This window comes from Kitasatospora sp. NPDC042419, assembly GCF_056437345.1.
The window spans coordinates 172096-228417 of sequence record NZ_JBWKAW010000013.1 but is presented as its reverse complement, the minus strand read 5'-3'; the positions used below and the strand labels follow the sequence as shown (position 1 = coordinate 228417).

General features: G+C 72.3%; 53 protein-coding genes and 1 pseudogene (2 of these 54 cut by a window edge). 32 read left to right on the top strand and 22 right to left on the bottom strand.

Annotated features, from left to right (window positions below; all coding sequences use genetic code 11):
- From AC067J_RS24415 to AC067J_RS24400, 4 genes are all read right to left on the bottom strand, one after another.
- Positions 1-166 carry the beginning of a PIG-L family deacetylase gene (locus AC067J_RS24415; RefSeq protein WP_478302492.1) on the bottom strand. Its footprint begins 668 nt before the window's first position, so 166 of the gene's 834 nt are visible here — the first part of the coding sequence; the start codon lies at positions 164-166; its stop codon lies off the left edge, out of view.
- A gap of 167 nt (positions 167-333) precedes the next feature.
- A complete protein-coding gene (gene lanL, locus AC067J_RS24410; RefSeq protein WP_478302490.1) occupies positions 334-2964 on the bottom strand; it encodes a class IV lanthionine synthetase LanL in 2631 nt (876 codons plus the stop codon).
- Between the two features lie 2 nt (positions 2965-2966).
- Positions 2967-3134 carry an SflA family class IV lanthipeptide gene (locus AC067J_RS24405; protein WP_478302489.1) on the bottom strand — a complete coding sequence of 56 codons (168 nt, stop codon included), beginning with the start codon at positions 3132-3134 and terminating at the stop codon, positions 2967-2969.
- A gap of 348 nt (positions 3135-3482) precedes the next feature.
- A complete protein-coding gene (locus AC067J_RS24400; RefSeq protein ID WP_478302487.1) occupies positions 3483-3959 on the bottom strand; it encodes a hypothetical protein in 477 nt (158 codons plus the stop codon).
- A 984-nt stretch (positions 3960-4943) separates the two neighbouring features.
- Between AC067J_RS24400 and AC067J_RS24395 the strand changes: the two genes are divergently transcribed.
- Positions 4944-5171 (top strand): hypothetical protein, encoded by a 228-nt coding sequence (locus tag AC067J_RS24395; RefSeq protein WP_478302485.1) that lies wholly within the window; start codon positions 4944-4946, stop codon positions 5169-5171.
- Between the two features lie 420 nt (positions 5172-5591).
- Here the strand turns inward: AC067J_RS24395 and AC067J_RS24390 are convergent, their stop codons facing one another.
- Positions 5592-6173, bottom strand: coding sequence for a TetR/AcrR family transcriptional regulator (locus tag AC067J_RS24390; RefSeq protein ID WP_478302483.1), 582 nt, complete (start codon positions 6171-6173; stop codon positions 5592-5594).
- A 57-nt stretch (positions 6174-6230) separates the two neighbouring features.
- Between AC067J_RS24390 and AC067J_RS24385 the strand changes: the two genes are divergently transcribed.
- The 4 genes from AC067J_RS24385 (at position 6231) to AC067J_RS24370 (ending at position 9070) form a co-directional block, all read left to right on the top strand.
- Entirely contained in the window at positions 6231-6608 is a 378-nt protein-coding gene (locus AC067J_RS24385) for a DUF6463 family protein (protein WP_478302482.1), read from the top strand.
- Between the two features lie 251 nt (positions 6609-6859).
- Entirely contained in the window at positions 6860-7507 is a 648-nt protein-coding gene (locus AC067J_RS24380; protein ID WP_478302480.1) for a hypothetical protein, read from the top strand.
- Complete coding sequence (locus tag AC067J_RS24375) at positions 7500-8042, top strand: hypothetical protein (RefSeq protein WP_478302478.1); 543 nt, start codon at positions 7500-7502, stop codon at positions 8040-8042. Before AC067J_RS24380 ends, AC067J_RS24375 begins: the two co-directional genes overlap by 8 nt.
- Positions 8043-8641: 599 nt before the next feature.
- Positions 8642-9070 carry a hypothetical protein gene (locus AC067J_RS24370; protein ID WP_478302476.1) on the top strand — a complete coding sequence of 143 codons (429 nt, stop codon included), beginning with the start codon at positions 8642-8644 and terminating at the stop codon, positions 9068-9070.
- A gap of 585 nt (positions 9071-9655) precedes the next feature.
- Here AC067J_RS24370 and AC067J_RS24365 read toward each other — a convergent pair.
- Positions 9656-10003, bottom strand: coding sequence for a DoxX family protein (locus tag AC067J_RS24365; RefSeq protein WP_478302474.1), 348 nt, complete (start codon positions 10001-10003; stop codon positions 9656-9658).
- A gap of 644 nt (positions 10004-10647) precedes the next feature.
- A complete protein-coding gene (locus AC067J_RS24360) occupies positions 10648-11586 on the bottom strand; it encodes a MerR family transcriptional regulator (protein ID WP_478302472.1) in 939 nt (312 codons plus the stop codon).
- 169 nt (positions 11587-11755) lie between these two features.
- Here AC067J_RS24360 and AC067J_RS24355 point away from each other — a divergent pair, with 169 nt between their 5' ends.
- Positions 11756-12343: a hypothetical protein gene (locus tag AC067J_RS24355; protein ID WP_478302470.1), complete on the top strand. Its 588-nt coding sequence runs from the start codon at positions 11756-11758 to the stop codon at positions 12341-12343.
- Positions 12344-12556: 213 nt separating this feature from the next.
- Here the strand turns inward: AC067J_RS24355 and AC067J_RS24350 are convergent, their stop codons facing one another.
- Positions 12557-13213 (bottom strand): maleylpyruvate isomerase N-terminal domain-containing protein, encoded by a 657-nt coding sequence (locus AC067J_RS24350; RefSeq protein WP_478302468.1) that lies wholly within the window; start codon positions 13211-13213, stop codon positions 12557-12559.
- 391 nt (positions 13214-13604) lie between these two features.
- Here AC067J_RS24350 and AC067J_RS24345 point away from each other — a divergent pair, with 391 nt between their 5' ends.
- From AC067J_RS24345 to AC067J_RS24310, 8 genes are all read left to right on the top strand, one after another.
- The gene (locus tag AC067J_RS24345) at positions 13605-14003 is read left to right on the top strand and encodes a hypothetical protein (RefSeq protein ID WP_478302466.1); all 399 of its coding nucleotides are present in this window, start codon (positions 13605-13607) and stop codon (positions 14001-14003) included.
- Positions 14004-14309: 306 nt separating this feature from the next.
- Positions 14310-14960, top strand: a complete 651-nt coding sequence (locus AC067J_RS24340) for a dihydrofolate reductase family protein (protein WP_478302464.1) — start codon at positions 14310-14312, stop codon at positions 14958-14960.
- Entirely contained in the window at positions 14957-15799 is an 843-nt protein-coding gene (locus AC067J_RS24335; protein WP_478302462.1) for an alpha/beta fold hydrolase, read from the top strand. Before AC067J_RS24340 ends, AC067J_RS24335 begins: the two co-directional genes overlap by 4 nt.
- A 45-nt stretch (positions 15800-15844) precedes the next feature.
- Positions 15845-16045: a hypothetical protein gene (locus AC067J_RS24330; RefSeq protein ID WP_478302461.1), complete on the top strand. Its 201-nt coding sequence runs from the start codon at positions 15845-15847 to the stop codon at positions 16043-16045.
- 446 nt (positions 16046-16491) lie between these two features.
- On the top strand, positions 16492-16833 hold the full coding sequence (locus AC067J_RS24325) for a VOC family protein (protein ID WP_478302459.1): 342 nt from the start codon (positions 16492-16494) through the stop codon (positions 16831-16833).
- A 590-nt stretch (positions 16834-17423) separates the two neighbouring features.
- Positions 17424-18062 carry a carbohydrate binding domain-containing protein gene (locus AC067J_RS24320; protein ID WP_478302457.1) on the top strand — a complete coding sequence of 213 codons (639 nt, stop codon included), beginning with the start codon at positions 17424-17426 and terminating at the stop codon, positions 18060-18062.
- Positions 18063-18118: 56 nt separating this feature from the next.
- Complete coding sequence (locus AC067J_RS24315) at positions 18119-18703, top strand: carbohydrate binding domain-containing protein (RefSeq protein WP_478302455.1); 585 nt, start codon at positions 18119-18121, stop codon at positions 18701-18703.
- A gap of 482 nt (positions 18704-19185) precedes the next feature.
- Complete coding sequence (locus AC067J_RS24310; protein WP_478302453.1) at positions 19186-20175, top strand: aldo/keto reductase; 990 nt, start codon at positions 19186-19188, stop codon at positions 20173-20175.
- A 331-nt stretch (positions 20176-20506) separates the two neighbouring features.
- Here AC067J_RS24310 and AC067J_RS24305 read toward each other — a convergent pair whose 3' ends face one another.
- The 4 genes from AC067J_RS24305 to AC067J_RS24290 form a co-directional block, all read right to left on the bottom strand.
- Complete coding sequence (locus tag AC067J_RS24305; protein WP_478302451.1) at positions 20507-21880, bottom strand: MFS transporter; 1374 nt, start codon at positions 21878-21880, stop codon at positions 20507-20509.
- Positions 21881-22045: 165 nt separating this feature from the next.
- Positions 22046-22672, bottom strand: a complete 627-nt coding sequence (locus tag AC067J_RS24300; RefSeq protein WP_478302449.1) for a pyridoxamine 5'-phosphate oxidase family protein — start codon at positions 22670-22672, stop codon at positions 22046-22048.
- A 518-nt stretch (positions 22673-23190) separates the two neighbouring features.
- On the bottom strand, positions 23191-27006 hold the full coding sequence (locus AC067J_RS24295) for a BTAD domain-containing putative transcriptional regulator (protein WP_478302447.1): 3816 nt from the start codon (positions 27004-27006) through the stop codon (positions 23191-23193).
- A 362-nt stretch (positions 27007-27368) separates the two neighbouring features.
- A complete protein-coding gene (locus AC067J_RS24290; protein WP_478302445.1) occupies positions 27369-28220 on the bottom strand; it encodes a LysR family transcriptional regulator in 852 nt (283 codons plus the stop codon).
- An 81-nt stretch (positions 28221-28301) separates the two neighbouring features.
- Here AC067J_RS24290 and AC067J_RS24285 point away from each other — a divergent pair, with 81 nt between their 5' ends.
- The 3 genes from AC067J_RS24285 (at position 28302) to AC067J_RS24275 (ending at position 30017) form a co-directional block, all read left to right on the top strand.
- Positions 28302-28796 (top strand): cupin domain-containing protein, encoded by a 495-nt coding sequence (locus AC067J_RS24285; protein ID WP_478302443.1) that lies wholly within the window; start codon positions 28302-28304, stop codon positions 28794-28796.
- Positions 28797-28848: 52 nt separating this feature from the next.
- On the top strand, positions 28849-29208 hold the full coding sequence (locus tag AC067J_RS24280) for a DoxX family protein (RefSeq protein ID WP_478302441.1): 360 nt from the start codon (positions 28849-28851) through the stop codon (positions 29206-29208).
- 419 nt (positions 29209-29627) lie between these two features.
- Positions 29628-30017: a ribosomal protein L7/L12 gene (locus tag AC067J_RS24275; protein ID WP_478302439.1), complete on the top strand. Its 390-nt coding sequence runs from the start codon at positions 29628-29630 to the stop codon at positions 30015-30017.
- A 65-nt stretch (positions 30018-30082) separates the two neighbouring features.
- On the opposite strand, the gene AC067J_RS24270 is transcribed toward AC067J_RS24275, so the two are convergent.
- Positions 30083-30382 carry a hypothetical protein gene (locus tag AC067J_RS24270; protein WP_478302437.1) on the bottom strand — a complete coding sequence of 100 codons (300 nt, stop codon included), beginning with the start codon at positions 30380-30382 and terminating at the stop codon, positions 30083-30085.
- A 134-nt stretch (positions 30383-30516) separates the two neighbouring features.
- Between AC067J_RS24270 and AC067J_RS24265 the strand changes: the two genes are divergently transcribed.
- Together AC067J_RS24265 and AC067J_RS24260 are read left to right on the top strand one after the other, a co-directional pair.
- Positions 30517-31137 carry a response regulator transcription factor gene (locus AC067J_RS24265; protein WP_478302435.1) on the top strand — a complete coding sequence of 207 codons (621 nt, stop codon included), beginning with the start codon at positions 30517-30519 and terminating at the stop codon, positions 31135-31137.
- Between the two features lie 170 nt (positions 31138-31307).
- The gene (locus AC067J_RS24260; protein WP_478302434.1) at positions 31308-31634 is read left to right on the top strand and encodes a hypothetical protein; all 327 of its coding nucleotides are present in this window, start codon (positions 31308-31310) and stop codon (positions 31632-31634) included.
- 146 nt (positions 31635-31780) lie between these two features.
- On the opposite strand, the gene AC067J_RS24255 is transcribed toward AC067J_RS24260, so the two are convergent.
- From AC067J_RS24255 to AC067J_RS24245, 3 genes are all read right to left on the bottom strand, one after another.
- Complete coding sequence (locus AC067J_RS24255; RefSeq protein ID WP_478302432.1) at positions 31781-32563, bottom strand: oxidoreductase; 783 nt, start codon at positions 32561-32563, stop codon at positions 31781-31783.
- A gap of 76 nt (positions 32564-32639) precedes the next feature.
- Positions 32640-33218, bottom strand: a complete 579-nt coding sequence (locus AC067J_RS24250) for a TetR/AcrR family transcriptional regulator (protein ID WP_478302430.1) — start codon at positions 33216-33218, stop codon at positions 32640-32642.
- Positions 33219-33251: 33 nt separating this feature from the next.
- Complete coding sequence (locus AC067J_RS24245; protein ID WP_478302429.1) at positions 33252-33794, bottom strand: MerR family transcriptional regulator; 543 nt, start codon at positions 33792-33794, stop codon at positions 33252-33254.
- On the opposite strand from AC067J_RS24245, the gene AC067J_RS24240 reads away from it, so the two are divergent.
- The 3 genes from AC067J_RS24240 (at position 33793) to AC067J_RS24230 (ending at position 35535) form a co-directional block, all read left to right on the top strand.
- Complete coding sequence (locus AC067J_RS24240; protein ID WP_478302427.1) at positions 33793-34563, top strand: methyltransferase domain-containing protein; 771 nt, start codon at positions 33793-33795, stop codon at positions 34561-34563. The two genes, AC067J_RS24245 and AC067J_RS24240, sit on opposite strands and share 2 nt — an antisense overlap.
- 127 nt (positions 34564-34690) lie before the next feature.
- Entirely contained in the window at positions 34691-35299 is a 609-nt protein-coding gene (locus tag AC067J_RS24235; RefSeq protein ID WP_478302425.1) for a DUF2975 domain-containing protein, read from the top strand.
- Positions 35299-35535 (top strand): helix-turn-helix domain-containing protein, encoded by a 237-nt coding sequence (locus tag AC067J_RS24230; RefSeq protein WP_478302423.1) that lies wholly within the window; start codon positions 35299-35301, stop codon positions 35533-35535. Before AC067J_RS24235 ends, AC067J_RS24230 begins: the two co-directional genes overlap by 1 nt.
- Positions 35536-35711: 176 nt before the next feature.
- On the opposite strand, the gene AC067J_RS24225 is transcribed toward AC067J_RS24230, so the two are convergent.
- Complete coding sequence (locus tag AC067J_RS24225) at positions 35712-36479, bottom strand: hypothetical protein (RefSeq protein ID WP_478302421.1); 768 nt, start codon at positions 36477-36479, stop codon at positions 35712-35714.
- A 397-nt stretch (positions 36480-36876) separates the two neighbouring features.
- Here AC067J_RS24225 and AC067J_RS24220 point away from each other — a divergent pair, with 397 nt between their 5' ends.
- From AC067J_RS24220 to AC067J_RS24195, 6 genes and pseudogenes are all read left to right on the top strand, one after another.
- A complete protein-coding gene (locus AC067J_RS24220; protein WP_478302419.1) occupies positions 36877-38268 on the top strand; it encodes a Mucin-2 in 1392 nt (463 codons plus the stop codon).
- A 210-nt stretch (positions 38269-38478) separates the two neighbouring features.
- Positions 38479-39903 carry an MFS transporter gene (locus tag AC067J_RS24215; protein ID WP_478302418.1) on the top strand — a complete coding sequence of 475 codons (1425 nt, stop codon included), beginning with the start codon at positions 38479-38481 and terminating at the stop codon, positions 39901-39903.
- A gap of 478 nt (positions 39904-40381) precedes the next feature.
- Positions 40382-41104, top strand: a complete 723-nt coding sequence (locus tag AC067J_RS24210; protein ID WP_478302416.1) for a dienelactone hydrolase family protein — start codon at positions 40382-40384, stop codon at positions 41102-41104.
- Positions 41105-41456: 352 nt separating this feature from the next.
- Positions 41457-41981 (top strand): P-loop nucleotide/nucleoside kinase family protein, encoded by a 525-nt coding sequence (locus AC067J_RS24205; RefSeq protein ID WP_478302414.1) that lies wholly within the window; start codon positions 41457-41459, stop codon positions 41979-41981.
- 363 nt (positions 41982-42344) lie between these two features.
- The gene (locus AC067J_RS24200; protein WP_478302412.1) at positions 42345-42722 is read left to right on the top strand and encodes a nuclear transport factor 2 family protein; all 378 of its coding nucleotides are present in this window, start codon (positions 42345-42347) and stop codon (positions 42720-42722) included.
- Between the two features lie 90 nt (positions 42723-42812).
- Positions 42813-43385: pseudogene (locus AC067J_RS24195) on the top strand (transposase); the annotation flags it as partial.
- 156 nt (positions 43386-43541) lie between these two features.
- On the opposite strand, the gene AC067J_RS24190 reads toward AC067J_RS24195, so the two are convergent.
- From AC067J_RS24190 to AC067J_RS24180, 3 genes are all read right to left on the bottom strand, one after another.
- Positions 43542-44879, bottom strand: a complete 1338-nt coding sequence (locus tag AC067J_RS24190) for a metallopeptidase domain-containing protein (RefSeq protein ID WP_478302411.1) — start codon at positions 44877-44879, stop codon at positions 43542-43544.
- Positions 44880-45140: 261 nt separating this feature from the next.
- Complete coding sequence (gene thpR, locus AC067J_RS24185; protein ID WP_478302410.1) at positions 45141-45758, bottom strand: RNA 2',3'-cyclic phosphodiesterase; 618 nt, start codon at positions 45756-45758, stop codon at positions 45141-45143.
- 331 nt (positions 45759-46089) lie between these two features.
- Positions 46090-46830 (bottom strand): class I SAM-dependent methyltransferase, encoded by a 741-nt coding sequence (locus AC067J_RS24180; protein ID WP_478302408.1) that lies wholly within the window; start codon positions 46828-46830, stop codon positions 46090-46092.
- A 482-nt stretch (positions 46831-47312) separates the two neighbouring features.
- Between AC067J_RS24180 and AC067J_RS24175 the strand changes: the two genes are divergently transcribed.
- Positions 47313-47957 (top strand): dihydrofolate reductase family protein, encoded by a 645-nt coding sequence (locus tag AC067J_RS24175; protein ID WP_478302406.1) that lies wholly within the window; start codon positions 47313-47315, stop codon positions 47955-47957.
- 344 nt (positions 47958-48301) lie between these two features.
- Here the strand turns inward: AC067J_RS24175 and AC067J_RS24170 are convergent, their stop codons facing one another.
- Positions 48302-49708: a pyridoxal phosphate-dependent decarboxylase family protein gene (locus AC067J_RS24170; RefSeq protein ID WP_478302405.1), complete on the bottom strand. Its 1407-nt coding sequence runs from the start codon at positions 49706-49708 to the stop codon at positions 48302-48304.
- Between the two features lie 116 nt (positions 49709-49824).
- Between AC067J_RS24170 and AC067J_RS24165 the strand changes: the two genes are divergently transcribed.
- From AC067J_RS24165 to AC067J_RS24155, 3 genes are all read left to right on the top strand, one after another.
- The gene (locus tag AC067J_RS24165; RefSeq protein WP_478302403.1) at positions 49825-50169 is read left to right on the top strand and encodes a hypothetical protein; all 345 of its coding nucleotides are present in this window, start codon (positions 49825-49827) and stop codon (positions 50167-50169) included.
- 371 nt (positions 50170-50540) lie between these two features.
- Entirely contained in the window at positions 50541-55211 is a 4671-nt protein-coding gene (locus AC067J_RS24160; protein ID WP_478302401.1) for a hypothetical protein, read from the top strand.
- 27 nt (positions 55212-55238) lie between these two features.
- Positions 55239-55634 (top strand): hypothetical protein, encoded by a 396-nt coding sequence (locus tag AC067J_RS24155; protein ID WP_478302399.1) that lies wholly within the window; start codon positions 55239-55241, stop codon positions 55632-55634.
- Positions 55635-56065: 431 nt separating this feature from the next.
- Here the strand turns inward: AC067J_RS24155 and AC067J_RS24150 are convergent, their stop codons facing one another.
- Positions 56066-56322 carry the final stretch of an isocitrate lyase/PEP mutase family protein gene (locus AC067J_RS24150; RefSeq protein WP_478302397.1) on the bottom strand. 637 nt of this gene lie beyond the right edge of the window, so the window shows 257 of its 894 coding nt (coding positions 638-894); its start codon lies beyond the right edge, outside the window — the gene reads right to left on this strand; its stop codon occupies positions 56066-56068.

The following is a 56322-nucleotide window of genomic DNA, read 5'->3' as shown; positions in this document are numbered from 1 at the left end:
CCGGCTTGACACCCCCCGGTCCGTCACCGCAACCGCCGTCGGTACACGTGACCAGGACGGTGCGCATTCCCTCGGCGGCGTACCGCGCGAGGACACCCCCTGTCCCGGTGGCCTCGTCGTCGGGGTGGGCGTGTACCGCCATCAGGGTCAAGGGTCGATCTGCCATGGAAGCCATCCTTCGGTGTGAAAACGTGCTCGGTCCGAGTCTGCGGTACGCGGGCAGGTGCCCGCCGCACAATTCGGGATGACCGGGCACACCGAGGGACTGGGGGCCGGGGGCCGGGGCCCGCGACCCGGGAGCCGGGAGCCGGGAGCCGGGCTGCCTCCTCGCCGTCAGTCGATGAGGCCGAGCCGCTGTCCGCCCCGGCCGTGCAGTCGCCTGAGGAAGGCGAGCACGCCGGCGGAGCCGCCGGCCCAGCCGGCGCTCGACCGGGTCAGGCCGACGTCCGGGAACACCGGAGCCGACGGGGTGCCGCCGCTGCGGCTCAGGATGAGCGCGGCGACGGTCTCGGCGGCGTCCCAGAACTCCTCGGCCCCTGACGCCTCGGCCCCTGACGCCTTGGCCCCGGACGCTCTGGCTCCTGACGCCTTGGCGACGTCCACCATCAGGTCACCGACCCCGGACAGCCCGCAGCACTGGGTGACCAACGGCATTCGCGGCGCCAGCACCGCACAGGTGCGCGCGGTCCGCTCCGCGAGGACGAGGTAGTCGGGTTCGCCGAGGCGGTCGGCGGCCCGGACGAGCACCGCCCCGATCCCGGCCAGGCCCCGGCACCACGAGCCGTAGCGGCGCGTCGCTCCCGGGCGGGACGCCGCCGCGACGAGGCCCGGTGTGATGGCGGCGAGGTGCGCGCACGCCTGCCCGGCCCTGCGCGCGGCGGCGGGATCCCCGCTCGCACTCGCGTACTCCAGCAGGAAGTACGCGACACCCGCCTCGCCGTGGGCGAGCCCTTCGAGCAGGGCGGCGCTGCCGGCCGTACCGGCGCCCCCGGGCGTCAGCCTGGCCGTGTCGGACGCCAGCATCCGATCGCACTCGGCGGCGACGGCGAGGTGCCGGGCAGCGAGTGCGCTGTCGCCGCCCGCGAGGGCGTGCCGGGCGAGCAGCAGGCGGCCGATGCCGATTCCGGCGACGCCCTCGATCAGGTCCGCTTCCGGCGGTCCGCCGTCCGGTCCCGTCGTGGGCAGGACCGGGTGGTGTCCCGGCCCTGCCGTGCCGGCCGCGCCCCCGTCCCCGGCGTGCGGGGTCGTGCCTGCCTCGGCGAGGAAGAGTTCGACGCCGGTGCGGCCCGAGTAGAAACCCGGTGTCAGGCTCCTGGACTGGCTCGCCGTCCACTGCGCCAGGGCGTCGACGGTCTCGCGCACCCCGGGCCGGTGGAGGTGGTGGAGGAGTTCCAGGCCGAGCCCGGAGCTTCCGGCGTAGACGTCGACCGGTGCCGGGATGTTCGCGCGTGCGGCGAGCACGGGGTCCGCGATCCTGCGGGCCTCGTCGACGCAGTACGCGGTCGTGTGCGCGATGATCTCCTCGATCAGGCCGTCGCCGACTCGGAGCCGGCCCGGCCCCAGGGACGCCCGGCTCGCCGCCGGCGGCCCGGACACCCTGGGCGCCCCGGTGCGGAGCCGGTCGGCGCCGGCCGTCCGCACGGCCGGATCGAAGCTCGTCAACTCGGCGATCACGGCCCGGATCCACCGGTGGTCGTCGCCGGGAAGCGCCCATGCGAGGCCGGCGAGGGTGCGATCCCGGTTGACGGCCCGGTCGGCGTCGACGATCACCGGATCCATGCCGGTGGCGGCGAAGCAGAGGGACGCGCCCAGGGCGTAGTAGTCGTCGGCGGGCTCGGCCGGTCCGGTCGAACGCCGTACCGGGTCGCTGTAGCCGGGGGTCGAGCCGTCCGGACCGGCGCCGTCGACGGCGCTGATCCCGAAGTCGATCACATGGCACCGGCCCGTGGCGTCGAGCACGACGTTGTCGGGCTTGAGATCGCGGACGACCACGCCCCGGAGATGGATGCCGTCCACGACGCGGAGGAGCCGGGCGGCCAGATCGTGCAGCGTGCGCGACGGCCGGGCCTCGTCGTCCCGGTACGGGCCGTTCTCCTGGACGTCCCGCCGGAGGTCCCGATCGCCGCAGTCGGTCGTCACCAGGTACTCGTCCGAGCGGTGCCGGAAGTAGTCGAGCGCGCGGGGTACCCCCGCGACGGTGTCGAGCGCGGCCAGGACCGTCCGTTCGTTGCGCAGCCGGTCACGGGTGTCCGCACCGGACTCGTCCTCGGCAACGAAGGCTCGCGCCTGCTTGACGACCACCGGCAGCCCGGTGACCCGGTCGACCGCGCGGTAGACGTTGCCCTGCGGCTTGCGCACGATGCCGCCGGTGACCCGGTAGCGTCCACCGTCGAATCCGAGCGAGGGGCGCGGCCGGGCGCCCTGCCCGGACCGGTTCTCGAAGGGGTCCTCGGCCCAGGGCGGGCAGCGGTACGCACCGGTGGCGAGGCCGTCGAAGACCCGACCGTCCGGGCCCACCATGACCGACTCCAGTCGCCCGCTCCGGCCGGTCCGGTAGTCGCCGGTGAATGGCCCGTAGCGGTAGTAGACGGGGGAACGAGGATCGACCCGCCGATCGCTGACGATCTGCGGACCCTCCCGGCCGCGCAGCACGGCGACGAGTTCGTCGGCGAGCCCGACGACGGTGCCGGGTGGCGGATAGACCGTGATCGCCTTCCCGACGGCACCCGCGCTCGACACGCCTGAGTTGATCGCGCGCAGGGCTTCCGGACTGCCGGCCCACTTCGCGTGGCAGACGTGGCGCAGCAGCACCGGCAGGACGAGGCCGGTCACGGCGTCGAGGTCGGCGGGCCGGGCCGAGACGTGCAGCTTCCAACCGTGCTCCATCGCCGGCATTCGCGGATCGTTCAGGTACGACCAGGTGTCATCGGACCATCCGCTGCGGCCGGCGATGGGCGCGGCCATCGTCAGGAGTTGAGGTCGCAGGCGAAGCGCGTGGTCGCGGTGACCCACGGATCCGCGAGACACGCCGTGACGTCGTGGTCGCTGCGGTCGTCGTCGTCGAACACGACGGCCTCGTCGTCGAACACCAGCGGACCCGCGTCGCGGATCTCGTCGATCAGGGCAGTGGGCATGTGACGCCTCCAGGTCTTGTCGTGCGTCCCGCGACGGTACGGATCGCGGCCGTCGCCGGACCGCCGGGCCCGATCGGGCCGCGGTCCTGACCCCCGAAGGTAGGTAGGAATGATTGGCCTGACAAGGGGTCAGAAGCCATCGAATTCACGCGATCGACATAATCGTGGAGGAGTGATGTGCGGCAGTTCGGCACCAGCGGGCCGGGATCACAGCACCTCACGACGCCGCCCTCGGCATCGAGGGCGGCGGGGAGCACCGCCACGAGGGCCCGGCGCGAGGCGAAGGGACGAGGGCCGGAACAGGCCGCCGACGGCGACGACCACCGGCGGCCCCTCCGGATGCCCGCGTCAGTAGACCAGGATGTCCCAGTGGCTGCCCTCGTTGCAGTACAGGTTGCCCGAAGCGGCCCTCCACTGCGGGTAGCCGTCACCCCGGAGGCCGATGTAGGTGAAGCTGTTCTGGATGTAGCCGTCGATGCAGGAGTTGCGGGAGATGTCGACCTTGTAGCCGTTGTAGTGGCTGTAGGTTCCGGAGGCGTGGCCCACCTCGGTGCCACCCGTGATGTTGATGGCACAACCGCTGGACTGCTTGAGGGTGATGATCGTACTCACCGTGCCGGAGTTGATCTGCTCGAACGAGGTGCAGGTGGAGTTGGACCGGGTGGTGCATCCGCCACTGGAACTCCACGTGATGCCGGCGCTCCTGAACTGACCGGCGGCCGTCGACTGCGACAGCTTGGTGCCACTGGCGCCGGCCGTGGGCGCCGAGACGGCGAGCCCGGCCAGGGCCAGGGCGACGACGGTGGCTGCGGTACGGGGCTTCATCTGCTCTCCCGGTGAGGGCGGTGGACTTCGGGCTTGGCCCCGGTCACGGCCGGCCGGACACGCCCGGCCTCGACCTGCCGGGCGAGCAGTCGAGCGCCGGGCGGGCGGGGCCGACCGGACAGGGGGTCTCGCGAAGTGCGCTGTTCCGGCGGTGCTCCCGGCCCGCGCGGGGCGGATGATCTGCCCAAGCCCCGACCGTGTTAGCAGGACTCCGGGGCACCGACGAGAGGGTTCCGACGAGAGACCCCCGACGAGATGGCCCCGACGAGATGGCTCCGACGGACTGGGACGGGGAGACAGGCGGGTCCGGGGCCGGCCGGGCCCTGCGACGCGCGGAAGGGGAAACAGGCCAGTGGAGGGTCCGTGCGGGAAGCGGTGCGACACCCAGGATGAACCCGATGTCGTCTATGCGAGTAGACCTCGGCCTGTGAATTTCGCGTGGCGACCACGTGTCCGAACGACCGGAAAGGCAGCTGCCCCGGGCGACTCCCGGGTCCTGACGCCTCCGCCCGACGGCGCCGGCAGCGCCACGGCTTCCAGGCAGGCACGCCCACCCGGGTGTACGGCAGACCGCCCCGGCCGCGACCGCGCACGACCGCCCGTCGAGGAACGGACACAACTCGGGCCACACCAGCTGGACTTCACCACAGAAGATGCCCGCAGTCGCCGCCGACGGCAGATGACCTCCAAGCCGCCGAGCGGAGCGAACTCCCAGCCCTGGGCGGCCTTCGACTGACGTCCCCGCCGTCCCCGCCGTACCCGTCAGTCCCCGCTGTCCCTGCCGCCCCCGCCGCCCCCGTCAGTCCCGTGCCGGGACGCGGGGAGGGCGCCGTACACCGGTGTCGCAACGGCCCTGACGAGGCATCATGAGGGAAGGCATGCATGACCGCCGAAGGCGATCTCCGGCGCTCGTGCCGGTAGCCGACGCGAGGCCTGGCGGCGCGCTGGAGATCAGGCGAGAGTCGGCAGAACGGAGGATCCGGGATGCGCCCCGTCCGCAAGGCGACGCCGTTCGTGGTGTTCGCGCTCCTGGTCGCGCTGCTCACCCTCACCGACGACGACAAGTCCGGCAGCAGCAAGCAGGAGAACCGCCCGACCAATCCGGGCGGACGGATCGACCCCTTCCCCGCCTTCCCTCCCCCGCTCCCCCCGCCTCCGCCCTACCCCGGGTGGCCGGGACCTCCACCAGGCAGCGTGCCGTTCCTCCGATAGTCCTCACCGGTGCGCCCCGAGCAGCGACACCGTCGGGGGCACGGTGCGGCCGCGAGGGCGCAGAGCCGAGGCGCGGGGCCGGGCCCGGAGCCGGGGCCCGGAGCCGGGGCGGGCCTTCGGGGACCGGCGTGTTCCGTACGGTCCGCGGCCGAGGCGCTCCCCCTCCTCGGAGGCGGCGCGGATCAGCCGGTCGGGCGGCACCCCTGATCCGGCTTCCGAAGAGGCCGAGTCAGGCCTGCGCGTGAGGCCGGGACGATCCCGTCGAGCCGGATCCGTCCGGGCCGCCGCCGGTTCGGCCGATCGTCCGGCCCCTGGCGAGCCGAGCCGGTGCGCGCGCCAGACGCCGGACGACCGTCTTCCTCCGCCTCATCCTCCGACGCGCCTCTTCGCCCCACCTCCCGCCGCTCGTCCCGCCGCTCCTCAGGGCCTGCGGGGAGCCGACCCTGAGATCAGTGCGGCGGCGATGAGCCGGCCCAGTCCTGCGGCGAGTCCGTCCGGGGTGCGGTGCTGGAGGTAGAGCGTGGTGAAGACCGGGCCGGTCACCAGGGCGTGGACGAGGGCGACATCGGGAAGCGCGTGGAGTTCATCGCGGGCGACGGCCCGTTCCAGGAGGCCGTGGATGCTTCCCAACTCACGGACGACGAAGGTCTCGTGGAAGCGGGCGGCGAGGTCGGGCGAGGTGCCGAGGTCGGCGAGCAGCCCCAGCACCGCGCTGGTGGCGGCCGGCGCCGACAGATGGTCGACGATCTCCTGGACGAGGGCGGTCAGGTCGCCCTCCAGGGTGCCCGTGTCCGGAGACGCGGGCAGGTCCGGGGTGTGGATCGCGGCGGCGAAGACCATGTCCTGCTTGGTCGCGTAGCGCCGGTAGATGGCCGCCTTTCCGATACCCGCGCGCTCCGCCACGGCATCCATGGTCAGGCCGGCGTATCCGGCGCGTGCGAGCAGTTCGCGGGTGGCGGTGAGGATCGCTTCGTCCACCCGGCTGTCTCTTGGTCGTCCCATGCCGAGATGATACGGTACCAACAGTTTCGAAACCGTCGGTCTCGTAATGGGGGAGCCATGAACCTCTGGGCAGGTCGCATCCTGGTCGTGATGGGCGTCGGACACCTGGCAGTCCTGGGTGTACAGAACGCGGAGTACGTGGACGAGTGGTTCAGCGGTGCGCTCTGGGGGCTGCCCCGGGACGAGTTCGTGCATCCGGGCGGGGCCAACGGGGCGTTCTGGATCGTGGTCGGCAGCTTCGCCGTTCCGCTCCTGCTGCTCGGCCTCCTCGTCGACCGGCTCGCCCGCACGGGCATCGCGGTACCGCAGTCCGTCGGCTGGGGCCTCGCCGTGTGGTGCCTGGTGGGGGCGACGATCCTGCAGCCCACGCCGCTCCTGCTCGGTCTGGTCCCTGCGCTGCTGCTGATCCGCTCGGCCCGACGCGCTGCCGGCTGAGCACCGGGACGCCCATCGGTCCCGTCACCGGACGAGCCCGTGCCGTCCTCGCCTCGCCCCGCCCCGCGCCCGCTGATCAACGGGCAGGCACGCGATACGGCACGGCCACCTGCCGAACGGCACACGCCGGCCGGGCAGCGGCTCAATCTTTGTGCCGATCGGCATATGGATTCACCGGACCACCAGGGGCGAAGCTTTAACCGTCCGAGCCACAGCAACAACAAACCACCAACGACACAAGGGAATTCGTCATGCTCAAAATCGCCCTAGGCGCTGCGGTCGCCGTCGCCGTCCTGACCGGAACGGCCGCTGCGCGGCCCGTTCCCGCAGCCCCGTCCGCGTCCGCGTCCGCCGACAAGAAGCCGGCGAAGGCCGCGAGCGTTCACGGAGCGGCACGCATCTCCTACATCGAGTCGATCGAGGACGACATCCGCTTCACCATCCACGCCGAACAGAAGCCGTTCACCCGACCGTTGCTCCCCAAGGCCCCCCGCGGACTGGCCACGGACGCCGAGGGCACCCTGGAGATCTCCCACACCTTCCCCGACGGGACCTCGGCGTGGGCGGAGGCCGAGGTGGACTGCCTGGTCACCAGCCGCAGGACGGCGACACTGACCGCAGTCGTGACGAAGTCGAACGTGGAGGAGGTCGGCGCCCGGCTCGGCATCAGCGTCCAGCAGGGCGAAACGGGCGAGCCGGACCGCGTGGGCTTCTCCTGGGGCGTGGTGAACATCGACCCCGAGACCGTCGACGAGAACGGGCAACTCGTCAGGCCACGGACCGGAACGTGCATGGCCCCGGCGCCGTTCACGACCGTGACAAAGGGTCGCTTCAAGGTGGTCCACGCCGACATCAGGAAGACCCCCGCGCAACCCGAAGGGGCGACCGGCCGTGGCTGACACCCTGACTGCCGGTTCGCCCGCACAGGTCGCACCGGAAGTGCCACGTTCGGTCTGGCTGGCGGCACACGCCGCCGCACTGACGCTGGTACCGTCCGGGGTGTGGCGCATCGCCATCGCCTTGGGCTGGGACTCCGGTTTCACCACCGATTTCCTCGAACCGGGGAACTTTCCCGGCGCCGGGTCCTTCTACCTGATCGGACTCAGCCTGCTCGCCGAGACACTCGGCTTGCTCACCCTGGGCTTGGTCCACCGATGGGGCGAGGAAATCCCCTCCTGGGTACCGGGACTGGGCGGCCGACGAATCCCCATGACGGCCGCGCTGATTCCTGCCTCGGTCGGTGCGGCCCTTGTCACCCTCATCACGTTCACCGGCGCGCTCACCTGGAACGATGTGGAGAACATGGGGGCCATCGGCTCCCCCGACGGCGGCCGCTACTGGTTGATGACCGCCTGCTATCTGCCGCTGCTGGCCTGGGGGCCGCTGCTCGCTGTGGTCACGGTGGCCTACTACCGCCGACGCCGCCGGTACTGAGCCGGCCGCCGGCGGGCCTGGAACCCGTGCGCGGCCCGCGCGCCCGGAGGCACCGAGCAGCCCGCCCAGACACACCGGCCGACACTCGACGCGACACGGCGACACGAGCACACAGCCCACCAGCGACGAATCCGACCGATCCACAACGAAGTTCCGCTGCTCCCCGGTGCGTTGCCGCACGAGGATCAGCCGCACTTGAGGCGACGTCGTGCGGCGGGCATGGCGCGCCAGACGGAGAACAGCCGCGTCACCGGTCGGACGACGGCACCGCCGGAGAGCGGAACGCCAGGGCGTGCACCGGGCTGTGTTCCGCCCGTGTACCCCGCTCATACGGTGAAGTCTCATCCGGCATCCGGCATCCGGCCGCGCTGACGCGGACGCGAGCCGACCAAGCGCAGTGCGGGATTCCATCGAACCGCACCGGCCCATCGCTCCGCACGTGCCCGCAGGGCGGACAGCCCGGAAACCCGAGCCCGCACGGAGACCGATTCTCGCGCCCCGGTGACGCCCGACCGAGGCTGTTCGACGATCCATTCCGCCACAGATCTCCCCGGGTAGTTCGCCAGGGGTTTGCCGTCCACATCATGGGAGGAAATGAAATGCAGCGTACAAGCAAGCTCTTCGCGACTGTCGCGGGCGTTGTCGCTCTTGGAGCACTCGCCGCGAGTCCGGCTTCCGCCGCGGTCAAGGAGTCGACGTGGCGGGCCGAGCCGTCCGGCGTCGACAAGGTGTGCGCGGAGAGGTTCCACTGGGCGTCCGATCGCATCAAGTTCAAGAGCTGTGCGGTCTTCAACGCCGCCGGCACGCACGTTCAAGCCATGCTCGTCGTGGAGAGCACCGCGCCTCGGGCCGTGAACATCGAAGGGACTGTGTCCACCAACTTCGGCGGGGATGTCCACTGCCGAGTGTCCACGTTCAATCCGAACAACACGGTTGCGTGCCTCGGGCCCACGCTCCGGGTCCCGAACCCTCCGAACATCGCCGTCACGGCGACGCTGATCGTGAACGGGCTGTCGGACAGGATCTGACTTTCCGACGAGGGGGTCCGTGTCCACTGCACTGCGGCGCCGGCACTACCAACGGGCCCAGGCTGACCGGCTCCTGCGCCTGACAGGCCGGGGCGGTTTCACCGCCCCGGCCTCGTCCACAGCGTGGTCGGCCACCTCGCGCTGCGGATCGCCCAGCCGGCGGCGCCTCCCATGAGGCCGACCTCCGGGCGCGCGTCGGCGGATCGCGGAACAGCCGTTCGGCCACGCACTGCTGCGGCTGCCGCGGCTGCCGTGGCTGCTGGTCCTGGGCTACTGCCGGTGACGGCTGACCAGAGCCGGAACGAGGACGACGCAGGCGGCTTCCCAAGCGGCCTGGCCGGTGCCCGCGGGCCCGTCGCATCCGAGGCTGCGGAGGTGGCCGTACCGAACCGAACCGCGCGGGCGATCTGTCCGTCGAGCGCAGCTTGCCAGTCGGTCAGCACCGTGTCGAAGGTACTACTGATCGCTGGGAGTCCGGTTCTTCGCCGCCGGTGCCGCACATCGCGGCACCGGCGGCGCAGGCGACCCGGACCTGCTGAGCGGCCTTCATGACGCGGTTCTCCGGGGGGTGCAGTGCGGACACGGTCAGGCGGCGTGGCCCAGGCCCAGGGTGATCGCGACCGGGACGAGGTAGAGGAGGGGGAAGGGCACGGTCTTGTAGGAGCGGGCCCGCACGCAGGTCAGCACGGCGCCCAGGAAGTACAGGATCAGTCCGACAGCGGCAGCGTCACCGATCGTGGGAACCGCGAGACCGACCAGCAGACCGGCGGCGCCGGCGAGCTTGGCCAGCGCGAGCCGGCCCCACCACGACTGCGGCACCCCGTAGTCGACCAGCGGCTGGGTCACGAACTCCGCGCGCCGCGCCAGCGACACACCGGAGAACCCGACCCACAGGGCGCTGACAACGGCGAGGACGACGTAGGCGACAGACATGGCGGTACCCCGGTTTCCTGTGAGGCGTGTGGAACGAAGCAGCCGGACCGCTCCGGCCCGCTGCCTCGCACCTGCTCGGACACTTCACTGACCCCCCGTTCCCGCCGGATGTGACAGCCCAGCCGGAAAATCTCTTCGCCGACCGGCGGGCACCACCGTCACGCCGAAGCCGTGACGGCCGCAGCCTCCCCCTCGCCGGAGGCACTGACAGGAACGGCGGCGGCCTCGGTCGAGCCGTGTCTGACGCCGACCGCCTGCCTGACCTGGTGAGTCTGCCCGGGTCCGGCCGTCAGGGCTCAGGGCTCAGGACTCAGGACTCAGGACTCAGGACACCGCGTCGTAGACCCGCCAGCCCCAGGACGAGGAGGACCAGGGCCAGGACGACCGCGCAGGTGGGACGGAGCCGGAACCTGCTCCAGTACGCCCGCCGACCGCCGGGAGTCCGGGCCGCAGCGGCCGAGGCCCGACCTGGCAGCACGAGGGCGACGCGAAGCCGGAACCGTCGGCCGGTCGGAGTACCGGCCGGCCGTTCGGGGAGTGCTCGCCGCGGGGCCCGCGGCGGGCAGTCCCCGAAGGTCGAACACTCCGGGCCCCCGGGCCCGGGCCCTCGCGACTCGATCGAAGCAACGAGGACCGGGCCGGGACTACTGCCCGGTGTGGGCGCGCAGGGCCTGCGTGAACCAGGCGAACACCGGTACCAGGCCGGGCGGGACGGGCCATCCGTTGATGACGGCCAGCAGGTGCCAGTAGCGTTCCGCGCGAGGGTCGCCGGCGATCTCCAGGCGGGTCAGCAGCCAGTGGCGCAGGTCCGCGTCGTCAGCGCGGCTGAAGGTCTCCGCGTAACGGGCGGTCAGGGCGTCGATGACGGTTGCGGCGTCGGCCGAGGCCGGGGCGATGCCGGCATCGATCGCGCGGCCGACGCTGTCCCGGACGGTCTCGGTGAGGTCGTGGTGCAGGCCGGTGGCATCGCCCCGGGCGCGTTCGGCTGCCTGGTACTCGGCCATGCGGCGCACGGCGGCGCGGAAGCCGGGGTCCCGGGTGAGTTCGGCGAGTTCCACCCAGGCGTGGACCTGTTCGGGTTCGGGATCGTCCGGCAGTTCGGGCATGGCCGTGCGCATCATGTCGACGAAGTCGGCGTTGGCGTCGAGCCCGCCGAAGGTGTCGTCGATGAAGTCGGTGACCACGCGTCGGCGTTCGTCGTCGGAGAGTTTGGCGAGCTTGTGCATGAGGTCCATTTCCTCGGGGGTGGAGCCCCGCTTGGCCACCGCGCGCAAGACGGCGCGCCGTAGTCGGAGGGTGCGGATCTGCGCCTCCAGGGCGTCGGCGTGTGCGGCCGCGACCTCGCGCACCGAGATCTCCCGGTCCAGGACCTGCCGGATGAGCGCGAGGTCGAGTCCCAGGTCACGCAAGGTGCGCACCAGGTCCAGGCGTGCGAGCGCGTCGATGCCGTAGAGCCGGTAGCCGGCCGGGCTGCGGTCCGTCGGCGGCACGATCCCGGTGTCGGAGTAGAAACGGATGGTCTTGACCGTCAGCCCGGTCCGCCGGGCCAGGTCACCGATCGTGAAGAGCGTGTCGCCGTCCATGCCTGTACTCTCTCGTCTCCCCCTACGGGAGGCTCAAGCCCGATCTCTCTCCCTGTGCTTCGCCCCCACCGGAGCGCCGGCCCTCGGCCGAAGGCCTTCCCTCCTCTGCCGCCGCCGAAGTGCGAAGGGCACCCGCGGTGAGCTGCAGGGCAACGGATAACGTACGGGCATGGCGATGACGGGGAAGCGACGGGTCCTGTACCGGCAGGGCAGCGGATTCTGGCGGATGACGGCGAAGTGGGCTCTGTTCTTCGGCGCCCTGTCCCTGCTGGACGGCGGGCTGCTCCGGTCGTGGGGCGACGCCTTGGTCTGGCCGATGATCGGGATCCTGCTGTGGGTGCCGTTCGGGGTCGGTGTCGTCTGGTACCCGAAGAAGGACCAGCGCGTCGAGCTGACGACGCGTGAACTGCGGGTGCGGCGCAAGCGGCTGCCGATGGAGAAGGTGAACCTGCTGCACGTGGCGCGGCTGTGGCTGGAGGGGCGGTCGACCGCGGACGGCGAGCCGGTACTGGAATGGACACGGTTCGACCGGGTGGTGTGGGTGCCGCTGCGGGACGGCCGGGCGTTCGGCGTGGAGTTCCGCGACCCGGCCGCGTTCGCCGAGGTCTTCGGCGCCTTCGCGGTCGCGGCGTGCGGCGGGCCCGACATCGTCCGCGCGAGGGCCGCAGCGGAGACCTACCCGGATCCGCGCCCGATGCGCCCCCGCCGCACCGCGGACGCCGGCTCCTGGACCGATCTCCTGGACGTCTTCAACTGACAGCCGGGAACGCGCCGGCAAGGAGCAGCGCTCCGTCGGGGAGACGGGGGGACGGGGAGACGGGGAGACGGGGAGACGGGGAGACGGGGAACTGCACAGGGTCCCCTGCTGTCCGTCCAGGACGCTGCCGACCCGGGCGGCGCGGATACCTCCGCAGGACCCGACTGCGCGGTCCTGCGCGGCCGGACGCGATCGTGCGCCGCACGGTTCGGCTCACCCGAGGGCCAGCGGCACCCTCGTCCCGAGTGCACCGAGTTCCGCCCGCTCAGCCCGTGTGGCGGCTCGCCGTCCGGTACCGACCAGCAGCGCGTCCGCGTCCGTGAAGGAAGCGGGAAACGCGCCCCCGGCGATCCGCTCCAGCAACTCCCTTGCCCCGGCCAGTCCGTCGGCGGGCGGCCCCGGCACGTGCGGCAGGTGGGCGACCAGGTCGAGGTGGTGCAGCGTCCACTCCAGCACGTACGCGTCCAGGTAGTCGCCCGCGGTCAGCACCTCTCCCTGGGTGGCCACCCGCAGGCGCGGATCGACGAGTTCGGCGGCCCGGCCCGCCGCCGAGCCCACGTCGTCCAGATGGAAGCGCAGCAACGCCGGATCCCCGTACGCGGCGGCCAGCCGTACGGTCAGCGCGTCCAACGGGTCCTGCCCGCCCGGCGGTTCGGCGGTGGGCCGCCAGTACGACGCCGCGTCCCGGGTCGGCTCCTCCTCGGACGGGGTCACCAGGGTGATCAGCACGTCCTGGGCGTCGATCACCAGATGGCACACCAAGTCCCGCACCAGCCACCCGGCGCACCCCGACGGCTCGGCGAAGTCCCCCTCCGCGAGCCCGTCGACCGCAGCCCGCAGCGCCGCCCACGACCGTCCGAACAGTTCCACGCCCGCAACGTACCACCGCCCGCGCCCGGGACGCCGGGGCCGCTCCCGGACGGAACGAGCGGGCAGCCCGTCACGCCTTCGCGACCGAGCCGCGCCGACCGATACGGGCGAGCCTGGTGTACCCGCCGCAGGTGGCCGCCCCTCGGGGATGCCCCGGGCCGGTGTGAAGAAGTGCGGGACGCGGCCCGGTCCGGATGAGGGCCCGTACCGGGTGGCCGGTCCGGGGCAGCAAGGCCGCTTCCGACCGCCCCGCAACGACCGGTGCGAGGACCGAGACGGACGCGCACGATCCGGGCAGTCAAATGACTGATGCCGTACACCCGACTGCGACGAAACAGTGGAGCCGCTCCGAGAGCAGAAACGTCGGAACCACAACACGAGGGTTGTCACCATGAAGAAGATGCCGGGCAAACTGGCGAAGACGGCCGGAGTCCTCGGCCTCGCCGTAGCCGCGCTGACCGCCGCGTCGGCCTCCCCGGCCACGGCGAGCACCTCCGCCACGGCCGGCTGCACTAAGTACTACAAGCTCGACAACGTCCAGGTCCAGGTGGACAACTGCTCGGACGGCTGGGTCTGGATCTACACCGGCGACGGCACCTACTACACGGGCAGCGTCCGCGTCACGGACAGCTTCGGCCACGACCGCGGCGAGCAGCGGGCGGACCGGGGCAAGTCCACCGCGAACAAGTTCCAGCAGGTCAAGAGCATCCGCATCTGTGGCACCAAGTACCTCGGCTGGGTTCCCCCGAGGCCGTGGTGGACCGACTGCACCAACGAGATCTACGTGTGACCGTCCGGTCCTGACGGGAGGGCGGCCCGCCGAGCAGTCGGCGGGCCGCCCTCCCGGGCAGCAGCGGTCGCCTGCTCGGGCCCCGCCGGCACCGGCCGGGACGCAGCGTGACGGCCGCCGAGGTGCGGACACCGCCGGACCGGTCGTCGCTCCGGTGGAGTTCGGCGTTGAAGCGACCCGAGCAACCGGCAACCGACAACCGACAACCGGCGGCTACGGAAGCCGATTGTCGGCGCGGCGATGAGTTTTCCAGCTCCGGCAGGTCTACATCTTCAGCGGGACGACCAACGCGCAGGGAGTACGGACATGGGCCTCATCCACATCGAACTGTTCACGACCCTCGACCTCGTCGGACAGGCGCCCGGCGGCCCCGACGAGGACCCGGTGGGGTTCCCGTTCGGCGGCTGGCAGGTACCTCTGCTGAACGAAGTCACCGGAGCGCAGATCCTGGCCGCGTACCAGGGCACGGACGCCCTGCTCCTCGGCCGGCGGACGTACGACCTCTTCGCCGCCTACTGGCCGCACCAGAAGGACGGCGAGATCGCCGAGCTGTTCAACCGCGTCCCGAAGTACGTGGCCTCCCGCGGCACGCCCGACCTCCCGTGGGCCGGCTCCACGCAGCTCGGCCCGGACCTGGACGGTGCGGTGCGCGGGATCCGCGACCGGCACGAGCACGTGAAGGTCGTCGGGAGCCTGGACCTCGTCCAGACCCTGCTGCGCGAGAAGCTCTTCGACCGCCTCGACCTCTGGGTGCACCCGATCGTCCTCGGCGTCGGGAAGAAGGTGTTCGACGGCGGCGCGGTGCCCACCAACGTCACCCTCCTCGAACCGCCGCTGGCCGGGCCGCAGGGCACCGTGCACCTGCGCTACGGGCTCGCCGACGGCACACCGGGGACGGGCGACATGAGCGCACCCGACCGCGGTCTCGGGCACGACGACTCCCCGGTGATCCGATGACCACCGTCAACGCCCGTGAGATCGCCCTGGGCGTCGAGTCGTTCGGCGACCACGACGCACCACTCGTCCTGCTCGCAGGCGGGCCGACGATGCTCTCCTGGCCCGACTCGCTCTGCGAGCGCCTCGCCGCCGGCGGTCGCCGGGTGGTGCGCTACGACCTGCGTGACAGCGGGGAGTCCACGACGGCGGATCCGCAGGTACCCGCCTACACCCTGCGCGACCTCGCCGCCGACGCCGCGGCCCTCGCCGACGTACTCGGCGGGACGCCCGCGCACCTCGCGGGGATCGGCGTCGGTGGGATGGTCGCCCAGACGGCCGTGCTCGACCATCCCGACGCGTTCTCCGCACTCACCCTCGTCAGCACCCGCCCGGTCGCCCCCGGCCCGCCCGACGACGACCTCCCCGATCACGACCGGGCGACGATGAGCCGGCTGTTCGCCCGCGCGACGCCCGATTGGACCGACCGCGAGGCGGTCGCTGAGTTCGCCGCCGCCGGCGCCGAAATCCTCGGCGACGACCCCGCCGCCGCGCGCGCCACCGCCGCACGCATCTGGGACCGCACCCCCGCCACCGCACCGCCGGTCCAGCTGGCCAACCAGCTGGGCACGGTGTTCTCCAGGCTGGACTGCACACCCCGCTGGCGCGAGCGCCTGCCCGGGATCGAGGTCCCCACGCTCGTCGTCCACGGCCGCCGCAACCGCTTCTTCCCCGTCGGCAACGGCGAGGCGATCGCGCGCGAGATCCCCGGGGCACGGCTGCTCGTCCTCGACGAGGCGGCTACCGCGATCCCCGGCTCGGCGGTCGGCGAGGTCGCCGAGGCGATGCTCATGCTCGGATAGCGGATGGCGGATAGCGGATGGCGGATGGCGGATGGCGGATGGCGGATGGCGGATAGCGGATGGCGGATGGCGGATGGCGGGCGCGGCACCGACACCACCGACCGGCGCGACGGCAGTGGCGCCGGCGGCGGCAGCGCCTTCACCGCCCACGACGACCACGTCCGCGGGGGCGGCGGTGGGGGCGGCGGCGCCTCGCTCTTCGGCGGCAAGGCCGTCGTCACCCCCGTCGAACAGGACGACGAGTGAGCCGCGGCGTCGGCGAGCTCGGTGAGGCCGGGGAACCCGGCCTCACCGAGCGCACATGACGGTCCACGGGCGGCCGAAACGGCCGTGCCGCGCGATGGCAGTGGTGGGCGCGTCGGCCGGAGCACCGGTGGGCACTCGGCGTCGGCCGAACGGGACAGCACGGCCTCGGCCCGGGGCAGCGACAGGACCGCGTCGCCCTCGGCGTACTCGAAGACCCGGTTCCGTTCCTCGACCAGGTCGAGTACGCCCTGCCGGTCTGCCGTCGTCGTGTCCTCCACGGACACGTAGGGGAGGCAGCCCCCATCGGTCGGGGCGAGCAGCCACGCGACCTGGTCGTCCCACGGCAGGTCAGCCGTCCCGCCGTCGTGCCCGGCCGGGGCACGCCGTGCCGACGGCACTTCCCGGGGCCCTCGGGATTGTCGGTGGTCGTGGTTAGGGTGACGATCATGAGTCTGACAGCAGTGATGGTTACGGTGGATTGTGCGGACCCGCAGGAGCTGGCCCAGTGGTGGGCCACTGCGGTGGGAGGCGAGATCGCCCAGGACCACGGCGACTTCGTCATCGTCAGTGCCCAGCCGCTGGCACTGGGTTTCCAGCGCGTGGCCGAGGAGCGGCGGGGCAAGAACCGCGTACACGTCGACTTCGCCGCCGCGCCCGGCACCGGTCTGGCGGGGGAGGTGGAGCGTCTGGTCGCCCTGGGTGCGAGCGTCGTCGGCGAGCACAGCATCCCGGGTCTCACCTGGACCGTGCTGCAGGACCCGGCCGGCAACGAGTTCTGCGTCCACTGACGAGCGTTGCGCCCGTGCCGTCGCCCGACGGCGCGGGAGACCGCGCGCCCCGGCCGGCCCGGGCGGGGTAACCGGTCAAGGGCGGTCGGCGAGTCCAAGGCAGCGGCCGGGCCGGAGGGCGCCCGGCCGCCCTGCCACCGGCCGCCCGGCCGCCCTGCCCACGCCACGGGACGGTCCCGGATTCCGGCGAGCACGTGCGCGGCGCGATCGCTCACCGCGTCGAGGGGTTCGGGCAGACGGGCGAGGTCTCACCGCGTCGAGGATGCATGCCGACAGCCTGGGCTCGCGCCCGGCCGGGCGCGATTCCCCGCCGGCGCGTCCCGCACGACGGCTCCTGACGGTCCATGGGGCGCGGACCGGTCGTCGGATCGTGGCCGCACGCGTCGCCGGCGGGGACAGGTCGGCGCGTCCGGCGACCACGACGTTCGACCCCGCAGGCTCCGGACCGCCGGCCCTCCACGAGCGCCGGGGTCGGCAGGCGACAACTGTGCGATGTCCACGTCCCATTGACGGCGGCAGCGGCATCCACCATCGTGTCCTCCACTCCCTCGCACCGCTGCCCCATCGGCATCCACCCACCCGGAGACGGCATGCGTGCAACCACCCACAAGCCCCGCCCGGCCCGTCGTCGCGGGCGGCCCGTCGGACTGCCCGTCGGCCTGGCCGCCGCCCTCGCGTTCGCCGGCACCACCGTCGGGCTGGCCTCCTCGGCCTCCGCTCTGCCCAACGTCGAGCTGATCGTCAACGGGCGCTTCGACTCGTACCCGTGGATCTGGGACTGCGACTCGAACACCTCGCGCAGCACCGTCCCGCACGAGCACTCCATGACGGGCCGGCCGACCGCCGACAGCTACGCGGGCTGCACCCAGAAGGTCCGGGTCCAGCCCGACTCCCGCTACACGCTCTCCGCCTCGGTACGCGGCCCGTACGTGTTCGTCGGCGCCACCGGCACCGGCACGGCGACGGGCAGCACCGCCACCTGGTCGACGACGGACGACTGGAACGACCTGTCGGTGCAGGTCACCACCGGACCGCGCACCACCGAGCTGACCGTCCACTTCCACGGCTGGTACGAACAGGCCCCCTACAGCGTGCGCACCGTGTCCTTCACCGGTCCCGGCATCCCACCGAGCCCGTGCGGAGAGCCCGGCACCACGACGCCGACCGCGACCGGCGGCCCCACCCGCCCGGAACCGACCCCCAGTTGCTCCCGCACCTACATCCCCTGACCGCTCCCCGCCGCCCCGTCCACGCCCCCGCCCACGCCCACGCGCCGGAGACCCCCATGCGATCACCCCTACGCCACCGCGCCCGCGGTGGCGGCCCGCTCGGCCCCGTCGTCGCCGCCCTCGCCCTGGCCGCCACGGCCGCCCTCGCCGCCGGCGGATCCGCCGGCGCCCAGCCCGCACCCCTGGAGTGGATCAGGAACGGCGACTTCCAGGGCCCCCTCGCCCAGGGCTGGACCTGCGAGGGCGAGGTCGCCCGGACCGACCGGGGCGTGGAGGGCCGCCCCGGCGGACACGACTACGCCGGCTGCTCCCAGAAGGTCCAGGTCGTCTCCGGCACCTCCTACGACTTCTCCGCCTACGTCTCCGGCGCCTACGCCTTCGTCCGCGTCACCGGCACCGGAATCGGCAGCGGCGAGGTGCAGTTGTGGGCCACCGACCGGCCCGACCCGACCGGCCTGCGCGCCAGGGTCGCCGTCGGCGACGTCCACGAGGTGACGGTCCACTTCCACGGCTGGTACGGGCAGGCCCCCTACAGGATCACCCGCATCTCGCTGATCGGGCCGATGTACCCCGACCCCTGCGCCACCGTCACTCCCGGCCCCGTCCCCAGCGGCGCGCCGACCTGCATGCCGCGCCCGTAGCATCCCCTGCCGGGGGAAGCACTCCCCCCACGACCCGTTCTTCGGCGTCGGCCCGGCACCCCGGAACAGGAGGCGGCGGTCCCGTCGTTCCCCGCAGTCGATCAGAGGCACGGCGGACCGCTCCCTGTCAGACCCGCACCGCACACGACCTTCGAGCAAGTAACCGGTGTGCGACCGCGGCCGTTTCGGACCCTGGGCGGCCGACCGCACCTCGGCCTTCCTGCAGTGAGCGGGCCCGGGCGTACGCCTCGCCCACGGCCAGGGCTCTCCTCCGGGACGACGAGCCGACCGTTCCGCAGGGGGCGACAGGTCCGGCCGGCGGCCGACCGGCGGTGCACGCCCCACGTGCCGGTCGGCCACCGGACGCCGGCGGCACCGTAAGGTCCTCTCGAAGGACACGGGCCCGCCCGGTCACCGGGAGACCGGGGCGCCGAAGGAGCGCCGGGCCGCGGGAAGGACGAGACGAAGGGCTGGCACGTCCCATGCAACAGCGCAGTCTGCGAGACCTCCAGGTGTCGGCCGTCGGCCTCGGCTGCATGGGGATGTCCGCCTTCTACGGCACGGCCGACCAGGACGAGGCCACCGCGACCATCCGGCGCGCGCTGGACCTCGGCATCACCTTCCTCGACACGGCGCAGGTCTACGGCCCGCTCACCAACGAGTCCCTGGTCGGCGAGGCCGTCCGGGGACACCGCGACGAGTACGTGATCGCCACCAAGTTCAACCACCGGATGGACGGCGCCGTCCCGGGCGACATGTCGACGGTGGGCCGCCAGGACGGCTCGGCCGCGCACGTCCGCAGTTCCGTCCACGGTTCACTGGCGCGGCTCCGCACCGACCGCATCGACCTGTACTACCAGCACCGGGTCGATCCGGCCGTGCCCATCGAGGAGACCGTCGGCGCGCTCGGCGAACTGGTCGCCGAGGGCAAGGTGCGCCACATCGGGCTGAGCGAGGCGAGCGCGGAGACCATCCGCCGCGCCCACGCCGTCCACCCGGTCACCGCCGTCCAGACCGAGTACTCGCTCTGGACCCGGGACGTCGAGGCCGAGGTGCTCCCCACCTGCCGGGAACTCGGAATCGGCTTCGTGCCGTACTCCCCTCTCGGCCGCGGCTTCCTCGCGGGCCGCTTCAGCTCCCCCGACGAGCTCGACCCGGACGACTTCCGCCGCGGCAACCCGCGCTTCACCGAGGCCAACCTGGCCGCCAACCTCCGACTCGCCGAGAAGGTGAAGGAGATCGCCGCGGAGAAGGACATCACCCCGGCCCAGCTGGCCATCGCCTGGGTCCTGGCCCGTGGCGAGGACCTCGTCCCCATCCCGGGCACCAAGCGCCGAACCTACCTGGAGCAGAACGCGGGCGCGGTCGACGTCGAGCTGACCGACGAGGACCTGGCCCGCATCGACGCCGAGCTGCCCGGGGCAGCGGGCGAGCGCTACGACGAGGACGGGATGCGGACGGTGAACCGCTGAGCTTCCGACGGCAGGCCCGACTCAGCCCGGGCTTCCCGGGGGACGAGGAGATCACCGCGGGCCGTGTCACTTCCCTGATCGGGGGCACCGGAGTGATCGGGGGCACCCGAGCTGCGACCGGACGAGAAGGGAAGTGATCCTCGGTGGGCATCGGAGGCTGCGCCCGGCCCGCCGCCGCCCTGGGCGCACCTACGGGGCCTGTGCGAGCACTACGACATCCTCGGCAGGACCGTCCTCCACGACGAGCGCTTCGACCGCGTGCCGGTCTGACAGCGCGTCCCCCGTAGTGACCGGGCCTTGTGGCTGCCAGGGGAAGTCGTGGGCGAGGCGCTCAGGTGCGGGCGGGGACGCGGCCGAGGGTGCGGATCGGGCGGGTGAGCAGCAGGGCGAGGGCGGTGAGGAGGGCGACGACGACGCCCACCAGGAGGACCCGGTCGGTGCCGAAGGCGTCCACGGCCGGGCCGGCCAGGGCGCTGCCGATGGGGTACATGCCGACGGAGCCGGCGACCTCGTACGCGTGGACGCGGTTGAGGACCTCGCCCGGGACCTGGGTCTGCACGCTGGTGGCCCACATGACGCCCCAGACGCCGATACCGATGCCGACCGCGATCTGGGCGGCGGCGAGCAGCCACAGCGGCCAGCCGAGCACGATGCCGAGCGGATAGAGCGGGTAGGTCGTGATCGCCACGGCTCCGGCGGCGAGCGGGCGTTCGGGCTTGTAGCGGATCGCCACCAGGCCGCCGGCCACGGTGCCCGCGCCGAGGGCGGCGTTGAGCAGGCCGAAGGCGGACGCGCCGTGCTCGGGCACGACGACGCCGGCGGCCACCGACAGCTGCGGGCCCCAGGAGAGCACCGCGAAGACCATCCAGATCACGATCACGCCCCAGAGCCAGGTGCGGGCGCGGAACTCCCGCCAGCCGACCGCAAGGTTGTGCCAGAGGCCGCCGCCGGACGGCGGGGCGGGCACGGCGCCGAGCCGCAGCGCGGCCAGGCACACCGCGCTGGTGCCGTAGGCGACGGCGGAGATCACCATCACCCAGCCGGTGGCCCCGAAGCCGACCAGGACGCCGGCCAGCGCCGGACCGCCGAGCCCGGTGAGCGCCTCGGAGGTGCGCAGGACCCCGTTGGCGCCCTGCACGTCGCGGGCCACCAGGGGGACGGTCGAGGCGGAGCCCGGCTGGAACATCGCGTTGGCGGTGCCGGCCGCCACCAGCAGGGCGTACAGCTGCCAGAGGTGGTCGATGCCGTGGATGAACAGCAGGGCGAGCAGCACATGGGCGAGGAGGTTGGCCAGGTCGGCGACGATCATCAGCCGGCGGGCGGTGAACCGGTCGGCGAGCACCCCGCCGAACAGCACCAGGCCGGCGAACGGGCCCACCAGGAAGGCCATCGCGTACCCCGCGGTGGCCAGGCCGTACCCGCCGCTGAGCAGGCCGGCCGAGACCGCGACCGGCAGCATCGCCCAGCTGAGCAGGCCGGCACTGCGGGCGGTGAAGTAGAAGCGGAAGTTACGGGACCAGATCGCCGGTTCCCCGGGCGGCGGGGTCGCGGATCCCGGCTTCGCGGCCTGCGGTGCGCCGGAGGAGGCGGTGCCGGCGGACGGGGAACCGGAGGACGGGGAACCGGAGGACGGGGAACCGGCGGGGTGGTCCTGGATCCGTACGGATGTCGCCGCCGCGGGGTGGTCGGTCGAGCGGTCTGCCATGGCTGTTCAACCCCAGGTCGTAGGTCGGGTGGCGTTGGTCGGGTGGCGTTGGTCGGGTGATGTCGGCCGGGTGATGTCGGCCGGGTGGTGCGGTTCGGGGGTGGTGCGGTCGGGTGGCGTGGGTCTGCGGTCCGCGCGGGGGCGGGGCAGTGCGGGTCTGTGCGGTCAGGCGCGGGCGGCGAGCTCCGCGCGCAGGGCGGCGTTCTCCTGCTCCAGCTGCGCCAGGCGGTCGCGGACCGGGGCCAGGGCTCCGGAGAGCTCGCGTCGGCTGAAACGGGGGGTGATGTGGTTGGGGCAGTTCCATGCGGTGGCCTCGACCCGGATGGTGACCAGCTGCTCGACCGTGCCCTCGGTGCGCGGCGAGTCCAGGCGCTCGGCGAGCACGGGGTCCTCACCGGGCAGGACGGCACTCGCGTGGCCGAACAGCTTGAGGCGGGTCTGCCGGGCGTGGTCGATGAAGAAGAGCGCCACCCGGTCGTCGCCGCGCAGGTTGCCGGTGGTGATGTACTGCCGGTTGCCCCGCACGTCCAGGTAGCCGAGCGTGAACTCGTCCAGGACGTGGACGAATCCGGGCGGGCCGCCCCGGAACTGGATGTACGGCCAGCCGGTCTCGCCCACGCTGGCGAACAGGAAGCCGTCGAGGCCGCGGATGAAGTCGGCCTCGGACGCGGTGAGCGGCTCCGGCTGTTCGGCCGGGTCCCGCAGCCGGCGGTCGGCCGCCGTGGCGCTGCCCATCTGCTGCTGGACCCGGCGCACCGGGGCGGTGTACGCGAGGCGGTCGTACCGGCTCATCCGGCGCTCCCCGCACGGAAGCCGGTCAGGGCTCCGGCCCGGGAGCGGCGCGGGGCCGCGGGCGGGGGAACGGGGCGTAGCCCTGGGAGCGGTTCGGGGCTCGGAGCGGGGCGGGGTGCGGGGGGCTGCGGCAAGGTGTCACCTCGTGGGTCGGCGGTCGGGGCGGGCAGAGCACGGCCGGGCGATCGGAGCGGGGATCGGGAACGGGAACGGGATCGTCCGACGGCGCGGGAGGGGCCGTGCGGTGCGACCACCGTACGGAGCCGCTCTGGTCGGACCCCTGCATCCGGACCAGAGGAACCGCGGACCCTGCGGACCGCCCGAGACGGGTGAACTCACCGGCGCCGACCTGGGGTTCTGCCGGCCGGTGGCGGTCCGGACCGGCGCAACCGGCAGAACTGGGGGAACTGCCGGACCGGTCCTCCTTCCGCCGGGGCACCGGCGGCAACCGCCCGCGCCCCGCGGATCCGCCCCGCGCTCAGCGAATCCGCCCCGCGCCCGGCGGATACGTCCTGTGCTCAGCGGATCCGGGCCGCGCCCATCGCCCGGGAGAGCCGCAGCGCCTCGCGCCGGTGGCCGACCGCACCGCCCGGATCGCCGAGCGCCGACCGCGCCCGGCCGAGCACCAGCCGGACGCGCACCTCGCCCGGGCGGTGCCCGGTCGCACGGTGCAGGGCGAGCGCGTCGTGGCCGAGCTCCAGGGCGGTCCGCGGCTCGCCGAGCCGCGCCCGTACGCAGGCCAGGACGGTGAGCGCGCTGCCCTGGAGCATCCGGAACCCGCCGGTGCGGCTGAGCCCGACGGCGCGGTCCGCGGTCCGCAAGGCGGCCTCCGGTTCCAGGTGCGCCTGGGCCGTGGCGAGCCCGACGAGGGCGGCGGCCTGCCGGAAGGCGTCGTTCGCGGCCAGGGCGAGACGCAGCGACTCCCGGTGGCTGGCGGCCGCGTCGGCGAAGTCGCGGGTGCGCTCCTGGGCGCAGGCCAGCGCGAGGAAGGCGTCGGCCTCCGGCCCCCGGTCGCGCAGCGCCTGGGCGGCGGCGAGCGCGGTGTGGGCGAGCAGCCGTCCGGTGGAGTGGTCGCCCACGTCGGTGTACGAGCCCGAGAGGCAGCTCAGCGCCGCGCTCTCGCCGTGCCTGTGGCCGTGCTTCAGGTGGACCGGCAGGCTCTCGCCGAGCACCCGGACCGCCTCTCCCGGACGCCCCAGCGCGCGGTGGACGACGCCCAGGGCCGTGCGGGCGACCGCCTCCTCGCCGACCGATCCGGACGCCCGGAGCAGCCGGGCGGCGTGCGCGAAGTGCTCGGCGGCCTCGTCGAGCCGGCCGAGCTTCCAGCAGACCTGCCCGAGGTCGGAGAGTTCTTCGGCGACCGCGGGTCCGCTGTCGTGCCGGCCGAGCGAACGGGCCTGCACGAGGTGCTCGTACGCCGCCGGAAGGGCGCCGTTGTCGTGGTGGGCGGCGCCGATACGGCGCAGGGCGAGCGCCTGGCCGTCGAGCCAACCGGACTGCCGGGCGAGTTCCAGGGCCCGGCCGACCAGTTCCATCGCCTGCTCGTTGTCGGCGAGCACCCCGTGGCACTCGGCGCGTCGCAGCTGGGCGGCGGCCTGGGCCCGGATCTCGCCGTCGGCGACGGCGGCGAACAGGCTGGCGGTCGCGACCTTGAGGCAGTCGCCCGTGTACATCCCCGCCGCGAGGTAGCTGTGGAGACTCTCCGCCAGCCGCCAGGCGATGGCGGTGAAGCCCGCGCCGGAGGCCTGCAGGACGGCGCCGGCCAGGTTCTCCCGCTCGCTGTCCAGCCAGTGCGAGGCCTGGTCGTGGTCCGAGATGGCCGGGGCCGCGACAGGCAGGGAGGACGTGGCCGGGGCGGCAACGGACGCGGACGAGGTGGTCGGCGCGACGGGCGCGGACGAGGTGGCCGGCGCCGCCGCTGCGGCGGCCGTGGGGGCGGCGGGTCCCAGCCGGGCGGACGGGCCCGCGGCCGGCTCGGCGGGGTAGAGCAGCCGGTCCGCCGCGTCGGTGTGGTCGAGGTACCAGTCGAACAGCCGCTGCCGGGCGGTGTGCGCCTCCTCCTTGCCGACCAGCTCACGGGCGTAGGAGCGCAGCAGGTCGTGCAGCCCGAAACGGCCCGCCGCACGTTCCTGCACCAGGTGGGCGTCGGCCAGGGCGACCAGCAGCCCGGCCGAGTCGGCCCGGGCGGCGTCCGCCAGCGCGGCGGCGCCGTCCACGGTGAGGTCCCGTCCCGGCATCAGGCTGAGCAGCCGGAACATCCGTCGGGCCGGCGCCGGGAGGGCTCTGTAGGAGAGGTCGAAGGCGGCCCGAACGGCCGAACGCCGGTCGCCTTCGACGTGCAGCCGACTGAGCATGTCGTCGCCCGCCAACTCGGCGTACTGGTCGGCGATCGTGGCGTCGCGGGCCACCAGGTTGGCACCGGCGATCCGGATCGCCAGCGGCAGGCCGCCGCACACCTGCACCAGTGCGCGGGCGGCCTCCTCCTCGGCCGCGACCCGGCAGGCGCCGATGGTGCTGCCGAGCAGCCGGCGGCCCTCCTCGGGGTCGAGTACGTCCAGGCCGAGCCGGCGGGCTCCGTCGCTCGCGACCAGCCCGGCGAGCCGGCTGCGGCTGGTGATCACCACCGCGCAGCCCTGGGCACCCGGGATCAGCGGCCTGACCTGCTCGGCGTCGCGCGCGTCGTCCAGCAGGACCAGCATCCGCCGGTCGGCGAGCAGGGTGCGGTACAGCGCCGCGGCCTCGTCCTCGTCCGGGGGCAGCCGGTGCGGCGGTGTGCCGAGGGCCCGGAGGAACTGCGCGAGGACGTCACCCGGCCGCAGCGTCGGGAGGCGGGAGCGGCCGCGCAGGTCCACGTAGAGCTGACCGTCCGGGAAGTGCTCACGCCGACTGTGCGCCCAGTGGGTGGCGAGGGCGGACTTGCCGACACCGGGCGCGCCGACCACGGCCACCACCTGGGGGCGGCGGGCCGGGTCCGGGTCGACGAGGGCGTCCAACTCCCGGATCTGCCGCTGCCGCCCGATGTGGGGCCCGGTTCTGGCGGGCAGTTGGGCGGGCGCGGGGTGCGGGACCGGCGGTATCCGGGGGCCGACCCCGGCGGCGTCCCCGACGGCCTCGGGCACTCCGGGGTGCTCGGAGTGCCCGGGGTACCCGAGGCGATCGGGGCGCTCGGGGCGCTCGGGGTGCTCGGGGTGCTCGGAGTGTCCGAGGCGGTCGGAACGGTCGGAACGGTCAGAACGGTCGGGGCGGGGAGGGAGGCCCGGGAGTCCGGGGCGCCGGTGGGCGGGGGGCAGCCGGCGGCGCAGTACCCGCAGATGGGCGTCGCGGACCTCGGCGCCGGGCCCGACGCCCAACTCCTCGTCCAGCCGGGTCCGCAGGCGGTCGAACACCTGGAGCGCGGCGGCCTGCTCCCCGCTGCCGGCCAGGGCGAGGATCAGCCGGGCGTGCAGGCCCTCGTGCAACGACTCGGCGTGCACCAGGTCCCCCAGCGCCGCGACGGCCTCCCCCGCACGGCCCAGCGACAACGCGGTGTCGGCGTGCAGCAGCGCCGCCGCCACCCGCCGTTCGTTGGCCGCGACCGCGGCCGGGTGCTGGCGCAGCACCAGGTCCGCGTCCGCGAGGACCGGGCCGCGCCAGCACCGCAGGGCCTGTGTCAGCAGCTCGTACCCGGCCTCCCGGTCCGGTCCGCGGTGGATGCGCTGCGCCCGGGCGAACAGCTCGTCGAACCGGCCGAGGTCGATCTGGCTCGGAGAAGCCTCCAGCAGGTAGCCGGTCGGCGTGCGGACGACGGCGGGCCGCGGTGCGGCCCGGTGGCCGTCCGGTTCCAGGTGGTGGCGTACCTGGCTGACGTAGGTGTGGACCAGGCTCTGGCGGGAGTCGGGCGGCCCGGAGGGCCAGAGCGTGTCGGTGATCTCCTGCTGGGTGGCCGGCTCGGGGTGTTTGAGGGCGAGCAGTCCGAGCAGCCGGCGCAGCATCGGGCTGGTGACCGCGACGCCGGCCCGGCCGCGCTGGAGAGCGAGCGGGCCGAGGATCAGCAGACGCGGCCGGAGGGTTCCGCGCGGCGCGGCGCCACCGGCGGCGGCCGACAACCCGTCCAGCTCGCGGTCGGTCAGCCCCAGTGCCTCGGCCAGCCGCCGGAGGGTGCGGTCCTGCGGCCGTTGGACCCGGCCGTGTTCGATGTCACGCAGCGCCCTGGTGCTGATCCCGGCCCTCGAAGCGGCGGCCTCCTGACTCAGTCCTGCGCGCCTGCGCAGCGACCGGAGCCGCGGGCCGAACGGGTCCGCCTCGCCTGCCGGCCCTCCCTGGGCCGGCCCGGTGGCAACCGCCCTCTCCGACATGGCATCCCCTCGTCCGACGGCCGCAGGCCACCGGCCCTGCCGGCGGCGGCACGTCGCGGGCCGGGCACGGCCGTTGGCACGGAAGGCTTCGACCATGATCAGTGTGGACTAGACCATTGCCCCGGGCAAGGGACAGCGACACGATCCCCGCAGGACCTCGGCGCCGGGCCTTCGCCGCGGGGATCACCACGGCCGGCGCCCGACGGATGCGCGCGACGGCCACGGCCGCCGGGCCAGGGCGGTCACCTCGTCGAGCACGGCACGCCCGTCGCGCACTGTGCCCGGCATCGCGCGCCGTGCCCGGCACCGCGCGCCCGCACGACTCCGAACAGCTCACGGCAACGGCCGCACCGGCTGCCGGCTCAGTGACGGTAGGCGGCTGCTGCGATCTCGATGAAGGACCGGATCAACGGGTTGGTGTCACCTTCGTTGCACACCGCCACCACTCGGCTCGGCGCCATGTCGACCAGCGGCACCACGGCCAACTCCGCGGGCAGGTCGTGTCCGAGGGGGGCCAGGCCGACCGTGCCGTTCCACAGCACGGCGTGCAGGCATTCCTGGACGGCGCGCACCACTGGGCCCTCGCGCGGCGTGCCGCCGTTCCAGTACGACTGCCAGACGGGGTCGGTGCCCTGCGGGAACTGGAACCAGCGGCGGTCGCTCAGCTCGGCCAGCCGCAGCCGGTCGCGGCGGGCCAGCGGATCGTCGGCGCGCAGGACCACGCCGACCGGATCGGTTCGCAGCGCACGCACCGTCAGGGCGGTCTCGTCGAACGGCGCCCGGGTCAGGGCGACATCGACCAGTCCGGCGCGCAGCCCGCAGGTCGGATCGGTCAGATCGGTGTCGCGGATCCGGATGTCGATGCCGGGGTGGGTCCGGCGGTAGGCGGCGGCCAGCCTGGACACTCCCGGATCGGTGCCGTCGCCCAGGATGCCGACGGTGACGGTCGCGGCGCCGGCTTCCGCGCGAACGCGTGCCCGGACGCGGTCGGCGTGGTCGAGCAGGGCCCGCGCCTCGTCGAGCAGCACTGAACCCACCGGGGTGAGTGTGACGCCGGTGGGTGAGCGGGCGAACAGCAGGGCCCCGACTTCGGCCTCCAACCGCTTGATCGCCCGGCTCAGCGGCGGCTGACTCATGTGCAGTCGGGTGGCGGCCCGGCCGAAGTGGAGTTCCTCGGCGACGGCCACGAAATAGCGCAAGGTCCGTAGCTCCACGCTGCAACGATACCCACAAGGTATCCGCGCTGCAGGACAGGTCTTGGACACCTGCAGCCCCCCGGCGGTGCACTGGTGAGCATGACCGAAGAATTCGAGGCCAACGCGCCGCAGGCCGATCCCGCCGTCTCGGTGGTGGGTCCCGGCGACGGCGAGACGATCGTTCTGGGCACCACGCGCATGCGCGTCCTGGAGGACGGCAGCCACACCGGGCACCGCCTCGCGATCGCCGAGTCCGTCCTCGCCCCGCACACCCAGGGACCGCCGCGGCACCGCCATGCCCGGCACGACGAGGGCTTCTACGTCCTCTCCGGGACCGTGCGGTTCACCGTCGGGAACGAGGAGCACGACGCCACCACGGGCACGCTCGTGATGGTTCCGCCCGGCACCCCGCACACCTTCGCCAACCTCACCGACCAACCCGCCGTCATGCTCAGCACCTTCACCCCCGGCCTGTACGTGCAGTACTTCCGGGACCTCCAGGGCGCGCTCGCCGACGGCCGGCCGTTGACGCCCCGGGCCGACGTCGACGCGATGAGCCGCTACTCGACCGAGCCTGCCACCGACCTCGGCTGAAGCAGTCGACAGGTCTCCGTGAACCGACGACCCGAGAGCGGGAACGGAAACGATGAACATCGCCTACTGGACAGTCGCGGGGCTGCTCGCCCTCTTCTACGTGTACGCGGGCACGCTGAAGGTGATCCGCAGCCGCGATCAGCTCCGGCCGATGATGGCCTGGGTCGACCGCATGCCCCTGCCCGCCCTCAGGGCGCTGGGGACGGTCGAAATTCTCGGCGCGCTGGGCCTGGTCCTGCCGCCGCTGACGGGCATCGCGCTCCCGCTGGCGCCGGCCGCGGCCGGCGGCTTCGTCCTCCTCCAGGCAGGTGCGATCGCCGTCCACCTGACCGGTGAGGACCGCCGGATCGCACTCAACGTCGGGCTCACCACCACCGCGGCCGTGACCGTCTGGCTGGCCACCAGGCTGTGACGGAGCACCACCCTCGACCGGTGCGGTGGTGGCAACTGCGGGGACAGCCGCCGGACGGCTGCTGTCATCAGTACCAGCCCCACGGCGCGTTCTTCTCCATGGGGACAGCACGCGCGACGCTCGCGCGACGACGCCATGGCCTCGGCGTGTGACGCACAGCGGCAGCCGGACGACGGAGAACACCGGCCTCAAGCTCCCTCACCGTCAGGAGCTCTCGGACGGTACGGACCGGGCGTCGCTCGCCACTCCGCACGGAAGGGGCGAAGCCCTGCCGGCCGCGCTGGTACGTCTCCTCGGCCCCCAGCCCGTCCGTCAGGGCGTCCGCCACCGGTCGTCGGGCCGATATCCCCTTGGCCCCGCACCCCTTCGAGCGGTTGACTACCCGTACGGAGCCACACCGACCGCCCGGGAGGAGACCCGTGGAGAACCCGGACTTCACCATCCTGCTGACCGACGCCTCGGCCGGCGGGCCCACGGCCCTGCGAGCGGTCCGCGCGATCACCGGCCTGAGCCTGTGGCACAGCAGACGGCTCCTGGACAGCGCACCCGTCACCGCACGCGAAGAGATCCCCTTCGAGACCGCCGTCGCCGCGGCCCGGCAGTTGCGCCGAGCCGGTGTACCCGCCGCCCTGCTGTGCGGCTGGTGCCGACGCACCCTGCCCGACGACGACGCCCCCGTCGACCCGGGACCGTGCGCGTCCCGGTACTGGCCCACCGCCCACTGCCAGGCCAACTCCCTCACCACCTGCGACTGCGAGTGGTGCACCACCTACGGCCCACTGTCCGGCCACACCCCCCACCGCACCTGAACCTGACGCCCGGACCGCAGCAGGAGCCACGCGAGCCGGGCAGCATCGGACCGGGCCCCCGGCGCTCAGCCCGGTTGCGCGACGAGGCCCCGGTCTGCGGCCTCGCGGACCATCTCCTCGCACCGGGCCTCGGCCTCCTCGCGCGTGTCGGCCTCCTCGACGTGGCGGGAGTTCTCGGCGAACCACGCGGCGCCGTAGACGACGGCGCCACCCAGGCCCTCGTAACCGATCAACTCGATCCACGCGCCGCCCGTCAGGTCCGTGCGGCGCAGCGAGGTCTCGAACCCGCCGTTCAGGAGCTCCTCGACGTACTCGTCGTAACCGTCGGGGGCAGCGTCGGGGTCGGCGTCGGCCGCGGGGAGCACGACGTGCCAAGCCCCCTCCGCGGGTCAATGCTGGAATCACGGCACCCTCGCGCGACTGAAACCGTCAGCCCGGCAGCCGTGATTCAGCAGCTTGCTCGACGTCAGATCCCACGTCCCCAACGCTGGAGGCCCCGATGAGTACGGCCCCGAGGCGTGTCGCGATCGTTTGTTCCTCACCGCTACTCCGGCGCGGAATCACCGAGGTGATCAATTCTGCGCCCGACCTTCGGCTGGTCGCCACCGCCCCGGACGTCGGTGATCTCCGCCTCGAACCGGAAGGTGCGGACGTCGTCCTGTTGGAGTTACGACAGCCGAGCCGGGAGACCGCCGCCGCTGTGACCCGCTTGCCCCGGTGCGCGGTCATCGTCGTGTCCGTCTCCGAGGCGCAGACCGACATCGTCCTGGCGATCCAGGCGGGCGTTCGCGGCTACTTGAGCCAGCGGGCCGAGGAGGTGGAACTGCTCGCGGCGGTCCGGGCAGCCGCTGTCGGCCGCAGCTACATCTCCGCCGGCCTCACCGTGCGGCATCTCCCGGACAGCCCTCCGCACATCACCGAGCGGGAGCGGCAGATCCTGACACTCGTCGCGAGCGGCGAGAGGGACCGGGAAGTCGCGGCCCGACTGGGGATCAGCGAGCACACGGTTCACTCGCACCTCGACCGCTTGCGCGACAAGACCGGTTGCCGGCGGCGGGCCGATCTCACCCGGTACACGATCGAGCAAGGCATCGTGTCCGGCTCGCCGGGACCGGGGTAGTTCTGCCTGGTCCGTTGTGGGCCTTCCTGCCCCTTGGCAGCGCGAAGTGCCGGGAGAAGACTGGCCTGGAGGAGACAAGGAAGGACCAAGAGCTCCACACCGGGGAGAGCGCGAGCGAGTGAGTCGGACCCACGTTCTCCAATCCCGGGAATAGTTGAGAGGATTCAGCCATGGCGATTCAGGTACATTTCGCCAATTTCCACTGCAATGAAACCGAGGACGCCGGCGCGGACGAGTGCGTCCTGCGCTGGAACGGGTCCGAATTCTGGTCGGGTGACATGAAGGGCGGCCGCACGAGGAACACGGACAAGTTCGTCCTCATGCCTTCGTCCGGCGACGGGATCGTCACGCTCACCGACCTCGACTCACCGGACGAGGACGACCACCTGGGCGCTCAGACGATCAGGGCGAGTGAGCTGGGCCAAGGCTGGCGCCGGGCAAGCTTCTTGGCCGATGAAGCGGACTACTGGATCGACTACGAGGTCTTCCAGGGCTGAGAGGTTCCCGGCACCGGACCGGAGGCCGTCCCGCCACCGGCTGGGGCTGCAGCGGCCACGCGGAGGGGGATCGCGGAGGCGGTCGCGGGCGTCCGGGTCCGGTCCGCGCCGGGGCAGCGCCGGAGCATGTGCCCCCGCCGTACGCCTCAGACCGTCTTGATGCCGCCGCCTTCGACGACGTAGTCGGCGCCGGTGATGCTTGCCGCGCGGTCCGAGACGAGGAACGCGACGACGGCCGCGACCTCGTCGGGTTCGACCATGCGGCCGGTGGTCATGCCCATCGCCGCAGGCACCCCGGACACGAAGTCGCGGTGCCCGACGCCCTTGGCCTCGGCGAGGCGGGCGCCGAAGCTGTCGTCGTCCTCCCACATGCCGGTACGCGTCGGGCCGGGGGAGACGGTGTTCACGCGTACGCCCCGGGGTCCGAACTCCTCGGACAGCGCCTTGCCGAAGGCGTTGAGACCCGCCTTCGCGGCGCCGTACTCGATCGGGCCCGTGCCCGGCAGACGCGCACTCATCGACGAGATGTTCACCACCGAACCGCGGCGTTCCAGGATGCTCGGCAACAGTCGGCGAGTGACCCGGACCGTGCCGAACAGGTTGACCTCGAAGCCCCGCGCCCACAGGGCGTCGTCGGTCGCGAGGAACCCGTGCAGGTTGAACGCGTCTCCGCCGCCCAGGTTGTTGACCAGGATGTCCACGCCGCCGAGTGCTGCGAGCGCCTGCGCCCCCAACTCCTCGGCGCCTTCCGGTGTACTCAGGTCGACCGCGACCGGGTGGGCCCCGGCCTCCTTCAGTTCGGCGGTGATCGTGCGGGCCGCACCGACCACTCTGACCCCCTCGGCGACGAGCTGCCGCGTGATCGCGAGGCCGACACCTCGGCTGGCCCCGGTGACGACTGCGGTCTTCCCCACGAGATCGAGCTCCATGTCAGACTCCTTGCAGATTCTTGAACTAGAGGTACAAAATAAGTCCGCAAAAAGGGCCGCCGGCCGGCAGTCCGAGTCACAACGACGCCATCACCGCATCCACGACCCGCCTCAACTGCGCGGCATCCTCGGCGGTCTTCGCCAGCACCCGCATGCCGATCACCGTCGCGAGCAGCCAGGCGGCCACCGCCGCCGCGTCGCGATCGCCGGTGATCTCGCCGGCCCGCTGGCCTTCCTCGACGGTCGCCCGGAACGCGCTCTCCGTCCGCGCGAACATCTTGCGCACGGTGTCGACCGTCCCGGCGTCCGCGGGAGCCGACTCGGCGGCGGTGTTGACCGCCATGCAGCCGCGCCGATCCGGGTCGCCCAAGTCGAGCTCGACCAGCGCCTCCAGTGCGCCGCGCAGCCGGTCCTTCGCCGAACCGGGATGGTCGAGGAGCGCCGCGAGCCACGCGGCCTGCGAGTCGCGGTAGCGCGCCAGCGCCCGCTCGAACAACGCGTGCTTGCTTCCGAAGGTGTTGTACAGGCTGCCCTTGCCGATGCCGATCTCGTCCACGAGGTCCTGAGGCGTCGTCGCCGCGTACCCCTTGCGCCAGAACACGCCCATCGCGCGCTCCACCGCCACGTCCGGATCGAACTGCTTCGGCCTGCCCATGGCGTCACCGTAGCAGCATTTTTGACCTTGAGGTCAACTATCCGTGCCGGAAACCGCCGCGCTGCGAACGTATCCCCTGTGTTCCGGACGCGGGGAGCCGGACGAGGGTGCGGACGGCGGTTCCGTGCCCATGCGATCGACTACCAGCCGGAAGTGGGCGCACCCGGTGGAATCCTCCCGGTCGCAGCCGAGGGCGCATTCGATGAGCGCGAGTGATGCCCGTGCGGCCGCGATCCGGGAGCGAAGTGCCTTCGCCTCTTCGTCCAGGATGTCCCGTCGTTCCACGGCACCGGCGGTGGCAACCAGTGAGCGGATGGCATCGAGGGAGAGCCCCGCCTCCTTCGCGCGCAGGATGACGGCGACGCGGGTGAGGTCCGCCGCGTCGTAGCGGCGACGGTTCGCGGCGTCGCGTGCCGGAGCAAGGAGCCCCATCGTCTCCCAGTGACGCAGGACGTGCGTGGCCAGACCGAAGCGTTCGGCGACGGCGCCGATGCCCATCGGGCCACGCTCACTGCTGACGGACGTCCTGTACTCGCTTGACTTCATGCCGACATTAAGTCCCACGCTGTCGCTCATGACCAGGGAGACGGAACACGAACACCGACCGACCGACGACCTCATCGCGCGGCTCGACGAGGCCGACCGGCTGCCGGGAGCGGCCGAACTGCGATCTCTTTCCTATGACTTGCTCGGACTTGGACCCGGCATGTGCGTGGTTGACGTGGGGTGCGGCGCGGGGCGAGCCGTGGCGGAGCTGGCCGAACGGGGTGTGAGAGCCGTCGGCGTGGACCCGAGCGAGCAGATGATCGCCGTCGCCCGCGGCCGGTGGCCCGAGGCGGAATTCCGGATAGCGGGGGCATATGAACTGCCGGCGCCGGACGCTTCGGTGGACGGCTACCGAGCCGACAAGGTGTTCCACGAACTGGCCGAGCCTGAGCGGGCGTTGGCCGAGGCTCGCCGAGTGCTCACACCCGGAGGGCGGATCGTGCTGGTCGGTCAGGACTGGGACACCTTCGTCATCGACTCCGCCGATCCGGCCCTCACCCGCGCCATCGTGCACGCCCGCGCCGACCTGACCGTCAGTCCGCGCGCGGCTCGCCGGTACCGGAACCTGCTGATGGCCGCCGGCTTCCGTGACGTGGCAGTCGAGGTGCGCACCAGCGTGTTCACCGGGTCGGCCATGCTGCCCCTGCTCACCGGACTGGCCTCGGCGGCCGGCTCCGCCTCAGCCGTCACGCGCGAGCAGTCGGACCGCTGGATCGCCGATCAACGCGCGCGGGCCGAAGCCGACGGGCTCTTCCTGGCAGTGCCGATGTTCGTGGCCTCGGCGACCGCACCACGGTGAGGCACCAGGCGGCGGGCCGAGGGCGGCGGGCGGCGCGTCGAGGGCGGCGGGCGGCGGGCGGCGGGTTGACAAGGAGGCCCCTCTTATCGATTATCGGCATATCGGTAATCGATAAGAGGGGGTTGGGATGTCCTTGCTGGACAAGCTGCGGCGGCCGGACTGGCTCGGCGAACTGCAGAGCGTGCTCACGCTCGGCGTGGTCGCAACGGGCCTGGCGATCGCGATACCCGTAGGCCGTGCACTGCTGGGCAACCTGCCCGTGACGGCCGGGATACCGGCCCGCGCGCTGGAGGGGACCGCCGTGGTCCACGGCAGGACGGCCGGGGGCGTCACCATCACGCCGGACTCCGTCATCGAGGTGGAGATCGCCGATCCCAGCGTCCACCAGCTCGTCGCGGCGGTACTCACCGCACTGCCGAGCATGCTGGTGGCCCTGGGCATGCTCGTCACGCTCGTGATCGTCGTACGGCGGGCCCGTCACGGTGATCCGTTCACCGTCCAGGCGGTGCGGTGGCTGCGGCTGCTCGCCGTCTTCGTCATCGTCGGCGGGACCTTGGCCGGCGTGACGGAGAGCATCGCGGCGCTGGATCTCGCCCTCACCGTGAGCGACGCCGCGGGCGTCACGGTCTGGGAGTTCCCGGCCGCGTGGACGCTGGCCGGGTTCGGGCTCCTCGCGTCCGCCGAGATCGTCAGCCGCGGCGCCAGGATGCGCGCCGACCTGGAGACGGTGATCTGATGCCGCCGGAGGAGGAACACCGCGTCGAGGTGCACCTCGACAGGCTGCTGGAGGAGCGCGGCCTCACGCTCACCGAACTGGCCGACCGGGTCGGCCTCACGCTCGCCAACCTGTCCGTCCTCAAGAACGGCCGAGCCCGCGCGGTCCGGTTCAGCACGCTCACAGCGCTGTGCGATGCGCTCGACTGCCAACCCGGCGAGCTGTTCACCGTCCCGCCCAGGACACCGCCTGCCTGACCCCGGTGCTCCGCCGTCACAGCCGGAGCACCGGCGGCAGCCCCAGGCGGCAAGCCCAGGCGGCAGGAGCACCGGCTGCCGGGGCCCCGGCAGCCAGGAGCACACCGTTCGACTCGAATCGACCGGGCCGTCCGACCCGCGCCCCGGCGGCGTACCCGGCCGCCGCCGTGTGCGGGTCAGCCCGCGGCGCCGGCCAGGCCGTCCCGCGTCTCCAGGTAGGAGCAGAGCTCCGCCCAGGCGGAGACTGTCCGGCCGTTGGGGGACGGCGTCAGGGGCGGGACGGGGTGTTCGCCGACCAGGACCAGTCCGGCAACCTCCCGTTCGGCACGGCCGTCGTCCGTGATGACCACCTCGGTCCTCTTCCACCGCGGGTGGTAGCGCCGCTCGGGGATCTCCGCGAGGTCCGCCGGTTCGGGCAGTCCTGGTCCGGAGTGGTCCAGGAACCGGATGACCGGGCCGGTCGAACAGCCCGCGTCCGCCAGGCCCACCACCCGGAGCAGGTACGGACGCCCGCTCCGCGCCCGGTAGGCGTAGACCCGGCCAGGGACGGCCCGCGCGGGCGGCGGGCGGCGGGCACGCAGCGGACGCGGTTCGGGCTGCGGGCCCTCCAAGCGGCTCCGCAGCCGTCGCAGGACAGCGGCCCGCCGGCGCACGTCCGCGGCGCCGGCCTCCTGCCAGCGGTCCAGGTCGCCACCCGAGTCCAGCAGGGCCAGGGCCTCCCGCCGGGCGGACCCGGTCAGTCGCCCGAGCCGCGATTGGGTGTCCGCCAGGGCCAGCCGGACCACAGCCCGTTCGTCCGGGTCCGCGAGTTCCTCGACGAAGGCACTCAGCACCCGCGCCTCGGCCTCCTGCGCGTCCGCCCCCGTTTCCAGGGCACGGCGATAGGCGTCACGGACATCGCACGCGGTGTCGTCCGCGTACAGCCCGGTCCCGTCCGTTCCCATGCTCTCCAGTCCTCCCGCCGACAGCCGCGTCCACGCCGCCGCCCACGCCCGACGCCGCATTCCGGCCGGTCCACGGGCGATCACCCGTACGAAGTCTCGCACCCCGCCACCACGGGCCCCACCCCGACCGCCGAACGCCGGCACACGGCGCGCCACCTCCGGCTCGGCCCCGCCCGCGAACACAGCGACCGCCCGCGAGCAGGCCTGCCCCTCCCGCCGACGGCAGCCGGACCCGTCGCGGGCCGGGACGACGAGCCAGGCAGGCGCAGCGGGCGGCGGCAGGCATCAAGGTGGGGATCAAGGTGGGCATCAAGGTGAGGATCGGCGGATCCCGACCGGCTCACGGGAGATCATGGTCGCGGACCGATCAGGGAAGACACAGGGCAGGGGAATCACGGTGGCGTTCCACGCATCCGCACTGGACGGAGTCGCCGGCAACCCGGTGCTGCCGACACCACTGCTGCTGCGCCTGCTGGCCTTCGACGACGGCGGTGACGGCCCGCCCCGTCACGCCCTCCAGCGAGCCGGACTCCCCGAAGCAGCCGTCGCGGTGATCCTGACCCACCCGAACCCGCGCGCCCGAATCGACTTCGCCATGAGCGCCAGGGCCGAACCCGCGCAGCGGGCCGGGCTTGCGGACGACCCCTCCCCCAAGGTGCGGGCCGCCCTCGCGTACGGACCCGAGTGGAGCGACCCGCGTACGAGGGTCGCTCCACTGCCGGACGCCGTCTGCGCCCGCCTGCTCGACGACCCTGATGCGCCAGTACGAGCGGCCCTGCTGGACTCACCCCACCTGGCGCCGTCGTTCCTGGCCTCGATGGCTGCTCATCACAGCTCGGCAGCGCGCCTGGAAGCGGTCCGTGCATGGGAGGTCCTGGCGCCGGGCGAGCGATCGGCACTGCTGGCCGACCCCGACCCGGAGGTGCGGCGGGCCGCCGCGCTGCGGGAGTGCCGGCAGGACGCCCGCGTCACCTCCGCACTCCTCGACGATCCGAAGTCCGCCGCCGAGGCGCTGCGCCGAGGGCTCCTCGTCCGCGCCGACGCCGAGCGGTGCGTCGCCGAGCGCACGCACCTGGCTGCCCTAGCCGAGAACCCGTCGTTGCCCGCCGACCTCGTGGAGCGGCTCGCCGTCGACCCCGACGAGGCCGTACGACTCGCGGTCTCCCTCAGGCCCGAGCTGGACGAGGCGCGGCGCATGGCGATCGACTTCACGGTCGGGGACTTCGACAGGGGCGACGGTGTGCAGTGGGTACTGGACGGGCTCGCCGGCACCGAGGTGCCGCGTCGGGCCGCGGCCTCCGCCCACCCGCTGCTCCGGCGCGCCGCTGCCCGGAGCCCCCACCTGTCGCCCGACCTACTGCGCCTACTCGCACGCGTCGAGGACCCGGTGGTGGAGAACCTCCTGGGCATTCACCACCCCGACACCCCGGAGGAGGTCCTGATGCGCGTGTTCGCGCGGCTCGGCGGGACGTTCTCCGCCTGGATGGCGGAGACGCACCCCCGCTTTCCCCGTGAGGGTCTCGCCGCGCGTTACGCGGACCACCCGGACGGGAACCACCGTCGGCTGGCGCTCCGGGACCCGGCCGCCACGCCCGCACTGGTCGAACGGCTCAGTCACGACCCCGTGGTCTGGACGCGTCAGGCGGCGGCCGGCGACCCTCGGCTGCCGCTGCACCGGCTCCGCGAGGCCCTCCACGTCCCTGAACTGGCCTCCAGTGCGGGTGCCAACCCGGCGCTCCCCGAGAGCGAGATGGCCGGCGTCCTGGACCGGGCCGGCGTTCCCGCCTGACCACCGATCACCAGGTCGTCGCCCGCAACACGGTTCAAGAAGTCCGAGGCCTCCCGCACCTCGTCGGGGCGGAGCTCCCACAACTCCGCAGCGCGGTGGCGCGGTGGCAGCGGAGCGGGTGGCGTGGGCCGGGCATCGGCGTGCAGGTCGCTCCACCGGCCCGCCACGTAGGTTGCGTATTCAAACTCACTACCACTAGCGTTCCATGCCATGGACATAGTTGGAATATCAAACCCAGCGGTCGCGCCGGCCGACCTGGACCGGCCCCACCGCCGGGCCGCGTTCCTGGTGGTCGCCGCCGCGGTCTTCGTCTCGAACCTCGACCTGTTCATCGTCAACGTCGCCCTCCCGGCGATGCAGCAGCACTTCCACGGCAGCAGCCTGACCACCCTGTCCTGGGTGTTGAACGCCTACGCCATCGTCTTCGCCGCGCTGCTGGTCCCCGCCGGACGACTGGCGGACCGCATCGGCCACCGGACGGTGTTCCTCGCCGGACTGGCCGTCTTCACCACCGCCTCCGTAATCTGCGCACTCGCCCCGGCCGTCGCTTGGCTCGACGCCGCCCGGGTGGTCCAGGCGGCGGGCGCGGCCGCGCTGATGCCGACCTCACTGGCGCTGCTGCTGGACGCCACTCCCCCGGCCGAGCGCCCCGGCGCCGTCCGGGCCTGGGCCTCGATCGGCGGGGTCGCCGCCGGGCTCGGACCGGTCCTCGGCGGACTGCTGGTCGAGGCCGACTGGCGCTGGGTGTTCATCGTCAACGTCCCGGTCGGCATCGCCGCCATCGCCGTGGGGGCCCGCGTACTGCCCAGGCTGCGCGGCAAGGAGACCGGACCGCTGCCGGACCTGTTCGGCGCAGGACTGCTCACCACCGCCATCGCCACCCTCGCCGCGGCCCTGGTCAAGGGCGACGCCTGGGGCTGGGGCTCGCCCCGGGTCCTGGGCAGCCTGCTCGCCGGCGCCCTGCTGACCGGCTGGTTCCTGCACCGCTCGGCGCGCCACCGCGCCCCCATCGTCGAACTGCCACTGCTTCGGGTGCCCAGCTTCGCCGCCGCCAACACCGCGGCGCTGCTGTTCACCCTCGCCTTCGCCGGCATGCTGCTGACCTCGGTCCTGTGGTGCCAGCAGGTCTGGGGGTACTCGGCGCTGCGCACCGGACTCGCCATCGCCCCCGGACCGCTCCTGGTGCCTCCGGTCGCACTGGGCAGCGCCGCACTGGTCCGCAGGCTCGGCCCCGGACGGCCGGCCGCGCTCGGCGCCCTGCTGTTCGCCGCAGGCATCGGCTGGTGGACCGCCACCATCGGGGTCCGGCCCGGCTACGCCACCGAACTGCTGCCCGGGATGCTGCTCACCGGGCTGGGCGTGGGGCTGACCCTGCCCACCCTCATCGGGTCCGCCGCGGCGGCGCTGCCGCCCACGCGCTTCGCCACCGGCTCGGCGATCACCACGATGGCCCGGCAGATCGGCGCCGTGGTGGGCGTAGCGCTGACGGTCAGCCTGATCGGCACCCCGCACGGGCCGCAGGCCGCGCTGGACGGCTTCCGACGCGGCTGGACCGCGGTGATCGTGGCAGCGCTGCTGGCCTGCGCGGCCGCCCTGGCGCTCACCGCCGCCCAGCGCCGGGGTGCGGAGAAGTAGCCCCGCCTCCGCCCTCGCCCACAACGCCCCCAGGCACCTGCCGCCAGCCGCCAGCCGCCAACCGCCAACCGCCAACCGCCAGATCCACCACCGGAGCAGACGGGCGAAAACGCTTCCGGCCCCTCACGACCATGCGAGGGGCCGGAAGCGTTCCTTGTGGCACTGCTCGCGAGCCGGCTCATGCCCACGCCCCCAACCGGTCAACCGGTTCACGCGGATGAGGGGCCGTGGCCCGTGCCCGCAGGAGTACGGCAGCAGCCCCAGCCTGATGTGCGCGGATCGGCCGTGGTCGTCCTGCGCAACAAACCGCTTGGCGGACCATGGCGACCACTGCTAACTTGCCGGAAGGCCGTGCGAGAGAACGAGGAGGTGGTACCCGTGAACGCTATGACGACATGGGTGCTCCTCTCCGGGGTCACGGTCGGGCGATAGGTCGTCCGGGAGCGCCGTCACAAGAGCCCTCCCGAAAGGCACGACCATGCACTTCACTTCCGAACAGCGCCTCGACGACGGCATCCTCGAACGCGAGTTCACCCTCGGCGAGATCCCCGGCACCCTGTGGACGCCCGAATCCGCCGCACCGGCCCCGCTGATCCTGATGGCCCACAACAACGGCCTGCCCAGGGGGGCGTCCCGCTTGGTGGCCAGGGCCCGGCACACCGCGGCGTGCGGCTACGCGGTCGCCGCCATCGACGCCCCGGGATGCGGCGACCGGCCCCGTTCCGCCGCCGACGATCAGGCCCGCGCCGACCTCCGCCGGGCGGTGCAGGCCGGCGAGCCGGTCGACGAGATCTTCGAGTCCTTCATCGGCCCGCTGGTCGAAAAGGCGGTCCCGGAATGGCGGACCACCCTGGACGCCCTCCTCTCGCTGCCCGAGATCGGCGGCCCGGTCGGCTACTCGGGGTGGACCGCCGTCGGCATCGGGCTGGCGGTCGCCGAGCCGCGCATCGCGGCCGCCGGTTTCTTCGCCGGGGGTTACGTGCCCCGCGCCCAGCGCGAGGAGGCCCGGCAGGTCACCATCCCACTGCTGTTCCTGCTGCAGTGGGACGACGAAGGAAATCCCCGGCAGCGGGCCCTGGACCTGTTCGACGCCTTCGGCACCAAGGAGAAGACGCTGCACGCCAACACGGGCGGACACACCGGCACACCGTGGTTCGAGGTGGAGGACGGGGCCCGGTTCTACGACCGGCACCTGAAGTGAGCCCCGGCCACCAGGCCGACAACAGGCAGTAGCTGACACCAGCCGGGACGCCGCTCGTCGAGAACACGTCCCGGCTCTCCGCAGCCCCCACACCACGGGCCCCCGGCCAGCCCGGCAGGGGCCCGTGGTGCCCGCGGGCGCGCCGGCGATCGGTGTGGGCGCAGGCCGCAGCACCGCACCTCGGGGAACGTCAGGCCCCGAGGTGCGGTGTCCCTGCTCATGCCCCCAAGGTGCCGCCGTCCTGCCCCGGCTCCGCGTCGGACTCCTCCGGGCCGTCCGACCGGGCCGGGCAACGCGACCGCCGGCCACGACCCGGCGGACCTTCGCAGCCACAGCGCTAGCCTTGGGTCCCATGATCGTATGGCTCAACGGAACCCACGGCGCAGGCAAGACGACGACCAGCGCACTCGTGCAGCAACTGATCCCGGATTCACTGGTGTTCAACGCCGAGAAGGTCGGCGAGACACTCATGGACATCACGCCTGGGCTGCCCGCGACGGCCAACTTCCAGCACTGGCCGCCGTGGCGGCCGCTCGTAGTGGAGACCGCCCGCCGCATCCTCGACTACACCGGCGGCACTCTGGTGATGCCCATGACTGTCCTGGTCGAGGAGTACTGGCGCGAGATCAGCACAGGTCTCGCCCGACATGCCATTCCAGTCCGGCACTTCGTCCTCCACGCCGACCAGAACACCCTCCGCGGGCGCATCGCGGGCGACACTGTCATCGGCCCTGACTCTCCGTTCCGCCTCAAATACCTTGAGTCCTACGCCGAGGCGGCCCGCGCATGGCTGCACAGCGAGGCCGAGGTCGTCGACACCACGCACCTCACGCCCGCCCAGGCCGCGCTGCAGATCGCCGAGGCCGTCAAAAGCTAGGCCCTCCGCCCTCCGCCCGTCACGCGGTAGCAGGCGCAGGCGCAGGCGGCAAAGGAGAACGGCCTTCCGGTGTTCGTCGGTGCGAACGGACTCAGCCATCGCCCTGGAGTTTCACGCTGGGGGGGTCGTGGCCGCCGAGGCCGGCCGTCCCGTCTCCGGGCTCTGGGCTCCCGCCTCTGGGCTCTGGGCTCTGGGCGCCCAGGATCTCCGGGCGTTCACCGGCCACCGGTCAGACGCATAGAAGCGGGCAAGCGCCGAGGGAAGGGAGCCGGGTATCTAGTGCTGTGACCGGATGGTTCACCGTGGTCGGGAGACGGCTCACGGGACGAGCGCGGTCCGCGAGGCAACTGGTATGAATGGTGCATGCAGGAAGAGACCGCGCAGTCCGCGATCGACACGTTCATCTCGGCGTTCAACGCCTCGGACGACAGCTATGTAACTGCGCTGCTCTCCCAGGCCCTAACCTCGGACGTGGTCCTCTGGGGACCGTTGGGCCGCACCGAGGGGATCGAGGCGGTCGAGCGGTTCGTGCTGGACATCCGGCGCCACCCCGCGGGGACCGGCACGATGGTGCGCTGTTCGGCGGTGGACATGCCGGACGAGTGGGCCCGGTACCAGTGGATCTTCACGACGCCGGATGGAGGCCCCCGCCTGTCGGGAACGGACGTCGTCCATCTGCGGCGGAACCTCATCGACCAGGTCATCGTCTTCGCGGGGGAGATCGAGCCGTCCGCCTCCTGAGTCCTTCTCCTGAACCGGCGCCGTTCGGGGCTCCAGGTCTGCCCAGCCGAGTCTTGGTGCGCTGGAAGGTGACTCCACGGCGGGTGAGCAGGCCGTGAGGCCCTGCGCTGCCTGCTCGCCAGACGAGGCGTCGCCTTTCAGCGGACGAAGACGTGGAAGGAGTCCACCGATCCGGAACGGGACGCCAAACTCGACCGGATCGAGCACGTCCTGGAGCGTTTCCCCGACCGGACGCTCGCGTTCGACGAGTTCGGCCCGCTCGGCATACGCCCCACCGCGGGCAGCGCCTGGGCCGAGCGGGGTCGACCCGGCCGGCTGCCGGCGACCTACCACCGCACCCATGGCGTCACCTACCTCCACGGCTGCTACTCGGTCGGCGACGACACCCTGTGGGGCATCAACCGCCGACGTAAGGGCACCGCGAACACCCTGGCCGCACTGCGGTCGATCCGAACGACCCGTCCGGACGGTGCCCCGGTCTACGTGATCCTGGACAACCTGTCCGCCCACAACGGCAAGAAGACCCGGGCACTGCCCGCCTACCTGCGTTGGCGCAACGCCAACGCCCGCCGTCCCGACATCCCGGCCGCCCAGCGCAAGGAGCGTGCCCGCATCCGCAGCGAGAAGCGTCCGCGCTGGGGCGGCAGGCCCGTCCTCGCCGCGCAATCAAGCAACCCGGCGAACGTACGCGGTCAGAGCACTAGACGGCTGGAGGTTGCCCTACGGAGGACGGATGCCAGCCGGTAGGGGAGAGCCGGAGGAGCGGCGGGCTTGCCACCTGGCTCCTCCCCCGGATGGATCCGGGGGAGGAGCCACCGGTCAGGGGCGCAGCACCCGCGACGGCGCGGCCGCGTTGTCGGCCCACGCCTGGGAGCGGTTGGCCGGCACCGTGCAGACGTCGTCGCCCGGCCAGGCCTCCCGCCACACGTAGCCCGCGACGCAGGTGTGCGGTCCGTAGGGCCCGGAGACCCAACGGCTGTAGCGGGCCGCGTTGTCGGCGGCGGCCTGGCTGCGGGTCGCCGGGGTGACGCAGGTGTAGTCGCGCAGGTCGGCGTCGCGCCAGACGTAGCCCGCCACGCAGGTGTTCGGCCCGTAGACGGCCACCGAGGTGGCCGAGTAGACCGTGACGTTCGCGGTGGCACCGCTGATCGACGTCGAGATCGAGTCGCCGTTGGCGTTCAGCGAGGTGACGGGCAGCCGGGCGCCGCCGTCCAGGGTCCGCTGCAGGTAGGGCGTGCCGTTGACGACCTCGTGGATCAGCACCACGTCGTTCGGGATGCCCGCCGAGTAGCCGAGCTTCCGGGTGAACTCCACGGTGTAGTAGTGGAACGGGTCCGATCCGATCGGCACCCGCAGCAGCTGCGGGCGGGAGCCGTCGTCGCTCTGGAACGAGGTGAGGGTGTGGCTGCTCCAGCCGGCGGGGGCGACGGCGACCCGGTTCCGGTTGACCCAGCCGAGCTTGTCGAGGTGGTACCCGACCAGGCCGACCGGCTGGGTGTTGCCGTAGGTGCTGCCGGTGCCCGAGGCGTAGACGTTGGCGGCGCTCATCTCGTCCCACGGGTCGTCGTACTCGCCGGGGGCGGACCACGGGGCGTTGCGGTAGGAGGTGTCGTTGGAGAAGGAGTGGCCCAGCCCGTAGCCGTGCAGCATCTCGTGGGCGACGGAGACCGAGCCGAGGCCGGTGCCGTCCAGGTAGATCGCGCCGTTGGCGCCCCACCAGTCGATGCCGACGTTGGTGACGACGACGGTGCGGTGTCCGGCGGGGACGGTGTAGCCGCCCGCCTTCGCCGCGTTGACGCAGTCCTGGAAGCGGGTCCAGCGGTCCCGGCCCTGCTCCTGCGCGAGGGTGTAGGGCATCGTGTACCAGCCGGCGGCGTTGGAGTTGCGGATCTGCACCGCTCCGCCGGAGATGCTGTTGAAGTAGTCGTACATGCCCGCGGTCCCGGCACCGGAGTCGGTGAAGAAGTTCCGCAGCCAAGCTGCGCTGTGCGGTTCGGACGGGTTGTCCGAGACCTTGCACATCAGGATCGACCAGCCCGTGTAGCCGCGGACCGGCACGGCCCGGGCATCCTGCGGCAGGCCGAACAGCACCATCAGGATCGCGGCCACGAGCGCCGCTCCCCCGGCCCTGATCCGACTCGTTCGATTCCCACGCATGCGGGATCCTCCCCCCTTCGTCCCGGTACTCCGGAGCCTGTCCCCGGACGGGCGACGGCACCCGTACCCACGGAACGATGAGCAATAAACTCCGTCAGTAGAAGGGCAGTTGAGCGCATGCGGGCAGGTGTGCGAACCCGTCCGGACGGCACCGGACCCGCGGTTCCCAGCCGGCACACCAGTCGCCGACGCACCGGCCGGGCACATCAGCCGCCGAGAGCACCGCACGACCACCCGCCCCCGCGGGTGCTCGCCTGCCGGCTACGGCTCGGTCGGAACGCCGCCGCCTCCCGCGAGGTCGGCGGCACCGAATCGCCACGCCTCGATGTCGCGATAGCGGATCGGCCCGGGGCCGCGGCCGATGTTGCTGCCGACGAGGTGGAGACGCTCGGCCCGCCACGACCGGCCCACGAACCCGGTGAGCCCGGCCGCGGCCTGCGGAACGCTGGTGGGATCGTCGCGACGGGACCGTGCCAGGGTCAGATGCGGGCGCAGCGGGCGGTCCCTGAAGTCGATCCCGCAGGAGCCGACCAGGTCCCGGACGTCGGCGGCGAGCCGGTGCAGTCCCTCCAGCTCCCCGTCGATCCCGCTCCACAGCAGTCGCTGGTCGAAGTGGCCGCCGCCCCGCAGGCCCAGTTCCAGGGCGGGGCGCGAGGCAGCCGCGCCGGCCAGCGCCGACCGCAGCGGCGGCACAGCCGTGGAGGGCAGCTCACCGAGGAAGGCCAGGGTGATGTGCCAGTCCTCGATCCGGTTCCACCGCAGCCGCGGGTACATGGCGTAGGCGGGTTGCAGCGCCCGGGCCAGTTCGTCCTTGGCGTCGTCGGGCGGAGCCAGCGCCACGAAGACGCGCAGGGTCGAGGGCTCGGGGTGATCGTCCACGAGGGGGGAGGGTATCCGAGGGCAGGTCGCCTGCGCTCACCGGTGCCGCCGGGGCCGACGCCCCGGCCTCCGGAGGGCCACCATTCCCCCGCTGCTCCGGTGCGGCGGCCGCGCGCCGCCCCGGGGGCACAGCGCCGGCGCCGAGACCGGTGCGCCGGGGCTCGGCGGCGGCGGCGGTGGCGGTGGCTCCGGCGGCGGCGGTGGCTGCCCTGGCGGTCGCGGTCTCGACGGTACGGGCGGGGCGTCGCGGCCGTCTCGCCCGGACCCCGCGCGCACGTCCTCGGAGTCGTCCGGCCGACGACAGCCGCGGCAGGCCGCTGCCGGCGGACGCTCAACTGTCCGCCCGGTTGCCTTCTGTCGCGGCAACCACGAACCACTGGGCCGGCAGCTCGACCCGGGTACCGTCCGGGTGGCGCTCGCTCATCGCGAGCTCGCTCCCGCCCTGGTCGAGGATCTCCAGACCGGCGCCGCGCAGCAGCCCCGGGATCTCCCCCGGTGCGACTTCGGCCGGGCGCAGTTGGTGCTTGCGGACCTGCCGGAGTTTCTCCGGCGGGCCGCCGGGCCGGTCGGCGACCTGCTGGAGCACCGCCTTGGCGGCGGCGGTCGGCTCGACCACGAAGCCCCGGCCGCGCCGACCGAGCAGCAGGGCGACGGCGGCCGCGACGGGCTCCCGGTCGGCCGGGTCGCTCTGGTGGAGCACGGCCCGCAGGTAGACGTTGGCGTCGCCGAGCCGGTTGCCGAGCCGCCGCACCCCCGCCAGGTCGGTGAGGTCGAGCTGTTCGAACTCGGCCACCGCGTCGCGGTCCGCCCGGCGGGCGTGCGCCACGGCCGAGGCCGACAGGTCCACGCCCACCGCGCGCGGGAAGTGTGCGGCCAGGTAGCGGGTCTGGGTGCCGTTGCCGCAGCCGAGGTCGACGATCGGCAGCGTACGGTCGGCGTGGGCCGTGAGCAGCGCGGTGTGCGGGGCCGCCGTCAGCGTCGCGTCCGCGTCCCAGAACGGCTCGCCCGGCTCACCCGTGTTCTCGGCCCAGAAGCCCTCCCACGCTTGCACGTAGCGCTCCGAAGCACTCATCGGCAGGTCCCTCCCGTGTGTCGTGACGGTGTCGTGGCAGTGACGACACCCTCCATACCGGCCTCCGCACCGGCGGAAACCACGCGGCCCGATCCTTCACCCGCATTCGACCCCCCACCGGTAGACCAGCGACCAGCGGCCCACGTCTCCGGCGGCACGCCGCACCGCCTAGCCACCGCCCGACCGGCCCTCCTCTCGGCCCGGAGAGCCACGGCGGCACGGCACCCGGATCCGCGACCCCCAGCCCTCGCCGACAGCCGCCCTCCGGACGCGTAGACGCCCGGACACCCGGACGCCTGGACGTCGCCGAGCGTGAAGGCCGGCACCGGACACAGGCCAGCCGCCCGGCTCGAACGCGGCCGGTGACCTATCGTGATCGGGAGTGCCGGTGCAGCCTCCCGGCCTGGTGACATCAGCAGGGCACCGTGCTGCGCGCTTCACGATCGGTCGGCAGGTGCTCTTCGAGGAATCGGGAGTAAGGCATGGGTCTCATCCACATCGAGCTGTTCACCACCCTCGACCTCGTCGCTCAGGCGCCCGGAGGCCCCGACGAGGACCCGGTCGGGTTCCCGTTCGGCGGCTGGCAGGCGCCCCTGCTCGACGAGGTCGCCGGGGCGCAGATCGACGCCGCCTACGAGGGCACGGACGCCCTCCTGCTCGGTCGGCGGACGTACGACATCTTCGCCGCCTACTGGCCGCACCAGGAGGGCGGCGAGGACAACGAGATCGCCGAACTGTTCAACAGGGTTCCGAAGTACGTGGCCTCCCGCGGCACGCCCGACCTCTCCTGGGCCGGCTCCACGCGGCTCGGCCCGGACCTGGCCGACGCGGTGCGCGCGATCCGCGACCGGCACGAGCACGTGAAGGTCGTCGGGAGCCTGAACCTCGTCCAGACCCTCCTGCGCGAGAAGCTCTTCGACCGCCTCGACCTCTGGGTGCCCCCGATCGTCCTCGGCGTCGGGAAGAAGGTGTTCGACGGCGGCGCGGTGCCCACCAACGTCACCCTCCTCGAACCGCCGGCTGCCAGTCCGAACGGCACCGTCTACCTCCGCTACGGACTCGCCGACGGCACACCCGCGACGGGGGACATGAGCGCACCCGACCGCGGTCTCGGGCACGACGACTGACGCCAGCCCGCGCGAGACACCCCTGGCCGCCCCGCCGCCGTGCCGGAGGCCCAGCGCCCGGCCCCCCCAGGCCCCACCGCCCGGGCTCGCCACCCGGCCCGACCCCGGCGGGTCCGCGGTCACGTGGTTCCCCCTGCGCGCCGCTGCGACGCACCCGATTGCAGCAGCTGCCGGCCGGCGTCGAGCGCCACCGGAGCCCCGCGCCGGCCCGGAGCACTGCACGGCGCGGCTCGTGTCGGGGGCGGCCGGTGCGACCGAGGCGGCGGCCAGGCCGGAGGGCTCCGGCCTGCGATGTCCCGGCCGACGTCCGGAGGAGGGCGGCCGCTCCGGTCCGGGCCCGCCGGTCACTCCTCGGCGGCCGCCGCGCGCAGCGCCGCGAGGACGCGGTCGGTGTCCGCACCGGTGGTGCGCCAGTTGCTGAAGGCCGCGCGGACGGCGGGTACCCCGTCGAGCACCGTCGGTGTCAGGAACGCCTCGCCGGATGCCGCGACGCGGCGCAGCAGTGCGTCGACGTCCTCCTGCGCGGGCCGCCCGGCGAGGGTGAAGCAGACGACGTTGAGGCGTACCGGCGCCAGCAGTCGGAAAGCCGGATCCGCTGCGAGGGCCGTACCCAGCCGGGCCGCCTCGGTGCAGTTGCGCTCCACCACCTCCCGGTGCCCCGCACGGCCGTAGGCGGTGAGCGCGAACCACGCCGGCAGGGCCCGCAGCCGCCTGGAGTTCTCCGGGGCCAGGTGCACGGGGTCCGGGTTGCCGGTCGGGGCGCCGAGGTAGGGCGAGGCGTTGTGGAAGGCGGCCACCTGCAGGTCCCGGCGGCGGGTGAACTGCACGGCGGCGTCGTACGGGACGTTCAGCCACTTGTGGAGGTCGACGCAGACCGAGTCGGCCGCGTCCAGACCGGCCACGAGGTGCGCGCGGGTCGGCGAGAGCGCCGCGAAGGCGCCGAACGCCGCGTCGACGTGCAGCCAGAAGGGGTACTGCTCGCGCAGCGCGGCGATCGCTTGCAGATCGTCGAAGTCGACGGTGTTGACCGTGCCCGCGTTGGCCACGACCACGGCCGGACGCCCGTCCAACGCCGCCAGCTCCTCGGCGAGCGCGGCCACGTCGACCGCCTCCCGGCCCTCCAGCGTCCGCACCTGTCGCAGTGCGCCCCGGCCGAGCCCGAGCACGGACAGCGCCTTCCCGATGCTCGAATGCGCCGCGCCCGACAGGACGTCGACCGGCCCGAGGGCGGCGAGGCCGTCCTGGGTGACGCTGACGCCGCGCCGCTCGCCCACCCATTCACGGGCGACGGCGAGGCCGACGAGGTTCGACATCGTCGCGCCGCTGACGAAGACTCCCGTGTGGGCCTCGCTCAGCCCGAAGAGGTCGCGCAGCCAGCCGACCGTCTCCTGCTCCAGGTCCGCCGCGGCCGAGCCGGTGCGGTTGCTGACGTTCTGGTCGAAGGTGGCCGTCAGCCAGTCGCCGGCGAGGGCCGCCGGGGTCGCCCCGCCTGTGACGAAGCCGAGGTAGCGCGGGCCGGCGCTGCCGCTGAACCCCGGCTCCCACCGCTCCGCGAACAGCTTCAAGGCGCCGTCGGTACCGCTGCCGTCCGCGGGGAGTGGCAGCCCGGGACCGGGGGCGCCTGCCGCCCGGCCACCGGCCCGCGCCACGGGACGGTCCGCGATTCCGGCGAGCGCGTGCGCGGCGCGATCGCTTACCGCGTCGAGGAGTTCGGGCAGGCGGGCGAGGTCTTCACCGAGTCGAGGATGCATGCCGACAGCCTAGGCTCGGGCCCGGCCGGGCCCGACGCCGGTGGCGCCCGACGCCGGTGGCGATCACCGACCTGAGTGTCGGCGTCGATGTCAGCGGTGACCGCCATCATGGGGACATGAGCAACCCGAATGTGGCCACCGGCAGTGTCTGGCGGCTCCGCCACGGCGACCATGAGGTTGCCCGACTGACGGTGACCGGCGCCGATTGGCCCTGGATGCACGCCGACGTCGAGACGCTTCCCGGCTTCGACGAGTTCCGTCCGCTGTTCGCGGAGCAGGAGCGGGCCGTCGACGAAGAGGACTGGGAGCAGGTCGACAAGTGCTACTCCCGGATCCGCAGTGCGCTCACCATGACGTTCCCCGACGGGAATCCCGTCGCCGAGTTCATGCTGCACATCCACGACGACGGCACGGCCGGCTGGCGCTGGCACGACGAACCCTTCGACACGGTGGATCAGTGACGCGCTGGGTTCGCTGCTTCTGGGACGAGGAAGCCGCGGCGACGTCCTTCCTGAGCACGTCCACCGCTGCGGGATCTGATCCGGGAACCGCCGCGGCCTCAGTGCAAATCGGGGTCTCGCGTCTCGCCGCCCCGGCAGTGCCCTGCTCCGTGCCGGGACGCGGCAGCCCCCGTCGAAGCCCTGCCGGTCGACCATCACGCTCGCCATCGGTCGGCACAAGATGCACGACCCTGGCTACCGCAGGAGAATCGAAACATCGGCCATCGGGGCATGAACCGTACAGAGATGCCCACTTGACGCTGGTGGAACCTGACGCACCTGGGTCCGCCTCGGACGCGTAGTGGCGAAAGACTCGGGGCCGGGCTTGGCAGGTGGCGAAGCACATGAGTGGCAACGGTGACTTTGATTGGCCTGAGGAGCCGGTGTTCTCCCCGGCGGGCGGGTTCCTGATTCAGCATCGATGGGGAGTCACGCGGCCGTTCGAGGTCGTCATTCCCTGGCCCGACGGCGGGCTGGCGAACTTCTGGCGCAGCGACACCATCGAGGCCACCGACGGGGCAATTGCCATGGCCACCCACGAAGGTGACGTATTCGCCGCCTGGATCGGTTCGGGCAACGAAGGCATCAACGTCGCCCGTTTGGCCTTGGCCGGCGATCCTGACAACGGATACAGCGTAGTGGGCCTCGAAAACAAGGTGACCCTGGACAACGATTTCAGTGACGAGACGCCGGCCCTGGCTTCTCACCACGGCAGACTGTTTCTTGCCTGGAAAGGCGTCGGCAACAAGAAGCTCAACCTGATGTTTTCGAGCGACAACGGCAGGACTTTTCAGGGCAAGAAGACCCTGGAGGACCGGAGCGACGCCTCCCCGGCTCTGGCGTCCCACTCGAATCGCCTCTTCCTGGCATGGAAAGGCTCTGGGAACCAGGAACTGAACCTGGCCAAGGTGGTCCTTTTCGGAAGCACTGCCGGGAATTTCGGAATAGAAGGCACTGAAGAGTGGCACCTCATAGGTGAAACGTCACCTCAGGCACCATCCCTCGCATCGCACAAGGGTAGGCTCTTCGTGGCCTGGAGGGGGGCCGGCAACACAGACCTGAACCTCATGTTCTCGACCGACGGCGCCGCTTTCGAAGGAAAGCAGAGCTTTGCCGAGGATGCCGACGAATTCGTATCGATTGCTTCGAGCTCCAGCGGCCTTTTCGTGGCGTGGAAGAAGCTGCAGAGCGCCGGCCTCGGCGGCCCTGTCAAGGTCGCCCGAGTCACCTTGATCGGCACCACGGCCGGAGGGTTCGGCATCGAGGGGCTGCAGAAGGCATCGGCGGGCGTGAAGAGTGTTTTCGCACCGTCCCTTGCAGCCGTCGACGGGAGTCTCGTTCTCGCGTGGCGGAGGGACGACGCTCAACTGGGCTTCATGACCTCCAACGACCGAGGCGGAACCTTCGGAGCCGAGAAGTCCTTCGGCCACGCGTTGCAGTGGCACGGCCCGGCTCGGTTCGGGGCCGGAGAATACGCGGGTGCCACGGTGCTCGAATCCGACTTCCGGGTGGACCCCGAGAACCGGACGGGCAACCTGGAGGTGATCGCGTCACGATCGGACGGTCGCGTCGATCATTTTTGGCGGGACAACACCGGCTCCGTGTGGCACGGTCCGTTCGACATCCCGGTGATTCAGCGGGGCAACGGTGCCTGCGGGCCCAGCATGTACTACAGCGGGGCCTATTTTCTGCAGGAAGATGTCACAGGTATCGACTTCGAAGAGCACGGGCGCAATATTTTCGTCGCGGTGGCACCGAACCTGGAGTCCGGCTTCACCCTCTACTTCCGGATCAACCCGGCGAGCGATGAGGGGGAGGCCATACATTGGAAGGCGGTACAGGGCCACGGCGACAGGCCGGTCGTCGGGCTCGCCATCGCGAAACTGGTCCGACAGCCTGCCGGTGCGACGTTCATGGAGACGGCGTACAAGGATGAGGGCCCTGGGGTGTCCGACGGAGTGCCGAGCATCATTGCGGAGATCACCTATGCCGGCAGGCTGAAACTTCACAAGTTCAACTTTGCCGATTTCGTCGGCCAGCAAGGTGTTTTCGACGGGCCCTCCCTGGAAGGAGTCAGCCCCTTCCCGGCCCTCGACGGAGAGTTCACGGGCCAGCCCGGCCTCCTGGAAGGCGACTACGGATACCGTCCACTGGTGACGGCGCCGTTCCTCGGACACTTCGGAGGCCTGGAGCTCATCGCTCCCAGCAAATTGGGTGGCGCCGTTCATTTCCATCACGACGGCGGCACCAACGGGGGACCCGGCCACGCCGTCGATCAAAAATGGAGCGGCGGTACCCGTATCCCGGGGCCCCTGGTGTACGACGACCTGTCCTTCATCGAAAGCACCTTCGAGTCGAACGACACCCATCACCTGGAGATGGTCGCCCGGACCAAGAACCAGCGCGGGTTCGACTTCTATTTCCGTGACGGGAACCTTCGATGGCACGGCCCACAACGCGTGCCCGCCACGCTCGGCCTGCCGGCCGGCAGATGGCTGGAGAGTACACCCGGCGCCGGTCGGCCGAAGGTCGCCGCAGGCACCAGCCCGACCAGCTGGTACACCACCCCCGAAAACGTCCAACACATCGCCTACGTCGGCGAAGACCAACAAATCCACGAAGTCTTCTGGCACATCGGCGCCACCGACCCACACTGGGAACACAACACACCGAGCGCCGGACAACCAAAAGTCGCCACAGGCACCAGCCCCACCAGCTGGTACACCACCCCCGAAAACGTCCAACACATCGCCTACGTCGGCGAAGACCAACAAATCCACGAAGTCTTCTGGCACATCGGCGCCACCGACCCACACTGGGAACACAACACACCCAGTGCCGGACAACCAAAAGTCGCCACAGGCACCAGCCCCACCAGCTGGTACACCACCCCCGAAAACGTCCAACACATCGCCTACGTCGGCGAAGACCAACAAATCCACGAGGTGTTCTGGATCCCCCGCTTCGTCGACCCTCACTGGGAGCACAACACACCGGGCGCCGGTCGGCCGAAGGTCGCCGCGGGCACCAGTCCGACCAGCTGGTACACCACCCCCGAAAACGTGGAACACATCGCCTACGTAGGCGAGGACTTCCGGATCCACGAGGTCTTCTGGCGGGTCGGTGGTGGCACACAGGTGTGGGACGGGTACAACGCCCCGAGTGCCGGGCGGCCGAAGGTCGCCGCGGGTACGAGCCCCACCAGCTGGTACTCGTATCCGGAGAACGTCCAGCACATCGCCTACGTCGCCGAGGACCAGCAGATCCACGAGGTCTTCCACTGGGTCGGTGGCCGAGGCGGGTGGGAGTACTCCCCTCCTGGCCCCTCTTGGCCGAAGGCGGCCGCGGGTACGAGCCCCACCAGCTGGTACACGTACCCGGAGAACGTCCAGCACATCGCCTACGTCGCCGACGACCAGCAGATCCACGAGGTCTTCTACCATTCCGACGTGCACGGACCGGCCTCGCTGTCACTCGGTGTGCGTTCCCTCACCGGTGCCGAGGAACAGGCCGGCATCCGACTGCACGGATCGACCACCGAGGTGGACTACGAGCAACTCGCCGGCGCCACGCCGAACGAGAATTGGTCCGCGCTCCTGAAGTCACTCAAGGAGCTGGCAACCGCCTACGGTGAACTCCGAGACACGGTCAGCCAGTGCAAGGTCCTCGTCCAGGTGATCCGGGTCTACGAGCGGCTGACCCCGGTGGACCCGGTCAAGTTCCGCCCGCAGCTGGCCGAGGCCCTGTTCCGGCTGTTCTGGAACTTCGGGTCCGGGCCGGTCGGGCCCGCCGCGCTGCCACTCGCGGAACAAGGCGTCCGCGAGTACGAGACCCTGGCCGGCCTCCGTCCGGCCGACTCGACGGCACCCGTCGACTACGACCAACTCGCCGACCTCACACCGAACCAGTACTGGGAGTGGCCCCTGCTCACCGGCGCCCTGCAGAACATGGCCACGGCGCGCCGGGTACCCGAGGACCGCCCCGCCGCAGCAGCGTGGAAGATCAAACAGATCCGGGTCTACGAACGACTGACCACCGTGGACCCCGTGAAGTTCCGCCCGCAGCTGGCCGAGGCCCTGTTCCGACTGTTCTCGACTTTCGGCTCCGGGCCGCTCGGGGCCTCCGCGTTGCCACTCGCGGAACAGGGCGTCCGCGAGTACGAGACCCTGGCCGGCCTCCGTCCGGCCGACTCCACAGCGCCCGTCGACTACGACCACCTCGCCGACTCCGCACCGAACGAGTACTGGCCACTGCTGCCCGGCGCTCTGCAGAACCTGGCCCAGGTCCACAAGGAGCTCGGAGACGTCGCGTTCGGGGCAGGAGTGATGCAACGGCGGGTGCGGGTCTACGAGCGACTGACCACCGTGGACCCGGTCAAGTTCCGCCCGCAGCTGGCCGAGGCCCTGTTCCGGCTGTTCTGGAACTTCGGGTCCGGGCCGGTCGGCGCCGCCGCCTTGCCACTCGCGGAACAGGGCATCCGCGAGTACGAGACCCTGGCCGGCCTGCGCCCGGCCGACTCCACAGCGCCCGTCGACTACGACCACCTCGCCGACTTCACACCGAACCTGTACTGGAGCTGGCCGTTCCTGGCCGGCGCCCTGCAGAACATGGCCACGGCGGCCTGGACGGCTGAGGACCGCCCCGGCGCAGCAGCGTGGAAGATCAAGCAGATCCGCGTCTACGAGCGACTGACCGTGGTGGATCCGGTGAAGTTCCGCCCGCTGATGGCCGAGGCCTTGTTCCGACTGTTCTGGGCCTTCGGGTCCGGACCGGTCGGCGCCGCCGCCTTGCCACTCGCGGAACAAGGCGTCCGCGAGTACGAGACCCTGGCCGGCCTGCGCCCGGCCGACTCCACAGCACCCGTCGACTACGACCACCTCGCCGACTTCACACCGAACCAGTACTGGGAGTGGCCCCTGCTCACCGGCGCCCTGCAGAACATGGCCACGGCGGCCTGGACGGCTGAGGACCGCCCCGGCGCAGCAGCGTGGAAGATCAAGTAGATCCGGGTCTACGAACGACTGACCACCGTGGACCCGGTCAAGTTCCGCCCACAGCTGGCCGAGGCCCTGTTCCGACTCATCTGGAACTTCGGGTCCGAGCCGGTCGGCGCCGCCGCCTTGCCACTCGCGGAACAAGGCGTCCGCGAGTACGAGACCCTGGCCGGCCTGCGCCCGGCCGACTCCACGGCACCCGTCGACTACGACCACCTCGCCGACTCCGCACCGAACGAGTACTGGCCACTGCTGCCCGGCGCCCTGCAGAACCTGGCCCAGGTCGACAAGAAGCTGGGAGACGTGGCGTCCGGGGCAGGAGTGATGCAACGGCGGGTCCGGGTCTACGAGCGGCTGGTACAGCTTGACCCGATCAAGTACCAGACTGCGTTGACGCAGGCCATAGCGGCCGCCGCGGCTTTCGGACCCTAGAGATCGCTTTCCTCTCTCCCGCCGGCCGGGGCGTCCGCGAGCGGGTTCCCCGGCCCGCCGTCGGGCCCTGCTGCCCCGCCCCACCCCGCCCCGGGTAGGAGCTCGGCCCGGTGGACTTCGCGCGCGCACCATCGCGCGATCCGGCGCGCAGGAACGGGACGGCGCACCTCATCACGCCCGGCACGCGCCTACAGGCGGGCCGCCGGATTCGGGACATGACCCGGGGACGGTCCGAGCGGCGACGGAGGACGGATGTTCGCGGACGGGCGTGGGGTGCCGGGGCTGGAGCGGCGGGCCCGGGCGATCGACGAGAGCCTCGCCGCCAACCTGGCCGAACATCTCGCCCGGAGCCGACTCGTCCCCGACCTGGACGGCGTACCTGCGCCACCGGCGGGCGGGTGTGAGCGGTCGCGGGCGGGTGTGAGCGGGTGTCAGCGCCCGGTGGCCTCGGCATCAGAGGTGGGTGCTGTCCCGGAGCCGGGGTGGGGTGCGGGCTCGGGCTCGGGTTCGGCGAGGAGCAGAGAGTTGAGGTCGGCCCAGGAGATGCCCTGCGCCACCGCGGTGGCGGTGCCCGGGCCGAGCAGTTCACGGGCGGCCCGGCCGGCCAGGCCGTAGGCGGCTTCGGCGATCGAGGATCCGGCGCTGACCCGGGCCACTCCGGCGGCGGCGAGTTCGGGGACGGCGGGCG

Bases quoted from the DNA above. Each gene is read 5' to 3' on its own strand.
- lanL (WP_478302490.1), bottom strand. From the start codon at position 2,964: ATGGCCGCGCCCATCGCCGGCCGCAGCGGATGGTCCGATGACACCTGG.
- AC067J_RS24405 (WP_478302489.1), bottom strand. From the start codon at position 3,134: ATGCCCACTGCCCTGATCGACGAGATCCGCGACGCGGGTCCGCTGGTG.
- AC067J_RS24400 (WP_478302487.1), bottom strand. From the start codon at position 3,959: ATGAAGCCCCGTACCGCAGCCACCGTCGTCGCCCTGGCCCTGGCCGGG.
- AC067J_RS24395 (WP_478302485.1), top strand. From the start codon at position 4,944: ATGCGCCCCGTCCGCAAGGCGACGCCGTTCGTGGTGTTCGCGCTCCTG.
- AC067J_RS24390 (WP_478302483.1), bottom strand. From the start codon at position 6,173: ATGGGACGACCAAGAGACAGCCGGGTGGACGAAGCGATCCTCACCGCC.
- AC067J_RS24385 (WP_478302482.1), top strand. From the start codon at position 6,231: ATGAACCTCTGGGCAGGTCGCATCCTGGTCGTGATGGGCGTCGGACAC.
- AC067J_RS24380 (WP_478302480.1), top strand. From the start codon at position 6,860: ATGCTCAAAATCGCCCTAGGCGCTGCGGTCGCCGTCGCCGTCCTGACC.
- AC067J_RS24370 (WP_478302476.1), top strand. From the start codon at position 8,642: ATGCAGCGTACAAGCAAGCTCTTCGCGACTGTCGCGGGCGTTGTCGCT.
- AC067J_RS24365 (WP_478302474.1), bottom strand. From the start codon at position 10,003: ATGTCTGTCGCCTACGTCGTCCTCGCCGTTGTCAGCGCCCTGTGGGTC.
- AC067J_RS24360 (WP_478302472.1), bottom strand. From the start codon at position 11,586: ATGGACGGCGACACGCTCTTCACGATCGGTGACCTGGCCCGGCGGACC.
- AC067J_RS24355 (WP_478302470.1), top strand. From the start codon at position 11,756: ATGGCGATGACGGGGAAGCGACGGGTCCTGTACCGGCAGGGCAGCGGA.
- AC067J_RS24345 (WP_478302466.1), top strand. From the start codon at position 13,605: ATGAAGAAGATGCCGGGCAAACTGGCGAAGACGGCCGGAGTCCTCGGC.
- AC067J_RS24340 (WP_478302464.1), top strand. From the start codon at position 14,310: ATGGGCCTCATCCACATCGAACTGTTCACGACCCTCGACCTCGTCGGA.
- AC067J_RS24335 (WP_478302462.1), top strand. From the start codon at position 14,957: ATGACCACCGTCAACGCCCGTGAGATCGCCCTGGGCGTCGAGTCGTTC.
- AC067J_RS24330 (WP_478302461.1), top strand. From the start codon at position 15,845: ATGGCGGATAGCGGATGGCGGATGGCGGATGGCGGGCGCGGCACCGAC.
- AC067J_RS24325 (WP_478302459.1), top strand. From the start codon at position 16,492: ATGAGTCTGACAGCAGTGATGGTTACGGTGGATTGTGCGGACCCGCAG.
- AC067J_RS24320 (WP_478302457.1), top strand. From the start codon at position 17,424: ATGCGTGCAACCACCCACAAGCCCCGCCCGGCCCGTCGTCGCGGGCGG.
- AC067J_RS24315 (WP_478302455.1), top strand. From the start codon at position 18,119: ATGCGATCACCCCTACGCCACCGCGCCCGCGGTGGCGGCCCGCTCGGC.
- AC067J_RS24310 (WP_478302453.1), top strand. From the start codon at position 19,186: ATGCAACAGCGCAGTCTGCGAGACCTCCAGGTGTCGGCCGTCGGCCTC.
- AC067J_RS24305 (WP_478302451.1), bottom strand. From the start codon at position 21,880: ATGGCAGACCGCTCGACCGACCACCCCGCGGCGGCGACATCCGTACGG.
- AC067J_RS24300 (WP_478302449.1), bottom strand. From the start codon at position 22,672: ATGAGCCGGTACGACCGCCTCGCGTACACCGCCCCGGTGCGCCGGGTC.
- AC067J_RS24295 (WP_478302447.1), bottom strand. From the start codon at position 27,006: ATGTCGGAGAGGGCGGTTGCCACCGGGCCGGCCCAGGGAGGGCCGGCA.
- AC067J_RS24285 (WP_478302443.1), top strand. From the start codon at position 28,302: ATGACCGAAGAATTCGAGGCCAACGCGCCGCAGGCCGATCCCGCCGTC.
- AC067J_RS24280 (WP_478302441.1), top strand. From the start codon at position 28,849: ATGAACATCGCCTACTGGACAGTCGCGGGGCTGCTCGCCCTCTTCTAC.
- AC067J_RS24265 (WP_478302435.1), top strand. From the start codon at position 30,517: ATGAGTACGGCCCCGAGGCGTGTCGCGATCGTTTGTTCCTCACCGCTA.
- AC067J_RS24260 (WP_478302434.1), top strand. From the start codon at position 31,308: ATGGCGATTCAGGTACATTTCGCCAATTTCCACTGCAATGAAACCGAG.
- AC067J_RS24255 (WP_478302432.1), bottom strand. From the start codon at position 32,563: ATGGAGCTCGATCTCGTGGGGAAGACCGCAGTCGTCACCGGGGCCAGC.
- AC067J_RS24250 (WP_478302430.1), bottom strand. From the start codon at position 33,218: ATGGGCAGGCCGAAGCAGTTCGATCCGGACGTGGCGGTGGAGCGCGCG.
- AC067J_RS24240 (WP_478302427.1), top strand. From the start codon at position 33,793: ATGACCAGGGAGACGGAACACGAACACCGACCGACCGACGACCTCATC.
- AC067J_RS24245 (WP_478302429.1), bottom strand. From the start codon at position 33,794: ATGAGCGACAGCGTGGGACTTAATGTCGGCATGAAGTCAAGCGAGTAC.
- AC067J_RS24235 (WP_478302425.1), top strand. From the start codon at position 34,691: ATGTCCTTGCTGGACAAGCTGCGGCGGCCGGACTGGCTCGGCGAACTG.
- AC067J_RS24230 (WP_478302423.1), top strand. From the start codon at position 35,299: ATGCCGCCGGAGGAGGAACACCGCGTCGAGGTGCACCTCGACAGGCTG.
- AC067J_RS24225 (WP_478302421.1), bottom strand. From the start codon at position 36,479: ATGGGAACGGACGGGACCGGGCTGTACGCGGACGACACCGCGTGCGAT.
- AC067J_RS24215 (WP_478302418.1), top strand. From the start codon at position 38,479: ATGGACATAGTTGGAATATCAAACCCAGCGGTCGCGCCGGCCGACCTG.
- AC067J_RS24210 (WP_478302416.1), top strand. From the start codon at position 40,382: ATGCACTTCACTTCCGAACAGCGCCTCGACGACGGCATCCTCGAACGC.
- AC067J_RS24205 (WP_478302414.1), top strand. From the start codon at position 41,457: ATGATCGTATGGCTCAACGGAACCCACGGCGCAGGCAAGACGACGACC.
- AC067J_RS24200 (WP_478302412.1), top strand. From the start codon at position 42,345: ATGCAGGAAGAGACCGCGCAGTCCGCGATCGACACGTTCATCTCGGCG.
- AC067J_RS24190 (WP_478302411.1), bottom strand. From the start codon at position 44,879: ATGCGTGGGAATCGAACGAGTCGGATCAGGGCCGGGGGAGCGGCGCTC.
- AC067J_RS24180 (WP_478302408.1), bottom strand. From the start codon at position 46,830: ATGAGTGCTTCGGAGCGCTACGTGCAAGCGTGGGAGGGCTTCTGGGCC.
- AC067J_RS24175 (WP_478302406.1), top strand. From the start codon at position 47,313: ATGGGTCTCATCCACATCGAGCTGTTCACCACCCTCGACCTCGTCGCT.
- AC067J_RS24170 (WP_478302405.1), bottom strand. From the start codon at position 49,708: ATGCATCCTCGACTCGGTGAAGACCTCGCCCGCCTGCCCGAACTCCTC.
- AC067J_RS24165 (WP_478302403.1), top strand. From the start codon at position 49,825: ATGAGCAACCCGAATGTGGCCACCGGCAGTGTCTGGCGGCTCCGCCAC.